This window comes from Pseudomonas sp. SW-3, from assembly GCF_016615645.1.
Taxonomy (GTDB): Bacteria; Pseudomonadota; Gammaproteobacteria; order Pseudomonadales; family Pseudomonadaceae; genus Aquipseudomonas; species Aquipseudomonas mandelii.
Window position 1 is genome coordinate 4,378,370 of sequence record NZ_CP067098.1, and the last position, 57,671, is coordinate 4,436,040.

Annotated in this window: 46 protein-coding genes (1 of these 46 cut by a window edge); 20 read left to right on the plus strand and 26 right to left on the minus strand. The window is 59.5% G+C overall.

The features are described from left to right. Window positions 1-99: 99 nt before the first annotated feature. Both queF and copI read right to left on the minus strand, forming a co-directional pair. Window positions 100-930, minus strand: a complete 831-nt coding sequence (queF, locus tag JIO00_RS19665) for an NADPH-dependent 7-cyano-7-deazaguanine reductase QueF (protein ID WP_200666685.1) — start codon at window positions 928-930, stop codon at window positions 100-102. 61 nt (window positions 931-991) lie between these two features. Next, window positions 992-1,516, minus strand: a complete 525-nt coding sequence (gene copI, locus JIO00_RS19670) for a copper-resistant cuproprotein CopI (RefSeq protein WP_010456308.1) — start codon at window positions 1,514-1,516, stop codon at window positions 992-994. Window positions 1,517-1,671: 155 nt separating this feature from the next. Between copI and JIO00_RS19675 the strand changes: the two genes are divergently transcribed. Together JIO00_RS19675 and JIO00_RS19680 are read left to right on the plus strand one after the other, a co-directional pair. After that, a complete protein-coding gene (locus JIO00_RS19675) occupies window positions 1,672-2,352 on the plus strand; it encodes a heavy metal response regulator transcription factor (protein WP_010456310.1) in 681 nt (226 codons plus the stop codon). Continuing rightward, a complete protein-coding gene (locus JIO00_RS19680) occupies window positions 2,352-3,701 on the plus strand; it encodes a heavy metal sensor histidine kinase (protein WP_083376194.1) in 1,350 nt (449 codons plus the stop codon). Before JIO00_RS19675 ends, JIO00_RS19680 begins: the two co-directional genes overlap by 1 nt. Window positions 3,702-3,804: 103 nt before the next feature. On the opposite strand, the gene JIO00_RS19685 is transcribed toward JIO00_RS19680, so the two are convergent. From JIO00_RS19685 to JIO00_RS19695, 3 genes are all read right to left on the minus strand, one after another. After that, window positions 3,805-5,049 carry a lipoprotein-releasing ABC transporter permease subunit gene (locus JIO00_RS19685; protein ID WP_010456313.1) on the minus strand — a complete coding sequence of 415 codons (1,245 nt, stop codon included), beginning with the start codon at window positions 5,047-5,049 and terminating at the stop codon, window positions 3,805-3,807. Between the two features lie 65 nt (window positions 5,050-5,114). Further along, on the minus strand, window positions 5,115-5,798 hold the full coding sequence (gene lolD, locus JIO00_RS19690; protein WP_167360488.1) for a lipoprotein-releasing ABC transporter ATP-binding protein LolD: 684 nt from the start codon (window positions 5,796-5,798) through the stop codon (window positions 5,115-5,117). 7 nt (window positions 5,799-5,805) lie between these two features. Further along, window positions 5,806-7,056 (minus strand): lipoprotein-releasing ABC transporter permease subunit, encoded by a 1,251-nt coding sequence (locus JIO00_RS19695; RefSeq protein ID WP_200666687.1) that lies wholly within the window; start codon window positions 7,054-7,056, stop codon window positions 5,806-5,808. Between the two features lie 94 nt (window positions 7,057-7,150). On the opposite strand from JIO00_RS19695, the gene JIO00_RS19700 reads away from it, so the two are divergent. Both JIO00_RS19700 and JIO00_RS19705 read left to right on the plus strand, forming a co-directional pair. After that, window positions 7,151-7,729 (plus strand): PilZ domain-containing protein, encoded by a 579-nt coding sequence (locus JIO00_RS19700; protein ID WP_010456319.1) that lies wholly within the window; start codon window positions 7,151-7,153, stop codon window positions 7,727-7,729. Window positions 7,730-7,743: 14 nt separating this feature from the next. After that, complete coding sequence (locus JIO00_RS19705) at window positions 7,744-8,466, plus strand: glycerophosphodiester phosphodiesterase (RefSeq protein WP_010456321.1); 723 nt, start codon at window positions 7,744-7,746, stop codon at window positions 8,464-8,466. Between the two features lie 42 nt (window positions 8,467-8,508). Here the strand turns inward: JIO00_RS19705 and sthA are convergent, their stop codons facing one another. Both sthA and JIO00_RS19715 read right to left on the minus strand, forming a co-directional pair. Beyond that, complete coding sequence (gene sthA, locus JIO00_RS19710; RefSeq protein WP_010456323.1) at window positions 8,509-9,903, minus strand: Si-specific NAD(P)(+) transhydrogenase; 1,395 nt, start codon at window positions 9,901-9,903, stop codon at window positions 8,509-8,511. A gap of 207 nt (window positions 9,904-10,110) precedes the next feature. Further along, entirely contained in the window at window positions 10,111-11,097 is a 987-nt protein-coding gene (locus tag JIO00_RS19715; protein ID WP_010456325.1) for an FAD:protein FMN transferase, read from the minus strand. 203 nt (window positions 11,098-11,300) lie between these two features. Between JIO00_RS19715 and JIO00_RS19720 the strand changes: the two genes are divergently transcribed. Continuing rightward, window positions 11,301-12,599, plus strand: coding sequence for an MFS transporter (locus JIO00_RS19720; RefSeq protein ID WP_010456327.1), 1,299 nt, complete (start codon window positions 11,301-11,303; stop codon window positions 12,597-12,599). A 165-nt stretch (window positions 12,600-12,764) separates the two neighbouring features. Here the strand turns inward: JIO00_RS19720 and JIO00_RS19725 are convergent, their stop codons facing one another. Then, window positions 12,765-14,228, minus strand: coding sequence for a glyceraldehyde-3-phosphate dehydrogenase (locus JIO00_RS19725; protein WP_042932690.1), 1,464 nt, complete (start codon window positions 14,226-14,228; stop codon window positions 12,765-12,767). Window positions 14,229-14,591: 363 nt separating this feature from the next. Here JIO00_RS19725 and mfd point away from each other — a divergent pair, with 363 nt between their 5' ends. From mfd to JIO00_RS19740, 3 genes are read left to right on the plus strand one after another with little or no spacing between them, the layout of a single operon-like run. Next, window positions 14,592-18,041 carry a transcription-repair coupling factor gene (gene mfd / locus JIO00_RS19730; protein WP_154912812.1) on the plus strand — a complete coding sequence of 1,150 codons (3,450 nt, stop codon included), beginning with the start codon at window positions 14,592-14,594 and terminating at the stop codon, window positions 18,039-18,041. Between the two features lie 10 nt (window positions 18,042-18,051). Continuing rightward, window positions 18,052-18,618, plus strand: a complete 567-nt coding sequence (locus tag JIO00_RS19735; RefSeq protein ID WP_200666689.1) for a CsiV family protein — start codon at window positions 18,052-18,054, stop codon at window positions 18,616-18,618. A 10-nt stretch (window positions 18,619-18,628) separates the two neighbouring features. Beyond that, the gene (locus JIO00_RS19740; protein WP_200666691.1) at window positions 18,629-21,322 is read left to right on the plus strand and encodes a DEAD/DEAH box helicase; all 2,694 of its coding nucleotides are present in this window, start codon (window positions 18,629-18,631) and stop codon (window positions 21,320-21,322) included. Window positions 21,323-21,447: 125 nt separating this feature from the next. Here JIO00_RS19740 and JIO00_RS19745 read toward each other — a convergent pair whose 3' ends face one another. Further along, window positions 21,448-24,504, minus strand: a complete 3,057-nt coding sequence (locus JIO00_RS19745) for a DEAD/DEAH box helicase (RefSeq protein ID WP_234452909.1) — start codon at window positions 24,502-24,504, stop codon at window positions 21,448-21,450. 21 nt (window positions 24,505-24,525) lie between these two features. Here JIO00_RS19745 and JIO00_RS29890 point away from each other — a divergent pair, with 21 nt between their 5' ends. Beyond that, a complete protein-coding gene (locus JIO00_RS29890; protein WP_010456339.1) occupies window positions 24,526-24,714 on the plus strand; it encodes a hypothetical protein in 189 nt (62 codons plus the stop codon). 97 nt (window positions 24,715-24,811) lie between these two features. Here the strand turns inward: JIO00_RS29890 and JIO00_RS19750 are convergent, their stop codons facing one another. The 3 genes from JIO00_RS19750 to JIO00_RS19760 all read right to left on the minus strand — a co-directional run bounded on the left by JIO00_RS19750 (window position 24,812) and on the right by JIO00_RS19760 (window position 27,438). Next, window positions 24,812-25,549: an S-methyl-5'-thioinosine phosphorylase gene (locus JIO00_RS19750; protein WP_010456341.1), complete on the minus strand. Its 738-nt coding sequence runs from the start codon at window positions 25,547-25,549 to the stop codon at window positions 24,812-24,814. Between the two features lie 12 nt (window positions 25,550-25,561). Further along, window positions 25,562-26,560, minus strand: a complete 999-nt coding sequence (gene nagZ / locus JIO00_RS19755; protein WP_169857079.1) for a beta-N-acetylhexosaminidase — start codon at window positions 26,558-26,560, stop codon at window positions 25,562-25,564. 170 nt (window positions 26,561-26,730) lie between these two features. Continuing rightward, window positions 26,731-27,438, minus strand: a complete 708-nt coding sequence (locus tag JIO00_RS19760; RefSeq protein WP_010456345.1) for a TetR/AcrR family transcriptional regulator — start codon at window positions 27,436-27,438, stop codon at window positions 26,731-26,733. Window positions 27,439-27,667: 229 nt separating this feature from the next. Between JIO00_RS19760 and lexA the strand changes: the two genes are divergently transcribed. Both lexA and sulA read left to right on the plus strand, forming a co-directional pair. Continuing rightward, a complete protein-coding gene (gene lexA, locus JIO00_RS19765) occupies window positions 27,668-28,276 on the plus strand; it encodes a transcriptional repressor LexA (RefSeq protein WP_007944149.1) in 609 nt (202 codons plus the stop codon). A gap of 10 nt (window positions 28,277-28,286) precedes the next feature. After that, window positions 28,287-28,760, plus strand: a complete 474-nt coding sequence (gene sulA, locus JIO00_RS19770) for an SOS-induced cell division inhibitor SulA (RefSeq protein ID WP_010456350.1) — start codon at window positions 28,287-28,289, stop codon at window positions 28,758-28,760. Window positions 28,761-28,853: 93 nt separating this feature from the next. On the opposite strand, the gene JIO00_RS19775 is transcribed toward sulA, so the two are convergent. The 7 genes from JIO00_RS19775 to JIO00_RS19805 form a co-directional block, all read right to left on the minus strand. Then, a complete protein-coding gene (locus tag JIO00_RS19775) occupies window positions 28,854-29,087 on the minus strand; it encodes a hypothetical protein (RefSeq protein ID WP_010456352.1) in 234 nt (77 codons plus the stop codon). 106 nt (window positions 29,088-29,193) lie between these two features. Next, on the minus strand, window positions 29,194-29,718 hold the full coding sequence (locus JIO00_RS19780) for a DUF6586 family protein (RefSeq protein WP_083376185.1): 525 nt from the start codon (window positions 29,716-29,718) through the stop codon (window positions 29,194-29,196). Window positions 29,719-29,859: 141 nt separating this feature from the next. Continuing rightward, the gene (gene topA / locus JIO00_RS19785) at window positions 29,860-32,493 is read right to left on the minus strand and encodes a type I DNA topoisomerase (protein WP_010456356.1); all 2,634 of its coding nucleotides are present in this window, start codon (window positions 32,491-32,493) and stop codon (window positions 29,860-29,862) included. A 114-nt stretch (window positions 32,494-32,607) separates the two neighbouring features. Further along, window positions 32,608-32,844 carry a DUF1653 domain-containing protein gene (locus JIO00_RS19790; RefSeq protein ID WP_010456358.1) on the minus strand — a complete coding sequence of 79 codons (237 nt, stop codon included), beginning with the start codon at window positions 32,842-32,844 and terminating at the stop codon, window positions 32,608-32,610. Between the two features lie 100 nt (window positions 32,845-32,944). Further along, window positions 32,945-34,120, minus strand: a complete 1,176-nt coding sequence (gene fadA / locus JIO00_RS19795) for an acetyl-CoA C-acyltransferase FadA (protein ID WP_010456360.1) — start codon at window positions 34,118-34,120, stop codon at window positions 32,945-32,947. Between the two features lie 32 nt (window positions 34,121-34,152). Next, the gene (fadB, locus tag JIO00_RS19800; protein ID WP_200666695.1) at window positions 34,153-36,300 is read right to left on the minus strand and encodes a fatty acid oxidation complex subunit alpha FadB; all 2,148 of its coding nucleotides are present in this window, start codon (window positions 36,298-36,300) and stop codon (window positions 34,153-34,155) included. Between the two features lie 539 nt (window positions 36,301-36,839). Next, complete coding sequence (locus tag JIO00_RS19805; protein ID WP_010456364.1) at window positions 36,840-37,277, minus strand: hypothetical protein; 438 nt, start codon at window positions 37,275-37,277, stop codon at window positions 36,840-36,842. Between the two features lie 104 nt (window positions 37,278-37,381). Between JIO00_RS19805 and JIO00_RS19810 the strand changes: the two genes are divergently transcribed. Next, on the plus strand, window positions 37,382-37,819 hold the full coding sequence (locus JIO00_RS19810) for a universal stress protein (RefSeq protein ID WP_077748224.1): 438 nt from the start codon (window positions 37,382-37,384) through the stop codon (window positions 37,817-37,819). Between the two features lie 128 nt (window positions 37,820-37,947). Here the strand turns inward: JIO00_RS19810 and JIO00_RS19815 are convergent, their stop codons facing one another. Next, entirely contained in the window at window positions 37,948-39,867 is a 1,920-nt protein-coding gene (locus JIO00_RS19815; protein ID WP_077748223.1) for an ATP-binding cassette domain-containing protein, read from the minus strand. Window positions 39,868-40,080: 213 nt separating this feature from the next. Here JIO00_RS19815 and JIO00_RS19820 point away from each other — a divergent pair, with 213 nt between their 5' ends. Continuing rightward, a complete protein-coding gene (locus tag JIO00_RS19820) occupies window positions 40,081-42,009 on the plus strand; it encodes a transglycosylase SLT domain-containing protein (protein ID WP_200666697.1) in 1,929 nt (642 codons plus the stop codon). 74 nt (window positions 42,010-42,083) lie between these two features. On the opposite strand, the gene JIO00_RS19825 is transcribed toward JIO00_RS19820, so the two are convergent. Continuing rightward, complete coding sequence (locus JIO00_RS19825) at window positions 42,084-43,118, minus strand: Fic family protein (RefSeq protein WP_169856802.1); 1,035 nt, start codon at window positions 43,116-43,118, stop codon at window positions 42,084-42,086. 68 nt (window positions 43,119-43,186) lie between these two features. Further along, window positions 43,187-44,953, minus strand: coding sequence for an ABC transporter transmembrane domain-containing protein (locus tag JIO00_RS19830; protein WP_083376179.1), 1,767 nt, complete (start codon window positions 44,951-44,953; stop codon window positions 43,187-43,189). A gap of 256 nt (window positions 44,954-45,209) precedes the next feature. Here JIO00_RS19830 and JIO00_RS19835 point away from each other — a divergent pair, with 256 nt between their 5' ends. Next, on the plus strand, window positions 45,210-45,389 hold the full coding sequence (locus tag JIO00_RS19835; RefSeq protein WP_010456379.1) for a PA1571 family protein: 180 nt from the start codon (window positions 45,210-45,212) through the stop codon (window positions 45,387-45,389). 184 nt (window positions 45,390-45,573) lie between these two features. On the opposite strand, the gene pdxB is transcribed toward JIO00_RS19835, so the two are convergent. Further along, a complete protein-coding gene (pdxB, locus tag JIO00_RS19840) occupies window positions 45,574-46,716 on the minus strand; it encodes a 4-phosphoerythronate dehydrogenase PdxB (RefSeq protein WP_102594823.1) in 1,143 nt (380 codons plus the stop codon). 332 nt (window positions 46,717-47,048) lie between these two features. Here pdxB and JIO00_RS19845 point away from each other — a divergent pair, with 332 nt between their 5' ends. Then, window positions 47,049-48,458 carry an MATE family efflux transporter gene (locus JIO00_RS19845; RefSeq protein ID WP_200666699.1) on the plus strand — a complete coding sequence of 470 codons (1,410 nt, stop codon included), beginning with the start codon at window positions 47,049-47,051 and terminating at the stop codon, window positions 48,456-48,458. Here the strand turns inward: JIO00_RS19845 and tusA are convergent. Next, complete coding sequence (gene tusA / locus JIO00_RS19850) at window positions 48,455-48,706, minus strand: sulfurtransferase TusA (RefSeq protein ID WP_007907805.1); 252 nt, start codon at window positions 48,704-48,706, stop codon at window positions 48,455-48,457. The genes JIO00_RS19845 and tusA overlap by 4 nt on opposite strands. 169 nt (window positions 48,707-48,875) lie before the next feature. Continuing rightward, a complete protein-coding gene (gene rlmM / locus JIO00_RS19855) occupies window positions 48,876-49,949 on the minus strand; it encodes a 23S rRNA (cytidine(2498)-2'-O)-methyltransferase RlmM (RefSeq protein WP_010456393.1) in 1,074 nt (357 codons plus the stop codon). 222 nt (window positions 49,950-50,171) lie between these two features. Between rlmM and acnA the strand changes: the two genes are divergently transcribed. From acnA to JIO00_RS19875, 4 genes are all read left to right on the plus strand, one after another. Continuing rightward, complete coding sequence (gene acnA, locus JIO00_RS19860; RefSeq protein WP_077748217.1) at window positions 50,172-52,913, plus strand: aconitate hydratase AcnA; 2,742 nt, start codon at window positions 50,172-50,174, stop codon at window positions 52,911-52,913. Window positions 52,914-53,157: 244 nt separating this feature from the next. Further along, a complete protein-coding gene (locus JIO00_RS19865) occupies window positions 53,158-53,949 on the plus strand; it encodes a CPBP family intramembrane glutamic endopeptidase (protein WP_102594702.1) in 792 nt (263 codons plus the stop codon). A 103-nt stretch (window positions 53,950-54,052) separates the two neighbouring features. Beyond that, on the plus strand, window positions 54,053-55,618 hold the full coding sequence (locus tag JIO00_RS19870) for a methyl-accepting chemotaxis protein (RefSeq protein ID WP_010456398.1): 1,566 nt from the start codon (window positions 54,053-54,055) through the stop codon (window positions 55,616-55,618). Between the two features lie 196 nt (window positions 55,619-55,814). Beyond that, on the plus strand, window positions 55,815-56,318 hold the full coding sequence (locus JIO00_RS19875; RefSeq protein WP_083376176.1) for a hypothetical protein: 504 nt from the start codon (window positions 55,815-55,817) through the stop codon (window positions 56,316-56,318). 134 nt (window positions 56,319-56,452) lie between these two features. On the opposite strand, the gene JIO00_RS19880 is transcribed toward JIO00_RS19875, so the two are convergent. After that, window positions 56,453-57,139, minus strand: coding sequence for an alpha/beta family hydrolase (locus tag JIO00_RS19880; protein WP_077748215.1), 687 nt, complete (start codon window positions 57,137-57,139; stop codon window positions 56,453-56,455). Window positions 57,140-57,234: 95 nt separating this feature from the next. On the opposite strand from JIO00_RS19880, the gene ccoN reads away from it, so the two are divergent. Further along, window positions 57,235-57,671, plus strand: the start of a protein-coding gene (gene ccoN / locus JIO00_RS19885) for a cytochrome-c oxidase, cbb3-type subunit I (RefSeq protein ID WP_010456403.1). Its footprint extends 988 nt past the window's final position; 437 of the gene's 1,425 nt are visible here — the first part of the coding sequence; its start codon is at window positions 57,235-57,237; its stop codon lies off the right edge, out of view.

Below are 57,671 nucleotides of genomic sequence, written 5' to 3' on the forward strand. Positions count from 1 at the left end.
TTGTAGGAGCGAGCCTGCTCGCGATGACGGCAGCACATTCAACATCGATGGTGCCAGACACTCCGCCATCGCGAGCAGGCTCGCTCCTACAGGAGTATTTTACTGACGGACCAGACGATGGTTCGGCAGCTGCACTTCTTCAGTGCTGCGATACGGGTTGATGTCCAGCCCACCACGCCGCACATACCGCGCATACACCGTCAACCTCTCCGGTTTCAACAACCGCTGCAAGTCGAGAAAAATCCGCTCCACGCACTGCTCATGAAAGTCCGAGTGCTGACGGAAGCTCACGATGTACTCCAGCAAACTCGCGTGATCCAGGGCCGCGCCACGGTATTCCACCGCCACGCTGCCCCAGTCCGGCTGGCTGGTGACCGGGCAGTTGGATTTGAGCAGATGACTGTGCACGCTCTCTTCGACAATGCGCGAATCATCGCAACGCAGCAGCTCCGGGCGCGGATGTTCGTAGTTGCTGACGCTGATCTCCAGATCATCGATACACACACCCGGCAACGCCACGACGCCTTCGGCTTCGACATCCTTGAGGCTGCGAATCCGCACGCCAACCGGCTTGCCGGCAGCGGCCGACAGGTCTTTGACCAGCGTCGCTTCAAGGGTCGCGCTATCGGCAAACGGTGTCTGGTTCAACGAGTTCAGGTACAGCTTGAACGACTTCGACTCGATGATGTTCGGCGAATCCGCCGGGATGCTGAATTCGCCAATCGCCACCACCGGCTTACCGGACGGCAACAGCCACGACAGCTCGAAGCAGTTCCAGAAGTCCACACCCTTGTAAGGCAGGGTTTGCGCCGTCAGACCCAACTCGGCCCATTTCGCGGTGCGCGGGATCGGGAACAGCAAGGACGGCGTATAAGTGGCGATGTATTCGCTGGATTTGCCCAGCGGCGAGTGTTCGGCTGCGGGATGCATGGCGGAAACCTGACTGAAGAATCAGCGGATTCTACCAGCCTTTGCGCCGGCCTTTGAGTGCTTACTGACTGACAGTCAGTTTGCCGACCATGCCCGCCTGGTAATGGCCTGGAATGTTGCAGGCAAATTCCAGGTTGGTGGCCTTCGTGAAGGTCCAGGTCAGCTCGGCCGTTTTTCCCGGCTCGACGAGGACACTGTTCGGGTCATCGTGCTTCATCATCCCGTGATCCATGCCTGCCATCGAACCGTGGTCCATTTCCTTCATGCCTGTAGGCGTGAGCATGCCGCTCTGCTGCATCTTCATCATTTCCTGCTGATGACGGGCATGCATCGCCGCATCGCCGAGGTTGAATTCGTGCAACAACTGGCCTTTATTCACCAGCACAAAACGAATCGTCTCACCCGTTTTGATATCGATCGCCTTGGCCGTGAATGACATGTCATCCATCACCACCTCGACACTTCGGGTAGCCTTGGTTGCCGGGGCCGGCTGACCGAAATCCCGGGGCTGCGCCGACGAGGCCCACACTGGCGAGCTTAACGCCAACAAACACGCGGCCAGCCCCTGATATTTACGCAAAAACATAGTCGTACTCCAACAAGATAAGGTTCAGCCTGTGGAAAACTCTAAACTGTCGCCACTGCCCGCGACCTGACAGCCAAATTACAACTTTGTCAGGTTGGTCTGTATCAACGCTGCCCACGGTATAAAGCCTTCGTTCCACTTGCCTCGAGTTGCCCATGAAGCTGCTGATCGTCGAAGACCAACCGAAAACCGGCCACTACCTGCGCCAGGGCCTGACTGAGGCCGGTTTCAACACCGAACTGGCGGCCGACGGCATCACCGGCCAACAACTGGCCTTGAGTGGTGATTACGCGTTGTTGATCCTTGATGTGATGCTACCCGGTCGCGATGGCTGGCAAATCCTGCAGGCGGTGCGTGGCGCCGGTCTCGATACACCAGTCCTTTTTCTGACGGCGCGAGATGCGGTTGAGGACAGGGTCCACGGCCTCGAACTCGGCGCAGACGATTACCTGGTCAAGCCGTTCGCCTTTTCCGAATTGCTGGCTCGGGTCCGCAGCCTGTTGCGACGCGGCAGCGCTTCGCCTCAGGAAACCAGCCTGCAACTGGCGGACTTGCGGCTGGATTTGATCCGCCGCCGGGTGGAGCGCGGCGGTCAACGCATCGACCTGACCGCCAAGGAGTTCGCCCTGCTGGAAATGCTCCTGCGGCGCCAGGGTGAGGTGCTGCCCAAATCACTGATTGCCTCCCAGGTCTGGGACATGAATTTCGACAGCGACACCAATGTCATCGAGGTCGCGATCCGCCGTTTGCGCCTGAAGATCGACGATGAATTCCCCAACAAGCTGATTCATACCGTGCGCGGCATGGGTTATGTCCTTGAAGAGCGACCTGCCTGATGCGTCGACTCTCGCTGAGCAGTCGCCTGGCGTTGCTGTTTGCGGCCTGTACCGCCGTGGTTTCATTGTTTGCCGGAGTGTTGTTCAGTCGCGCCAGCGAGGCGCACTTCGTCGAACTCGATCAGCAGTTGCTGGACGGCAAACTGATGGGTTTACGCCGCGCGCTGCATGACGTTCAGCCGAGTGAAAGCGAAGTCAGACTGACGGATGAACTGAGTCGGCAGGCCGACCTGTCGCTGCGAATCACTGGCAGCGATGGCCAGCGCTGGTATGACAGTTCGGCGCACCTGCCCCGGGAATTACCTACCCAGGCGGGTTTGTCCACGGTGAGTAGCGAAGGTACCGACTACCGCGTCCTCAATGCTCCGTTGTATCTCGACAAACCTGACTCACCGCAACTGACCTTGCTGCTGGACATCACCCATCACCAGCACTTTCTGCAACGCATGCAGCGCCTGATCTGGATGACCGTCGGCTTGTCGGCACTGGCCACCGCGTTGCTCGGTGCGTGGGCGGCACGCAGTGGTTTGCGCCCGTTGCGACGCATGAGCGCGATCGCCAGCGGCGTTTCAGCGCAATCGCTCAATGCCCGGCTACCCGACGAGAATATGCCGTCGGAGCTCGAGGAATTGGCCCACAGCTTCAACGCCATGCTCGGACGCCTGGACGACTCTTTTCAACGGCTCTCGGCGTTTTCCGCTGACATCGCCCATGAGCTGCGCACGCCGTTGTCGAACCTGCTGACCCACACCCAAGTCACCCTCACCCGCCCTCGGCCTATCGAGGACTACCGCGAAGCGCTGCACAGCAACCTCGAAGAACTGCAATGGATGGCGCAACTGGTCAACGACATGTTGTATCTGGCCAAGGCTGACCATGGGTTGTTGATGCCCAAGCGCGAACCGCTGGAGCTGGCGGGAGAAGTGGATCTGTTGCTGGAGTTTTTTGCGCCGTTGGCGGAGGACGCGCAGGTCAGGTTGAGTCGTGAAGGCAGTGCGCGCATGGAGGGAGATCGCAGCATGTTGCGTCGGGCACTTTCCAATCTGCTGGACAACGCGTTGCGGTTTACACCAGCCGAAGGCGAGGTTCGGGTGCGGATTGTCGATCAGGTCAAAGCCTTGAGTTTGACGGTCGAGAACAGTGGGGACGGGATTGACGGGGCGTTGCTGCCGCGATTGTTTGACCGGTTTTATCGGACCGATCCGGCGCGCCAGGAAGGCAGTAGTGAACATGCGGGATTGGGATTAGCGATCACTCAGTCAATCATCCGCGCCCATGGCGGACAGATTCATTGCGAATCGAATGATGGGTGGACGCGGTTTGTGATTGAGTTGCCAAAGGGAGATTAAGGCCAGCAGAGCCGGCCCCATCGCGAGCAGGCTCGCTCCCACCGTGACCGAGTTGAATCAGATCCAATGGGAGCGAGCCTGCTCGTGACAGCGGTGTAACGACTTACGAATACCGCAACGCGTGTGCTGGCTCGATCTTCGCCGCACGCCAGGCCGGGTAGACCGTCGCCAGGAAGCTCAGGACGAACCCCGCCGAGCAGATCAACAACACATCCCCACCCTGCAATTCCGAGGGCAAGTTACTGACGAAATACACGTCAGAACTGAAGATGTGCTGGCCACTGACCCGCTCCATCCACCCCACCAGTTCGCTGACGTTCAGCGCAGCTATCACGCCCAGAACGCCACCGATCAAGGTGCCGACAACCCCGATCACCGTGCCCTGCACCATGAAGATCGCCATGATCTGCCGCGGTGTGGCGCCAATGGTGCGCAGGATCGCGATGTCCGCGCCCTTGTCGTTCACCACCATGATCAACGTAGCGATGATGTTGAACGCCGCCACGGCGACGATCATCAGCAACAGCAGGCCGATCATGGTTTTTTCCATCTTCATCGCACTGAACAGACTGCCCTGGGTGTGGGTCCAGTCATCAGCCTTGTAAGCGGTGCCCAGCCCGCCCGCGATATCGCTGGAGACCTTCGGCGCCGCGTACAAATCCTTCACCGCCAAACGCACGCTCTGCACCTGGTTCGGTTCCCAGTGCTGCATCTGCGCGGCATCGGCGACGTGGATCAGCGCCATCGAGCCATCCAGCTCGGCACCGACCTTGAACACGCCCACTACGTTCAGCCGCTGCATGCGCGGGGTAATACCGCCCGGTGCGTTGCTGACTTCCGGCACGATCAGGGTGATCTTGTCGCCGACATTCAAGCGGAAACGCCGCGCGGTGATTTCGCCGATCACCACGCCGAACTCGCCCGGTTTCAACGCATCGAGACGGCCCTGAACGATGTGCTGGGCAACGATCGACACCTTGCCTTCCAGCGCGGGATCTACACCGCTGACCTGAATTGGCTGCATCGTGCCTTTATAGGAGAGCATGCCTTCCATCTCGGTGAACGGCACGGCGGCAGTGACTTCCGGGTTTTTCATCGCGGCGGCGGCCACGGGCTGCCAATCGTCGATCGGCTTCACGCCGACGATGGTCGCGTGCGGCACCATACCGAGGATGCGCGAGCTCATTTCGCGCTGGAAGCCGTTCATCACCGACAGCACCACGATCATCGCCAGCACGCCGAGGGCGAGACCGATCATCGAGGTCATCGAGATGAAGGAAACAAAGCGATTGCGGCGCTTGGCGCGGGTATAGCGCGTGCCGATAAAGATCGATAACGGTCTGAACATTCGCTGGGGCACCGTATAAAAATAAAAGACCCGACGTACTGTTCAGCACGCCGGGTTTCGGCCAATCAGATGGGCGTCAGGCAACCTTCCTGCAAATGCAGGACGCGATCCATCTGGCGAGCCAGGTTCATGTCGTGAGTCACCACCAGGAACGCCGTGCGCATCGAGGTGCTGAGTTCCAGCATCAAATCCTGAATGCCCTGGGCGGTGTGGGAGTCGAGGTTGCCGGTCGGCTCGTCGAGCATCACCAGGCCTGGCTTGTTCACCAAGGCGCGGGCGATGGCAACGCGCTGACGTTCGCCGCCGGACAGTTCAGACGGTTTGTGCTCCAGGCGATGGCCAAGCCCTACCCGCTCCAGCAACGCAGTCGCACGCTGGCGCGCTTCCGGAATCGCAGTCTTGCCGATCAGCAGCGGCATGCAGACGTTTTCCAGCGCGGTGAACTCAGGCAGCAAATGGTGGAACTGGTAGACGAAACCCAGCGACCGGTTGCGCAGCAGGCCGCGATTCTTCTCGCTCAGGGCCGACAGCTCTTCGCCATCGAGCCAGACGCTGCCCTTGGTCGGCGTGTCGAGACCGCCCAACAGGTTGAGCAAGGTACTTTTGCCCGAACCCGAGGTGCCGACAATCGCCACGCGCTCACCCGGATGCAACTCCAGTTGCAGACCGGCCAGCACTTCTACCGACTCCGGGCCTTCCTCGTAGGACTTGCCCAGGTTGCGGCAGCTCAAGATTGCTTTATCACTCATACCCAACTCACTCATAACGTAGCGCCTCCGCAGGCTGGGTGCGCGCGGCACGCCAGGCTGGATACAGGGTGGCGAGGAAACTCAGGACCAACGCGGCGGCGCAGACCATCAACACGTCCTGGCTCTGCACTTGCGACGGCAGGTAATCGATGAAATACACGTCGGCGTTCAGGAATTTGTGGCCGATCAACCCTTCGAGGGCCGAGATCGCAGCGCTGACGTTCAACGCGGCGAAGATCCCGACCACGGCGCCGATCAGCGTGCCGATCACGCCAATGACCGTGCCCTGGACCATGAAGATCGCCATGATCTGCCCCGGGGTGGAGCCCAGGGTTCGCAGAATCGCGATGTCACTCTTCTTGTCGTTCACCACCATCACCAGCGTGGAAATGATGTTGAAGGCCGCAACGGCGACGATCAGCAGCAACAGCAGGCCGATCATGGCTTTTTCCATGCGGATCGCCTGATACAGATTGCCGTGGGTACGGGTCCAGTCGCGGGCGTAGAAATGGTCCTCACCGAGTTGCTGGGCGATATTCCACGCCGTGCGCGGGGCCTGGAACAGGTCATCGAACTTCAGGCGGATGCCCTGGACCTGATCCGGCTTCCAGCGATGCATTTTCGCCAGATCCTGCAGGTTGGTGACACCCAGGTACCCGTCGATCTCACCGGCGCCGACATGGAAAATACCGACCACGGTAAAGCGTTTCATGCGCGGGAACATCCCGGCCGGGGTCACCGTGACTTCCGGTGCCACGAATGTCAGCTTGTCGCCAACCGCGGCGCCAAGCTTGGCGGCCGCCTTGTCACCGATGACAATGCCGAAGCTGCCCGGCGTGAGGTCGTCGAGTTTGCCCTGCTGCATGAAGTTATCAATGATCGAGACCTGGCGTTCCAGCGCAGGGTCGATGGCATTGAGCAGGACTTTGGAGACCTTGCCGTTGTTGGTCAGCAAACCCTGCATCTGGGTGAACGGCGCAACGGCCGTCACCTGCGGGTTCTGCTTGACCTTGGCGGCCAGGCTTTGCCAGTCGCTGATCGGTTCACCGGACTCGATGGTCGCGTGGGGCACCATGCCCAGCACGCGGGTGCGCATCTCATGATCGAAGCCGTTCATGACCGAAAGCACGACGATCATCACGACCACGCCGAGGGCGAGTCCGATCATCGAGGTCAGGGAAATGAATGACACAAAATGATTGCGGCGCTTTGCACGGGTATAACGCGTGCCAATAAATACGAAGAGAGGTCTGAACATGTCGGGGCTTGTTCGGAGGGAAAAGGAACGTCCTTGTGGCGGGGGTCGATAACCAGCTTTACACTCAGACCACCGCCGCTACCATGGGTTCGCCATGTCGACATTAGATGAAGAAGATCGCCGCGAATACTACCGTATCGAGGACACGATCGCACTGGAAATTCGGCCCCTGTCCGCTCCCGAAGCCGCAGGCCAGGAAGTGTTGCAGGATGCTTCCCCACTGTTCAACTTGCTCAGCGAACTGCACCTGAGCGAATTCGAGTCGCAACACCTGCTGCGCCAGATCAGTGAGCGCGACCGCAACCTCGCTGCGTTCCTGAAATCCCAGAACAAACGCATCGATCTGCTGAGCCAGGTGATCGCCATCACCGTACTCGGGCAGATCGGCGAGCCGCAGCCGGTGATCATTTCCGAAGGCGGTATCGACTTCCAGCACCCGACGCCCATCGCCGTGGGCGCGCACCTGTCGGTCAAACTGGTGCTGATGCCGCAAGCCCTCGGCCTGTTGCTGCGGGCCAAGGTCACGCATTGCGATCGCAAGGCTGGCGCCTACGACGTTGGCACCGAGTTCGAATACCCGACCGACGCCCAGCGCCAATTGCTGGCCCGCTACATTTTGCAGAAGCAGGCCCAGGAACGACGTCTGGCCCGCGAAAACGAATCAGGCATTTAATTTAAGGAAGAACCGTGACCCTCATCTACGGCCATCGCGGCGCCAAGGGCGAAGCACCGGAAAACACGCTCACCAGTTTCCAGCAATGCCTCAAGCATGGCGTGCGCCGCTGTGAACTGGACCTGCACCTGTCCATGGACAACGAGTTGATGGTCATCCACGACCCGACACTCAAGCGCACCACCGACCGACGCGGCAAGGTCGTCGAGCACACGGCGGCCGAGCTGGTGACCTACGACGCACGCAAGGGCGGGCCGGGCTGGATCAAGCCTTGCCCGATCCCCACGCTGGAAGAGTTGTTCGAGAAATGCGATTTCGAGCATTGGCAGCTGGAAGTCAAAAGCGCATCTCGCACCCGTGCCGCAACGACCGTGCTGGCGATACGCGAAATGGCTCAGCGTTTCGGCCTGCTCGACAAGGTCACGATCACGTCGAGTTCACGCGAAGTGCTGAAAGCCGCGCTGGACCTGGTGCCGGACGTGTCTCGTGGATTGGTGGCTGAATATGCATGGCTCGACCCGTTGAAAGTCGCCCAGAGTTACGGCTGTGAGATTCTGGCGCTGAACTGGACCCTGTGTACGCCGGAACGCCTGCAGAAGGCGCAGCGTCAGGGGCTGCATGTGTCGGTATGGACAGTCAACGAGCCCGCGCTAATGCGCAGACTCGCCGACTTCGGCGTTGACAGCCTGATTACAGACTTTCCCGGTTTGGCCAGCGCCACCCTCGAGAATTGCTGAAATCGGTCTCCCCGGCCGGCTCAGGCCACCGGCCGGAGCCACTCAAAAAAGCCGGTTGAGGCCATCGTAAGCCGCTACCCGATAGGCTTCGGCCATGGTCGGGTAGTTGAACGTCGTGTTGACGAAGTACTTCAGGGTGTTCAGTTCGCCCGGCTGACTCATGATCGCCTGACCGATGTGAACGATCTCCGAGGCCTGATAACCGAAGCAGTGAACGCCCAGCACTTCCAGGGTCTCGCGGTGGAACAGGATTTTCAGCATGCCCTGGGGCTCGCCGGCAATCTGTGCACGCGCCATGCCCTTGAAGAACGCCTTGCCCACTTCGTAGGGCACCTTGGCCTGAGTCAGCTCCTGCTCGTTCTTGCCGATCGAGCTGATCTCCGGAATGGTGTAGATACCGGTCGGCACGTCGTTAACGAAGCGCCAGCTGTTGTTATCGACGATGCTGCCAGCGGCCGAACGACCCTGGTCGTGGGCGGCACTGGCCAGGCTCGGCCAGCCGATCACGTCACCGGCACCGTAAATGTTCGGTACGCAGGTGCGATAGGCTTCGTCGACTTCGATCTGGCCACGGCTGTTGACCTTCACGCCGATGTTTTCCAGACCCAGCTGGTCGGTGTTACCGGTACGACCGTTGCACCAGAGCAAGGCATCGGCCTTGATCTTCTTGCCGGACTTGAGGTGCAGGATCACGCCGCTGTCCACGCCTTCGACGCGGTCGTAGTCTTCGTTGTGGCGAACCGTGATGTTGTTGTTGCTGAAGTGGTAGCTCAGGGCCTGGGAAATTTCCGAGTCCAGGAAACTCAGCAACTGACCGCGGTTGTCCACCAGTTCAACCAGCACACCCAGGCCACTGAAGATCGACGCGTATTCGCAACCGATCACGCCAGCGCCGTAAACGATGAGTTTGCGCGGGGTGTGGCCGAGGCTGAGGATGGTGTCGCTATCGTAGATGCGCGGGTGATGGAAATCGATGTCCGCTGGGCGATAAGGACGCGAGCCGGTGGCGATGATGATGTGCTTGGCCACCAGTTTTTCGACCACACCGTTGGCGCAGACCACTTCGATGGTTTGCTCGTCGGCGAAGCTGCCGGTGCCGAAGAACACGTCGACGCGATTACGGGCGTAGTAGCCGGTGCGCGAGGCGACTTGTTTGGAAATGACTTTTTCGGCGCTTTTCAGCACGTCCGGAAACGAGAACCAGCGCGGCTCACCAATGGCCCGGAACATCGGGTTGGTGTTGAACTGCATGATCTGCCGGACCGAGTGACGCAGTGCCTTGGACGGGATGGTACCCAGGTGGGTGCAGTTGCCGCCGACCTGGCGACGGCTATCGACCATCGCCACCTTGCGCCCTGCTTTGGCGGCGTTCATTGCCGCGCCTTCTCCCGCCGGGCCGGAACCCAGTACCACCACGTCGTAGTTGTAGACAGCCATGCGTACTCCTCAGAACAGGCCGCAGTGCCCTCGGCACCTGCGGCTAAATCACGCCGATCTGTGGCGTGAAGGAACAATTTGGGGCCAATGCAGAACCCGGACACAGTCTATAGAAGCGTCAACGCCGGGCACATTAACCCTTGGTCGCGTCGTAGGCTAGTTTTGCCTGCACTACAACGCCAGTCTTCGATGCGCGAACCGCCGCAATCATTCAGTTTTGCCGCCACTGAGGCGCTCAAAAGCCTGATTGGTTCGTGTGACGAAACCTGTATCGGCACGGATCACAAAAAATGCGCCGATATCGTGTTTTTCTGCGTAGTCCCAACCGCGCTCCGGTCCGAGAATCAGCAACAGCGTCGATAAGCCATCGGCCATTAACGCTGAAGGATTAATCACTGTGACCGACGCCAGGGTGTGTGAGACCGGCGCACCGGTGCGGGCATCGAAGGTGTGGGAATAGCGCCGACCGTCCTGCTCGAAATAGTTACGGTAGTCGCCGGAAGTGGACACTCCGTAGCCGTCGACAACAATCACACGTTCGGCCACTTGCCGATCATCCCGAGGCTCTTCCAGAGCGATGCGCCATGGCGAGCCGTCGTGTTTCTTGCCGGCCGCCTTGAGTTCGCCGGTGACCTCGACCAGGTAGCTGCGGATGCCCATCGCTTCGAGTTTTTCGGCAATGGTATCGACGGCGTAACCGGCGGCGATGCTGTTGAAGTCGACTTCGACGGCGGCGTCCTTGCACAGCTGATCGCGATCGATGCGCAGGTGTTGGTAGCCAACCCTCTGCCTTACTTCGGCGAGCGACTGGGCGGTGGGGACTTTTTCCTCACGGGCTTGCGGGCCGAACCCCCAGAGATTGAGCAGCGGTTCCACAGTCAGGTCGTAGGAACCTTCGCTTTGTTCCGACAGCAGCTGAGCAACGCGGATCAGTTTGAGGATCGGCGTGGGCATTTTCTGACAGCGATTGGCGGGGAGATCGTTGAAGCGCTCGATGTCCGAATCGCTGCGGTAGGTCGAGAATTGTCGATCCACTTCAGCGAGGATATTTTCTACTTCAGCCTGCACCGCTTTCGGCCCGAGCGTGTAGGAGTGCCTCACGTATTGAATGGAATAACGACTGCCCATGGCTGGGCCGTCGAAGCGTTCCAGACTGTCGCCGTTGCCACAACCGGACAAAACACCGACCAGCATCACAATCCCAGTCCACCGTCCAGTTAACAAATCTTCATCTCCCCCCAAAACCGCGGCCGCCATTATGGGCTTCAGAGCGCATGGGAGCCAGACCTGCCTCATCTGCCTGTCAGACGCAAAACCTGTGGGAGCCTCACTTCGCCACACAGGCTCGTGCAGGTGCAGTGCGTTCAAACAAGACTTACCAGAGTGAGTATCTACAAATGTCCTCCAACACGAGCAAAGGCAAGGCGATTTTTCGCGTTGTCAGCGGTAACTTTCTCGAAATGTTCGACTTTATGGTCTACGGCTTTTACGCCACGGCCATCGCGAAAACGTTCTTTCCTGCCGACAGCGCTTTCGCCTCCCTGATGTTGTCGCTGGCCACTTTCGGTGCTGGTTTCCTGATGCGCCCGCTGGGCGCGATTTTCCTCGGCGCCTACATCGACCGTCATGGCCGCCGCAAAGGCTTGATCATCACCCTGGCGATGATGGCTGCCGGCACGGTGCTGATTGCCTGCGTGCCGGGTTACGCCACCCTCGGCGTGGCCGCGCCGCTGCTCGTGCTGTTCGGCCGCCTGCTGCAAGGCTTCTCGGCCGGCGTGGAACTGGGCGGCGTGTCGGTGTACCTGGCAGAGATTTCCACGCCGGGTCGCAAGGGCTTCTTTGTCAGTTGGCAATCCGCCAGTCAGCAAGCCGCGGTGGTGTTCGCCGGTCTGCTGGGAGTCGGTTTGAACCATTGGCTCAGCCCCGAAGAAATGGGTGACTGGGGCTGGCGTGTTCCATTCCTGATCGGCTGCATGATTGTGCCGGTGATTTTCGTGATTCGTCGTTCGCTTGAAGAAACCCCGGAATTCCAGGCGCGCAAACACCGCCCTACCCTGCGGGACGTCGTCCGCTCGATCAGTCAGAACTTTGGCATCGTCATCGCCGGCATGGCATTGGTGGTGATGACCACCGTGTCGTTCTACCTGATCACCGCCTACACCCCGACCTTCGGCAAAGCCGAATTGCATCTGTCGGATCTGGATGCGTTGCTGGTGACGGTCTGTATCGGTCTGTCGAATTTTTTCTGGCTGCCTGTCATGGGTGCCGTGTCCGACAAGATCGGGCGCAAACCCCTACTCCTGGCGGCGACCATTCTGGCGATCCTTACGGCCTACCCTGCCTTGTCATGGCTGGTGGCGAACCCGAGCTTCAGCCATTTGCTGATCGTCGAGTTGTGGCTGTCGTTCCTGTACGGCTCGTACAACGGCGCCATGGTGGTGGCGCTGACCGAGATCATGCCGGTGGAAGTTCGTACCACCGGCTTCTCCCTGGCCTACAGCCTGGCGACTGCAACGTTCGGCGGGTTTACACCTGCGGCGTGTACGTACTTGATCCATGTGCTGGATAACAAGGCAGCGCCGGGGATCTGGCTCACTGGCGCGGCGGTGCTGGGGTTGATTGCGACGCTGGTGTTGTTCAAAGGCAATCGGCATGAACTGCGGACTGCGCAAGCCGCGGTGGTCGGCGGCGCCTGACAAATCGCTTTCGCGGGCAAGCCTCGCTCCTTCAGGTCATTTGCCAGTTTTGAGCGGGCGCATGCCCGCGTAAAGGCCGGCACAAACCACACCTCTGGAAACTGACAAATTGCACAAACAAAAACGCCCCGACCAAAGTCGGGGCGTTTCATGTGCAGCTAAGGCTTAGCGCGGGAATGCTGGCGGGTTTACACCGGCCATGTCTTCCATCACGCGAACCACCTGGCAGCTGTAACCGAACTCGTTGTCGTACCAGACGTACAGAACAACGCGGTTGTCTTGGGTGATGGTTGCTTCAGCATCCACAACGCCTGCGTGGCGCGAGCCAACGAAGTCGGTGGAAACCACTTCCTGCGAATTGACGTAGTCGATTTGCTTATGCAGATCGGAGTGCATGGCCATCTGGCGCAGGTACTCGTTGATCTCTTCACGAGTGGTGGCTTTCTCAAGGTTCAGGTTGAGAATGGCCATCGACACGTTTGGCGTCGGAACGCGGATCGCGTTACCGGTCAGCTTGCCGGCCAGCTCAGGCAGTGCCTTGGCAGCAGCAGTGGCAGCACCGGTCTCGGTGATCACCATGTTCAGCGCGGCACTACGGCCACGGCGATCGCCTTTGTGGAAGTTGTCGATCAGGTTCTGGTCGTTGGTGTACGAGTGAACGGTTTCAACGTGACCATTTACGATGCCGAACTTGTCGTTCACAGCTTTGAGCACCGGCACGATGGCGTTGGTGGTGCAGGAAGCGGCGGAAACGATCTTGTCGTCAGCAGTGATATCACCGTGGTTGATGCCGTGAACGATGTTCTTCAGCTTGCCTTTACCCGGCGCGGTCAGAACAACGCGGTCGATACCTGGGCAAGCCAGGTGTTGACCCAGGCCCTCGGCGTCACGCCAAACACCGGTGTTGTCCACCAGCAGGGCGTCTTTGATGCCGTACTGGGTGTAATCCACTTCAGTCGGGTTTTTCGCGTAGATCACCTGGATCAGGTTGCCGTTGGCGGTGATGGTGTTGTTGGCTTCATCAATAGTGATGGTGCCGTCGAACGGACCATGAACCGAGTCACGACGCAGCAGGCTTGCACGCTTGACCAGATCGTTCTCGGCGCCCTTGCGGACAACGATGGCGCGCAGACGCAGGCCGTCGCCACCACCGGTTTTCTCGATCAGGATGCGCGCCAGCAGACGACCGATACGACCGAAGCCGTACAGGACAACGTCGGTGCCTTTGCGAGCGGAAACGTTCTGCTGACCAACGACGTCAGCCAGTTCTTCGCGGACGAACTGCTCGGCAGTGCGGCCATTGCCTTCGGCTTTGAACTTGACCGCAAGCTTGCCCAGGTCAACCGAAGCGGCGCCGAGCTTGAGCTCGCTCATCGCCTTGAGCAGCGGGAATGTTTCGTGGACGGACAATTCGCTGTCATCGGACTGACGATGACGAGCAAAGCGGTGAGCTTTGAGAATCGCAATGACTGAACGATTGATCAGGCTGCGGCCATAGATCGAGCTCACCACGTTGTTATTGCGGTAGAGCTGACCGATAAGCGGAATCATCGCTTCTGCGAGTGCTTCACGGTCGATCCATTCACCAAGACACTGGTCGGGCTTCTGAGTCACGGGAACCTTCCACATGTAGGGGCAGAAAAAAGGGGCTACATTATGCCGCCGAGTGCCTCCCGTAGCAATGCGCGCCTGTCGTGCGATCCGTAACAAAATCGGGTTCAAAAAAATCACGCAGCGACGCAGCCCAGTAAAACCGGGGCTTTCAGCGCAGTCAATTTTTTGGAGATACCGCTGTCTTATCCGTAACCCTCCGTAACACTCGGTCGTTTTGCCACTACATAATCATCAATTTCCGGTAAAAAACCGGCGAATTTTGTCTTTACCACTACATTTCGCCAAACCTGCGTAATAGACACAGTCTGCAACTGACAGGCGGCACCCGGGGCCGCTACAATTACCGACTTTGTCGCAACGCTTGGAGCTCAACCTTCCGTGCCCGTTCTGCGTCTACCGCTTCTCCCTGCCGCGGCAGGTAAACAGCACTGGGGCAACCTGCCCGGTGCCGCCCTTAGCCTGGCCATCGCCGAGGCTGCCAGCGCTGCCAAGCGCTTTACCCTGCTGCTGACCGCCGACAGCCAAAGTGCCGAACGGCTGGAACAGGAGCTGAGTTTCTTCGCCCCGGATTTGCCTGTGCTGCATTTCCCGGACTGGGAAACCCTGCCTTACGATCTGTTTTCCCCCCACCAGGACATCATTTCCCAGCGCATCGCGGCCTTATATAGGTTGCCGGAGCTGAGCCATGGCGTATTGGTCGTACCGATCACCACCGCGCTGCACCGCCTCGCGCCGACCAAATTCCTGCTCGGCAGCAGCCTGGTGCTGGACGTTGGCCAGAAGCTCGACGTCGAGCAAATGCGCACCCGACTTGAAGCCAGTGGCTATCGCTACGTCGACACAGTGTACGAGCACGGCGAGTTCACGGTGCGCGGCTCGCTGATCGACCTGTTCCCGATGGGCAGCAAACTGCCCTTCCGTATCGACTTGTTCGACGACGAAATCGAAACGCTGCGTACCTTCGACCCGGAAAACCAGCGCTCCATCGATAAAGTCGACACCGTTCGCCTGCTGCCCGCGCGGGAATTCCCGCTGCAGAAAGATGCGGTCACCCGCTTCAAGGCACGCTTTCGCGAGCGTTTCGATGTCGACTTCCGTCGCTGCCCGATCTTTCAAGACCTGAGCAGCGGGATTACACCGGCCGGTATCGAGTACTACCTGCCGCTGTTCTTCGACGAAACCTCGACGCTGTTCGATTACCTGCCCCAGGACACACAAGTGTTTTCTCTGCCGGGCATCGAGCAGGCAGCGGAAAACTTCTGGAACGACGTGCGCAATCGCTACGAAGAACGCCGCGTCGATCCGTCCCGTCCTTTATTACCTCCGGCCGAACTGTTCCTGCCGGTGGAAGACTGCTTTGCGCGCCTGAAGAGCTGGCCGCGGGTAGTGGCCAGTCAACAGGACGTGGAAACCGGCGTCGGTCGCGAGCGCTTCCCTGCGCGCGAACTGCCGAACCTGGCCATCGAAGCCAAGGCCACCCAGCCGTTGGCGGCGCTGGCCGGCTTCCTCGACGAGTTTCCCGGGCGCGTGCTGTTTACCGCTGAGTCCGCGGGTCGTCGTGAAGTGCTGCTGGAATTGCTCGAACGCCTGAAGCTGCGACCGAAAACCGTCGACAGCTGGCCGGACTTTGTCGCAAGCAAGGAGCGATTGGCGATCACCATCGCGCCGCTCGACGAAGGCCTGGTACTCGACGACCCGGCCCTGGCGCTGGTGGCCGAAAGCCCGTTGTTCGGTCAGCGGGTGATGCAACGTCGTCGCCGCGAAAAACGCGCCGATGCCAACAACGATGCAGTCATCAAGAACCTTACCGAGCTGCGCGAAGGCGCGCCGGTGGTGCATATCGATCACGGCGTCGGTCGCTACCTGGGTCTGGCGACCCTGGAAATCGACGATCAGGCTGCCGAGTTCTTGACCCTGCAATACGCAGAGGGCGCCAAGCTCTATGTGCCAGTGGCCAACCTGCACCTGATTGCTCGCTACACCGGTAGCGACGATGCCCTGGCCCCGCTGCACCGCCTCGGCTCGGAAACCTGGCAGAAAGCCAAACGCAAAGCCGCCGAGCAAGTGCGCGACGTCGCGGCCGAGCTGCTCGACATCTATGCCCGTCGCGCCGCTCGCGAAGGTTATGCCTTCGAAGACCCGAAAGCCGACTACGCAACCTTCAGTGCCGGTTTCCCGTTCGAAGAAACCCCGGATCAGCAAACCACCATCGACGCCGTCCGCGCCGACATGCTGGCACCGAAGCCGATGGACCGCCTGGTCTGCGGCGACGTGGGCTTCGGCAAGACTGAAGTGGCGATGCGCGCGGCGTTCATTGCGGTGCATGGCGGTCGCCAGGTGGCGATCCTGGTGCCGACGACCCTGCTCGCCCAGCAGCATTACAACAGCTTCCGCGACCGCTTCGCCGACTGGCCGGTGAGCGTGGAAGTGATGAGCCGCTTCAAGTCGACCAAGGAAGTCAACGCCGCAGTGGCGGACCTCGCCGAAGGCAAGATCGACATCGTCATCGGCACGCACAAGTTGCTGCAGGACGACGTGAAAATCAAAAACCTCGGGTTGGTCATCATCGACGAAGAGCATCGTTTTGGTGTCCGTCAAAAAGAACAGCTCAAGGCCCTGCGCAGTGAGGTCGACATTCTTACCCTGACCGCCACGCCGATTCCGCGCACGCTGAACATGGCGGTGTCGGGCATGCGCGACCTGTCGATCATTGCCACGCCGCCAGCCCGTCGCCTGTCGGTGCGGACTTTCGTCATGGAGCAGAACAAGAGCACGGTCAAAGAGGCCCTGCTACGTGAGTTGCTGCGCGGCGGTCAGGTCTATTACCTGCACAACGACGTCAAGACCATCGAGAAGTGTGCCGCCGACCTCGCCGAACTGGTGCCGGAAGCGCGGATCGGCATCGGCCACGGGCAGATGCGCGAACGCGATCTCGAACAGGTGATGAGCGACTTTTATCACAAGCGCTTCAACGTGCTGATTGCCTCGACCATCATCGAGACCGGCATCGACGTGCCGAGCGCCAACACCATCATCATCGAGCGTGCCGACAAATTTGGCCTGGCGCAGCTGCACCAATTGCGCGGCCGCGTCGGTCGCAGTCACCACCAGGCTTACGCTTATTTGCTGACCCCGCCACGCCAGCAGATCACTCCCGACGCCGAAAAACGTCTGGAAGCGATCGCCAACACCCAGGACCTCGGCGCAGGCTTCGTGCTCGCCACCAACGACCTGGAGATCCGTGGCGCCGGCGAACTGCTGGGCGACGGTCAGAGCGGTCAGATCCAGGCGGTCGGTTTCACCCTGTACATGGAAATGCTCGAACGCGCGGTGAAGTCGATCCGCAAGGGCGAACAACCGAACCTTGATCAACCGCTGGGCGGTGGTCCGGAAGTCAATCTGCGCGTCCCGGCGTTGATTCCCGAAGCCTACTTGCCGGACGTGCATGCCCGACTGATTCTCTACAAACGCATTGCCTCGGCCACCGATGAGGAAGGCCTCAAAGACCTGCAAGTGGAGATGATCGACCGTTTCGGCCTGCTGCCGGAACCGACGAAGAACCTGATGCGCATCACGGCATTGAAGCTGCAAGCCGAACTGCTGGGCATCAAGAAAGTCGACGGTGGCCCGCAAGGCGGCCGGATCGAGTTCGCCGCGCAGACGCCGGTCGACCCGCTGACCCTGATCAAACTGATCCAGGGCCAGCCCAAACGCTACAAATTCGAAGGTGCCACGATGTTTAAATTCATGGTCCCGATGGAGCGCCCGGAAGAGCGCTTTAATACTGTAGAGGCGCTGCTTGAGTGCCTCATTCCGAAAACTGCTTGAAGGACGCCGCATGCGCCTGTTTTGTTTACTGACTTTGCTGACCACCCTGGTCGCTCCTACGGCGTTTGCCGATGACCTGTACCAGGTTGAAATGATCCTGGTGCGGCAAAACGCCGTGCCAGCCATTGTCAGCAAAGCCGCACCGGAAGACTGGGCTGCCGGTGCAAAAAGTATCAGCAAGGACAACCTGCGCACGCCAAGCCTGAATAATGAAGTGCAAAAACTCAGCGCCAGCAGCGATTACACGGTGTTAATGCACAAGGCCTGGCAACAGAACCTGGGCGAAGATGCCCGCAAGATCGCCATCAGTGAGGGCAAGGAACAGTTCGGCCAGTTCCCGATCGAGGGCACGTTGAGCTTGAAACTGGGACGTTTTACCGACGTCGACGCGGATTTCTGGGTCAACCAGATCGACGCCAATGGTTTGGTCACCGCCAGCGAACGCCTGAAGCAGGAAAGCCACACCAAGAACGGCCAGCTGAACTTCCTCGACAACGGCCACCTCGGCCTGCTGATCAAGATCACCTCGCTCACCGCCCCTGCGCCTCGGCCAGTCCCCGATGAAATTCCGGACTGATTGAGTCCCTATGTCAGCGACCCTGAGCAAACCCCTGGCACCTTCCTGGGTCAGCCGATTCAAGGAACAGAGCCTGGAGCGTGGCCGTCGCTACGCGCTGGAGAACCGCGTCAGGATCGTCGAGGCTGGCGATGCCACGATCGTCGCCGCTTGCGAAGGCTCTGGCGGTAACGTGTACCGCCAGACCATTCGCCTGCGCGAGTCGGCCAAAGCGACCTTGCTGATGGTCGACGCCACGTGCACGTGCCCGGTTCACGTCAACTGCAAACATTGCGCGGCGGTGCTGCTGAAGGTGCAGGAAACCCTCGCCTACCCCGCCGCCGCACAAGACGCCGAACTGCTGGAGAAACTTCAGGCGGTATTGGAAAACCGCAGCCCAAAGGCGCCACCCCAAGTCCTTGTGGACAACGTGCAACCGATACCGCGCCTGTGGCTGGCGAGCATCGAGTTCAGCGCCTTCGAACCACGCAACGGCAAGATGCAGCGCTACATCCAGCATCGGGCGGCGCTGTCGTTCAGCTATCTGGATGAGTACGTTTCCGGGCAGAAGAACGCCGATGTACTGATTCGCCAGGAAACCCAGACGCTACGGATAAAACGCCACCCGGAAGTCGAACAGGCCTACCGGGAGCAGCTGCGAATTCTCGGTTTCAAGATCGCCACCCGACAAAGCAAGGCCTTGCCGGAAAGCGCTGGCGAACTCTATGAAATGGTCAACGACAGCGCCTGGCTGACCTTCACCCTCAATGAATTGCCGAAACTGCGCACTCAAGGTTGGGAGCTGCAGATCGACGAAGATTTCGGCTTCGACCTGACCGCCGTGGACGATTGGTACGCCACCGTCGAGCAGGCACCGGAGCGCGACTGGTTTGATCTGGAGCTGGGGATCATCGTCAACGGCGAGCGCTTGAGCTTGCTGCCGATCCTGCTGAACCTGATGCGCTCCCACACCGAAATCCTCAATCCGGAACGCCTCGCCCGCCGACGCGACGACGAACTGATTCTGGTGAACATTCCCAACCGCCCGAATTCCCAGCACGGCCCCTTGCAGGTCGCCCTGCCCTTCGGCCGCTTGAAACCGGTGCTGGCGACGCTTGGCGAGTTCTACCTGCAAGAGCCCGGCGAAACCACGCTGCGCCTGAGCAAGGCCGACGCCACGCGCCTGAATCCGCTGGAAGGCATGCCGCTGCTTTGGGAAGGTGGCGAGCAGATCCGCACGTTTGCCCAGCGCCTGCGGGACATCAAGGATTACACCGCAACAGCCCCCGAAGGCTTGAACGCGACCTTGCGCCCATATCAGCTGGAAGGCTTGAGCTGGATGCAGTCGCTGCGGCAACTGGAAGTCGGCGGAATTCTCGCGGACGACATGGGGCTGGGTAAAACCCTACAGACGCTGGCGCATATTCTTAGTGAGAAGAACGCCGGACGCCTCGACCGGCCGTGCATGGTGGTGATGCCCACCAGCCTGATCCCGAACTGGCTCGATGAAGCCGCGCACTTCACGCCACAGCTCAAAGTGCTGGCGCTGTACGGCGCCAGTCGCAAAAAACACTTTGATCACCTAGTCGATTACGACCTGATCCTCACCACCTATGCACTGCTGCCAAAGGACGTCGACCGCCTGGCCGCGCAGCCGCTGCACGTGCTGGTACTGGACGAAGCGCAATACATCAAGAACCCCAACAGCAAGGCCGCCCACGCCGCCCGCGAGCTGAATGCGCGCCAGCGCCTGTGCCTGAGTGGCACGCCGCTGGAAAACCACCTCGGCGAGCTGTGGTCGCTGTTCCACTTCCTCTTGCCTGGCTGGCTTGGCGACGTGAAAAGCTTCAACCGCGATTACCGCGTACCGATTGAAAAACGCGCCAGTGAAGTCAGACTTCAGCACCTCAACGGTCGGATCAAACCGTTCCTGCTGCGCAGGACCAAGGAGCAGGTCGCGACGGAATTGCCGCCGAAGACCGAGATCATCCATTGGGTCGAGCTCAACGAAGCCCAGCGCGATGTGTATGAAACCATGCGCCTGGCGATGGACAAGAAAGTCCGCGACGAGATCACTCGCAAAGGCGTGGCGCGCAGCCAAATCATCATTCTCGAAGCGCTGCTGAAACTGCGCCAGGTGTGCTGCGACTTGCGCCTGGTCAACGATGCCGTGCAGCCGACTCGCGGCAGTACCTCGGGCAAGCTCGACAGCCTGATGGAAATGCTGGATGAGCTGTTTGAGGAAGGTCGGCGGATTTTGCTGTTTTCGCAATTCACCTCGATGCTGGCGTTGATCGAGGTCGAACTGAAGAAACGCGGTGTTGAATACGCGTTGCTGACGGGACAGACCCGTGACCGCCGCGCCCCCGTGAAGGACTTTCAGAGCGGCAAGCGTCAGATCTTTCTGATCAGCTTGAAGGCAGGCGGTGTCGGTTTGAACCTGACGGAAGCGGATACGGTGATCCACTACGATCCTTGGTGGAACCCGGCGACGGAAAATCAGGCGACAGATCGGGCGTATCGCATTGGCCAGGAGAAGCCGGTGTTCGTCTACAAGATGATTGCCCGCGGCACGGTGGAAGAGAAGATTCAGCACCTGCAAAAGGAAAAATCCGACCTGGCGGCCGGTGTGCTGGATGGGCGCAAGACTGGCGACTGGAAGTTGCAGAGCGATGATATTGAAGCGTTGTTTGCGCCGTTGCCGGATAAGCTCGAGAAACGCTGAGGTCTGCGGCGCCCGGCAGATCGATTTCGCGGGCAAGCCACGCGCCCACAGGTTCAGCGATCATCCTGTGGAAGCGTGTCTTGCCCGCGATAGGGTCAACTCGTTTTCAGTCAAGAGATCGGAAATCAGGACTTGAGATTTGGCAACGGTGCAAACAGCGCTTCAATGTCACTCTGCTCAAGCTTCCAGCCACCCGTCGCTCCACCTTCAAGCACCGCCCCGGCCAGCGCGGCCTTCTCCAACTGCAATGCCTGAATTTTTTCTTCTACGGTGCCACGGGCTATCAGCTTGTAGACGAACACAGGTTTGTTTTGCCCGATCCTGTAGGCCCGATCAGTCGCCTGGTTTTCGACCGCAGGGTTCCACCAGGGATCAAAATGGATGACTGTATCCGCAGCTGTCAGGTTCAGACCTGTGCCGCCAGCCTTCAAACTGATCAGAAACAGCGGCACTTTACCGCTCTGAAAGTCCTTGACCGGTGTGCGCCGATCCGTTGTCTCACCCGTCAACAACGAGTAACCCTGACCACGTTGCTGCAACTCGTCCTCAATCAAGGCGAGCATCGAAGTGAACTGTGAAAACAGCAGCACCTTGCGGCCTTCGCTGAGCAACTCCTCCAGCATCTCCATCAGGCTGACCAGTTTCCCGCTGCCAGAACGAAGGGCTTTGGCGGTGAGCGGCGTTTTGATCAACCGCAGATCGCAGCACACCTGACGCAGCTTGAGCAATGCATCGAGGATGATGATTTGACTGCGCCCGACACCACTGCGGGCAATTTCGTCACGCACCTTCTTATCCATTGCTACGCGCACGGTTTCATACACATCCCGCTGCCCATCGCTGAGATCAACCCAATGCACAATCTCGGTTTTCGGTGGTAATTCGGTTGCCACCTGATCTTTCTTGCGACGTAGCAAAAAGGGCTTTATCCGGGCCGTCAGATGTTGCATCCGTTCGTTATTGCCGTGCTTCTCGATCGGCGTGCGGTAGTCGCGATTGAAGGTTTTGCTGTCGCCAAGCCAGCCAGGCAGCAAAAAGTGAAATTGCGACCACAACTCGCCGAGATGATTTTCCAGCGGGGTGCCGGACAGACACAATCGCTGGCGGGCCTGCAGGTCTCGGGCTGCTTGAGCCGCTTTGCTGACCGGATTCTTGATGTTCTGCGCCTCATCGAGAATCAGCACACTCCAGACCTGAGGCTGTAAAACCTCCAGATCGCGCGGCAACAGCGCGTAGGTGGTCAATACCAAGTCGTATTCGGCAAGACTGGCAAAGTCTTTTTGCCGCGCCGCACCATGCAGTGCCAAGACCTTCAACTGCGGGGTAAAGCGCTGCGATTCGTCGAGCCAGTTGGGGATCAGACTGGTGGGCATCACAGCCAGTGCCGGACGATCAAGCCGCCCGGCCTGTTTTTCTGTCAGCAGATGAGCCAGGGTTTGCAGGGTTTTCCCCAGGCCCATGTCGTCGCCGAGAATACCGCCGACCTCCAGTTCTCGAAGGGTTTGCATCCAGTTCAGCCCTTCCAGCTGATAAGGTCTTAGCGTCGCGTTCAGGCCCTCGGGCGCCGGGACATGAGCATGGATCGACTCCCGTAAACGCTTTGCAAAACTGCGCAGCCGTTCACCGCCCTGCCAGACCAGCGGAATGCCTTCCAGCGCACTCAGCCGCGCCGCATCCGGAGCACTCAAACGCAACGAGTCGCCCAGATGTTTACCCAGGTACAACTCGCCAAGGGTCGCCATCAGCGGTTTTATCCGGCCAAAAGGGAGTGCGACTTTGCCATGGGATTTACCACCGAAACGCCCATCGCCAAGTTCAATCAGTAGCTGTTCGTCATCATTGCGGCGGGCCAAGCTCGCAGGTTCCATCAACTGTGGCTGGCTACGTAGCAAATGCAGCAGGATGGGCAACAGGCTATGACGCTCGCCGTTGACGACGATGCCCAGCTGCAAATCGAACCACTGGCGCCCCGACTCCTCCTCGACTTCTGCATACCACTGTTCGACGGGGTGCACGTTGAAGTCAAAGTTATCGCTGATATCGATCAGCCAGTTTTTCTCCCGCAGCGCCGGGATGCCATGGTGCACAAAAGCAAGCCAGGCCGCGTCATCCGGCAGGGCGAACATTTCGCCTGGACGATCCAGGTTGCTTTTGCGTGTGGCCTTTTTAAAGCCATGTTTTTGCAGGGCTTGGCGCAAGGTTTTTTCGGCGACAGGGTTGCGCTGGATGCGCTGGGTTTCGGTACCCGAAAGGATCAGCACCTCCGGGTTTCGGTCCGACGTCGGATGGCCGTTGTAGGTAAACGCCAATGCAGCCCGGTGCTCTGGCTCGTACTGCCAGCGGACGTAACGCTTGCCGCTGGCGAGCGCCAGGTGAGCCTGAGGAAAAATGCCTTCGACGACCCGTTCCGTCAGGGCGTACGGAGGTGGTGCTGCCCGGGTCGCAGCGGTCATCCGCTGGCTGAATTGCATCGCCTGACCTGCAGGAATATCGGGAGCCAATGACAAGTGACGGGCCAGCTTTTCGTCCAGCTCGCTGAACAGCGGTCCGACTTGCAGCCGCTCGCGATCCAGATAATACAAGGGTTCCAGGGCCAGGATCGTTTCCACTGGCGCTTGGTCGCTGCTCCATTGAGGGCGAAAACTGCCATTGGATTGTTCGGCCCAGGAAAATTGACCTGTTCTTCTCATTCCCGGCGTCAGGGGTTGTGGCTGTTCGAGGTCAAGGAAAAAGCGCGAGGTTCGCAACAGCATTTCGATAAGTTCCACCCCACTGCTGCCTTCCAAGGGGTAGCCGGCGTAATGGGCGTGGTGGGAGTGAACGGCGACCAACAATCTGGCGATCCGCAGATCCAGTTCGGTCAGGTAACCGGGTTGCCGAATCAGCGTATCCGACAGCGAGTACACCGGCTTGATGTCTTGCAGGCGGCCGTCCTTGAGCTGATGGGCCTTGAAAATTTCCAGCGTCCATTTCCCGGCAGAGGATGTTGCCCTGAGTTTGTAAAACAGGCGCGTGCCTGCTCCCTGCGCCGACTCGTCAGGGGGATTGCTTGCAGAAGGAATACCGTCAATCCAGCGCTCCAGTTCACGATTCAAGTGAACCTGGACGGCACTTTGAGGCGCGTTAACGGGATGTTCTTGCAGGTGATAGATGACTGCGGCGCAGTGCTTGCAATTGAACATGACAGGACAGGAGCAAACGCATTGGAGCTGCGCTTGCCCACGCCGATCTTCAGTGAGCTCAATGACCTGCTCGTATGCCTGCGCCTGGGAGCCGATGCACGTAGCGATAACCATAAGGTCATCAATTTGACGGATCGTTATCCGATCCTCATCCGCGTACCTGCGAGCTTTTTCCAGAGCACGATGGCTGAACACCTCTGCCCAGGGTAGCGCATGAAGTTGCTCAGTTATTGTGGTCACGACATCAACACCGCTTGAAACTCATTGAATCGTAAAGCAGCCAGGCACCTAATCCGACCGCTGATACTCAACCCGCCAACACCCGCGCCAACGTGGACTTGACCTTGCCCATCCCGTCCTGCAACGCCTGCTCGATCTCGGCCATGGTGATCACCGCCGTGGACTTGCCCGCTGCCGGGTTCACCACCAGCGCCAGACACGCATAATCCAGTTCCAGCTCACGGGCTAACGCCGCTTCCGGCATGCCGGTCATGCCGACGATGTCGCAGCCGTCGCGTTCCAGTTTTGCGATTTCAGCGACGGTTTCCAGACGTGGGCCCTGGGTGCAGGCGTAGATGCCCTGACTGCTGTAATCGACGCCTTCAGCCGCCAATGCCGCGATCAATTGCTGGCGCAGTGGCTCGCTGTAGGGATAGCTGAAATCGATGTGGGTGACGTGATCCAGGTCGCCAGCGAAATAGGTGTGCTCGCGACCGCTGGTGTAGTCGATCAACTGATGAGGCACACAAAAGTGTCCAGTACCCATTGCAGCATGAATTCCGCCCACGGCGTTGACCGCGAGGATCGCCTCGGCACCCGCCTGTTTCAGCGCCCAAAGGTTGGCGCGGTAATTCACCTGATGCGGCGGAAAACGGTGCGGGTGACCGTGGCGGGCGAGGAACAGCACTTCCTTGCCGGCGTATTCACCAAACTGCACGTCGGCCGAAGGCGCGCCATAGGGCGTGTCCACCGCCAGCGACTGACGAATGTTCAGGCCTTCGAGTTGGGTCAGGCCGGTGCCACCGATAATCGCGTAAACCGTCATAACGAAAAGTCCTTATTCAATCAGTTGAGCTTCTTTAAGCGCGCCTATGGCAGTCAGCCAGCGCGGGTTCTGACGGTATTCAGTGTTGGCATACGACTGGCCACGCATCCGCGCAATGCGCTCGGATGGCTTGACCTTCAAGCGCTGGGCAGCGCTCAAGGCCAGCTCCGCTGCAGCGCGGTCGTTACACACCAGGCCCATGTCGCAGCCAGCGGTCAGCGCGGCCTCGATACGGCTGGCGGCATCGCCTACCACGTGGGCACCGGCCATGGACAGGTCGTCACTGAAGATCACACCATCGAATTGCAGCTCACCGCGCAAAATGTCCTGCAACCAGCGGCGGGAAAACCCGGCCGGCTGGGAATCGACTTGCGGGTAAATAACGTGGGCTGGCATGACGGCGGCCAGTTGTTTGCTCAATCTGGCGAACGGCACCAGGTCGTTGGCGCGGATTTCATCGAGGCTGCGTTCGTCGTTCGGGATCGCGACGTGGGAATCCGCCTCGGCCCAGCCGTGACCGGGAAAATGCTTGCCGGTGGCAGCCATGCCGGCGCTGTTCATGCCGCGAATGAATGCACCCGCCAGCAGCGCTGCGCGCTCCGGGTCACCTTCAAACGAACGGGTGCCGACGACGGCGCTGCGCTGGTAATCCAGGTCCAGCACCGGGGCGAAACTCAGATCGAGGCCAACGGCCAGCACTTCGGTGGCCATGATCCAGCCGCACTGCTCGGCCAGGTATTCGGCGTTCGGATTGTCGGCGATGGCGCGCATGGCCGGCAGCCGCACGAAGCCTTGGCGCAGACGCTGAACGCGACCGCCTTCCTGATCCACCGCCAGCAGCAGGTCGGGACGAATGGCGCGGATCGCAGCGCTCAACTCGCGCACCTGACGCGGATTTTCGATGTTACGGGCGAAAATGATCAGGCCACCCACTTCGGGCTGACGCAACAATTGGCGATCTTCGGCCGTCAGCCAGGTACCGGCGACGTCCACCATCAACGAGCCTTGCAGGCCAGCAGTCATAGAGATTCCTTGATAACGAAAAACCCGGCGCGCACGCGCTCGCCGCCTTGGGCTGTGCCCGGCAGGTCGGCGACATCAATGGGAAGCGGGTTCAGAACGAGAGTCGGCATGGGCGGCTAGCTTAGCGGATGTCAGTCGCCGCGCCCACCCGTGCGCGGCTAAACCTTGGCGGCAGCCGGGGCCGACTTGCTGCGCGGACGCAGTTGTGCGGTGGCCATGGCCACATCGGTGACGCCTGTTTCGGCACGCATGCCTGCGGCCAGGAACGGCACCATCAGACGCATCACTTGCTCAATGGAGGTGTTAACGCCGAAATCGGTCTCGGCAATGGCGCGCAACGCCTTGATACCGGACATGCTGAACGCCGCAGCGCCGAGCATGAAGTGCACGCGCCAGAACAGTTCGATCGGCGGAATACGCGGCGCGGCTTCGTTGACCAGCATCATGTAGCGGCGGAACACCTTGCCGTACATGTCTTCCAGATAACGACGCAGGTGGCCCTGGCTTTGACTGAACGCCAACCCCAGCAAGCGCATGAAGATAGACAGATCGTTGCCGCTGCGCGGCTGCACGACGAGGGCTTGCTCAACGAGAATCTCGAGCAACTCTTCGAGTGTCGGCTTGTTTTCAGGCTTGGACTGACGCCGCTCCAGCTCTTTATCAAGGCTCAGGCAAAATGGCCCGAGAAAGCGCGAGAAGACAGCCTGGATCAGCGCCTTCTTCGAACCGAAGTGATAATTCACCGCCGCCAGATTGACACCGGCTTTGCTGGTGATCAGACGCAACGAGGTTTCGGCGAAACCTTTTTCCGCGAACAACTGCTCGGCAGCATCAAGAATGCGTTCAACGGTTTCCGACTGGGCCATGGCTACTCCGCCTGACAAACACTTGTTTGAAACATACGTTTCAGCCTGTGCATTGTCAAGCCTGCCGGTTCGTTTTGGGAATGGTCGGTCAGCTATTTAACCATACAACGGCGAGGCTTTAATCAGCTGGCTGATCGACCGTCCAGCGGCCGGCGAAAAAAGGGGCATTGCCAAGACCGTTCCACTGTATATAATCCCAGTCACTGTATAAAAAGACAGAGCGATCAATATGCTAAAGCTGACGCCACGCCAAGCAGAGATTCTGGCCTTCATCAAACGCTGCCTCGAAGACAACGGCTACCCGCCGACCCGTGCGGAAATCGCTCAGGAACTGGGTTTCAAGTCGCCTAACGCGGCGGAAGAACACCTCAAGGCGCTGGCCCGCAAGGGTGCAATCGAGATGACCCCGGGCGCTTCCCGTGGCATCCGCATTCCGGGCTTCGAAGCCAAGGCCGACGAGTCTACTCTGCCGATCATTGGCCGGGTGGCTGCCGGTGCGCCGATTCTGGCCCAGCAGCACATCGAGGAGTCCTGCAACATCAACCCTGCCTTCTTCCATCCGCGTGCTGACTATCTGCTGCGCGTTCATGGCATGAGCATGAAGGACGTCGGCATTTTCGACGGCGACCTGTTGGCCGTCCACACCACCCGGGAAGCCCGCAATGGCCAGATCGTCGTGGCGCGGATCGGTGACGAAGTGACCGTCAAGCGCTTCAAGCGAGATGGCAGCAAGGTCTGGTTAATTGCCGAAAACCCTGAATTCGCCCCTATCGAAGTCAACCTGAAAGATCAGGAACTGGTGATTGAAGGCTTGAGTGTCGGCGTCATTCGCCGCTAAAGGAGGCTTTATGCAGTTCCCACACACATCGCAGCAAGCACAACTGCCGTTGTTCGAGGCATTCATGGTGCAGCCGTTGGCCCCGATCCTGAAAGACGTGGTCGAGTCGCCCTGGAACGCAGAACCCGAAGTCTTCAGCGAGCTTTCACTACGTGGTGCAGCCGGGAATTGCTTGAACCTTTTGGCGCCGATTCTTCGTGAATTGAGTCAGGATCAAGACGCGCGGTGGCTGACACTGATCGCCCCGCCCGCCAGCCTGACTCAGACGTGGTTGCGGGACGCCGGTCTTAACCGCGAACGCATCCTGCTGCTGCAACCTCGCGGCACTCAGAGCGCTCAGCAGTTGACCTGCGAAGCCTTGCGCCTGGGCCGCAGCCATACGGTTGTCAGTTGGCTCAACCCATTGAACGCAAACTCACGGCAACAGTTGATCAGCGCAGCCCGTACCGGAGATGCGCAGAGCCTGAATATTCGCTTGGGTTAATGTATCAATAATGCGCGCAACGCAAAGCGCGGGGCTTCTCAAAGGATAGAGAAGCCGGTTCGTAACCGTATTAGCAGAAAGCGACGAATGGGATCAGTGGAGGACCCGCGAACTCTCATCCGTATTAAATTCGCCTTCAACCAGGCGTCCTGCCATCTGAACACCGACGCTCAACATCGCCTTGGCGACTTCCACGTGCTGGCCCTGCAGGAAAGCCTTGGCATCCTCGGAGAAATCCAAAGTAACCAGAGAACCCTCGTCCTCGGCCCTGCGCAGCTCAATCCGGCCGTCTGGTAACTCGACAATTTCTAGAAAGGACGTTGGCATAAAGGTCTGTTCTCCACGAAAGGCGGGGATTATATAGGCATCGGCCAGGCTTCGCTCGGTAACTTGACCAGCAGCGCTTTTAATCGCGCCGCCGGCTCTCAGTCGATCAGCACTCGTTCAAACCTTCGCGAAACCGGATCGCCAACCCTTTGAGGTTCTGACGCCAGCTCTCCAGCTCTTCGCGACTCAATTCCTCAGGCACGTCTTCCTCATCCAGGTTAACGGCCAGGATGAGCGGCTGAGTCACGTCGCCCTTGGGCTTATGCGGAGCGCGAGGCGGTTGAAACATCGCCGCGTGAGCCGCCAGCAGCTTCGCCAGCCAGGTTTCCGGATTCTGGGCCAGCTCGAACATCTCAGCCATCTCCGGAATGGCGATGGCTTCCAGCACTTCGCGGGTCAGCAACATTTCTGCCCGAGGTGCATTGGCCTGAGGCAAGCGGTAGAAGCCAGCGATTTCATGGCACAGCCCCAGCAACGCACCGTACAGGTGAAACAACGTCGACTCGCGCCCAGCCTGAATCAGCGCCAGGGAGTTCATCGCCCGCCCCTCTTCAGCCTTGGCTAGCGCTTCCAGCGACAGGCCGGCGAAATAAATCTTCTGGTTGGTACGGGTATAGAGTTCGTGGGCCATGACGGCAGCCTCCACAACGAAATAATTGCTTCACGCAGGTCAGACAGTGTCGTGGATCCGCCGATCCTACCGCAAGCACAAAACAAAAAGGCCGCATGAAAACCAGTAGGTTGTCATGCGGCCTTTTCAGTACAGCACCTGTTAAGCTTTAGCGACCTTCGCTGGACGCTTGTCTTCGACCGTCCATTTGCCGCCGTCGTAGTACGCCTTCCAGCCAGTCGGCTTACCGTCGACTTCAGTCTGCACGTACTGCTCTTTGGTCTTGCGGCTGTAGCGGATCACCGCAGGCAGGCCGTCCGGATCTTTCTTCGGTGCTTCGCAGAGGAAGTGGTACTTCGGATCGATCTCATCCTTGTGCGGCACAATTTCCATGACCAGCGGAGCACGCGTCTCGCGGTTTTTCGGGAATTGACTGGCCGCCAGGAACAGGCCGGAAGCACCGTCGCGCAGGATGTAGGTGTCGTTGACCTTTTCGCATTTCAGCTCAGGCATCTTCACCGGATCCATCTTCGGCGGCGCCGCATCACCGCTTTTCAGCAGTTTGCGGGTGTTCTTGCACGTCGCGTTGGTGCAACCGAAGAACTTGCCGAAACGGCCGGTCTTGAGCTGCATCTCGCTGCCGCACTTGTCGCATTCCAGGCTCGGACCTTCGTAGCCCTTGATGCGATAGGTGCCCTCTTCGATTTCATAACCAGCGCAATCCGGGTTGTTACCGCAGATGTGCAGCTTGCGCTTCTCATCCAGCAGGTAGGCGTCCATCGCCGTGCTGCAGATCGGGCAACGGTGCTTGCCGCGCAGTACCAGGGATTCCGATTCACCCTCGTCGTCCGCCGCGATTTCATCGCCCGGTACCAGGTTGACGGTGGCCTTGCAGCGTTCTTTCGGCGGCAGGCTGTAACCCGAGCAACCCAGGAACACGCCGGTCGATGCGGTACGAATCTGCATCGGACGCCCGCACAACACGCACGGGATATCAGTCATCACCGGCTGGTTGGCGCGCATGCCGCCTTCGGCGCTTTCGGCTACTTCGAGTTTCTTCTTGAAGTCGCCGTAGAACTCGTCGAGCACGTTTTTCCAGTCGCGTTCGCCCTGGGCCACGTCATCGAGGTTCTCTTCCATGCCGGCGGTGAAGCCGTAGTCCATGAGATTGGAGAAGCTCTCGGCCAGACGCTCGGTCACGATGTCGCCCATCTTTTCCGAGTAGAAACGACGGTTGTGCAGCGCAACGTAGCCACGGTCCTGGATGGTGGAAATGATCGCGGCGTAGGTCGAAGGACGACCGATGCCGCGTTTTTCCATCTCCTTGACCAGGCTCGCTTCCGAGTAACGCGCCGGCGGCTTGGTGAAGTGCTGGGTCGGATCAAGCTTGATCAGCTTCATCGCGTCGCCCTGGGCCATGTCCGGCAGCACGTCGTCATCGCCAGGCTTGGCAATCTGCGGCATGACCCGGGTGTAACCGTCGAACTTCAGGATGCGGCCCTTGGCGCGCAGCTCGAAATCGCCGGCACCGACGGTGACCGTGGTCGACAGGTATTGGGCTGGCAGCATCTGGCACGCGAGGAACTGGCGCCAGATCAGCTCGTAGAGCCGCTCTGCATCACGCTCCATGCCCGACAGCTTGCTTGGCTCGGTATTGGCGTCAGACGGACGAATCGCTTCGTGAGCCTCTTGTGCGCCTTCCTTGCTGCTGTAGACATTCGGGTTTTCCGGCAGGTACTTCTTGCCGAACTCGCCTTCAATATAGGTGCGCGCCATCGTCACGGCATCGGCCGAGAGGTTGGTGGAGTCGGTACGCATATACGTGATGTAGCCGGCTTCATACAGACGCTGGGCCATCATCATGGTTTTCTTCACGCCGAAGCCCAGGCGGTTACTCGCAGCCTGTTGCAGGGTGGACGTGATAAACGGCGCCGACGGCTTGCTGCTGGTCGGCTTGTCTTCGCGCTTGACGATGCTGTAGCTGGAAGCCTTGAGCTTCTCCAGCGCGGCCATGGCCTGGGCTTCGTTGAGCGGCTTGAAGGCTTCGCCTTTCTCGCGAGCCACGTCGAAGCGCACGGTGGCGCCCTTGGCGGTGCCGAGGTCGGCGTGGACTTCCCAGTATTCTTCGGGGTTGAACGCGCGGATTTCACGCTCACGCTCGACCACCAGCTTCACGGCTACCGATTGCACGCGACCGGCGGACAGGCCACGGGCGACTTTGGCCCACAGCAGTGGCGAAACCATGTAACCCACCACGCGGTCGAGGAAACGACGCGCCTGTTGTGCGTTGACACGGTCAATGTCCAGCTCGCCCGGTTTGGAGAAGGCTTCCTGAATCGCTTTCTTGGTGATTTCGTTGAACACCACGCGCTTATAGCGGCTGTCATCACCACCGATGGCTTCGCGCAGGTGCCAGGCAATGGCTTCCCCCTCGCGATCCAAGTCGGTTGCGAGATAGATGGTGTCAGCATCTTTGGCGAGCCGGCGCAGCTCTTCGATGACCTTTTCCTTGCCCGGGAGGATCTCGTACTTGGCTTTCCAGCCATGATCGGGATCGACACCCATGCGCGAGACCAGCTGCTTGCGCGCCTTCTCTTTCGGCGTGAGCACCGGACCTTCACCCGCGGCGGCCTTGCCGCGCTTGGCGGCAGGCTCTTTGCTGGCGCTAGCCGAACCGCTGGTGGGCAGGTCTCGGATATGGCCGATACTCGACTTCACCACGTATTGGTTACCCAGATACTTGTTGATGGTCTTGGCCTTAGCCGGGGATTCCACAATGACCAGCGATTTGCCCATGGATCAGAAAATTCCTGAATTCTAGAAGTGAAAGGCGGTTGGCGCCTGACGCGGCACCGCTATATATAGTGGCTACAAGGTGAGGTCAAGCGCAGGGTCCTGCGCGCACTCAGCTTATGCCTTCGAAAAAAGGCTCGGTTCGGCTTCCACCAAAGCAAAGCGTGGCACCTGTTCGCCGTCAACCTCGACCGACTCCAGGAACATGCTCAAGGGACGCACCCAAAAGCCGTAATCGCCATACAGGGCTTGGTAGAAGACCACTTCTTCCTCGGTTTCCGAATGCCGCGCGATACTGAATACGCGGTACTGCGGACCTTTGTAATGCTGGTAGAGCCCAGGTTGTATCGGCATGGTTTGGCCCTCACTCAAATCTTTTAAAAATAAAAACAAAAAATAAATTCAGAAAAACAAAAACCGGGGCACTTGGCCCCGGCTTCCGTCAACGAAACGCTTAAACGCGTTCGAAGACGGTGGAGATGCCTTGGCCGAGACCAATGCACATGGTGGCAACCCCGAAGGTGCCGCCATTCTGCTTCATCACGTTCAGCAGGGTGCCGGAAATACGGGCACCGGAGCAACCGAACGGGTGACCCAGGGCGATCGCGCCGCCGTGCAGGTTAACCTTCTCATTCATCTTGTCGAGCACTTTCAGATCTTTCAGCACTGGCAGGGCCTGTGCAGCGAAAGCTTCGTTGAGCTCGAAGAAGTCGATATCGTTAATGCCAAGGCCCGCACGTTTCAGTGCTTTCTGAGTGGCCGGTACTGGACCATAGCCCATGATTGCCGGATCCACACCTGCCACCGCCATCGAGCGGATAACCGCCAGCGGCTGGATGCCCAGGTCCTGTGCACGTTGTGCCGACATCACGATCATGCACGAAGCACCATCGGTGATCTGCGACGAAGTACCGGCTGTCACGGTGCCGCCCTTGGGGTTAAACGCTGGCTTCAGAGCCGCCAGGCTTTCCAGGGTAGTTTCCGGACGAATGGTTTCGTCGTAGTCGAACAGTTTCAGGAAACCGTTCTCGTCGTAGCCTTGCATCGGGATGATTTCGTCTTTGAACTTGCCTTCCAGGGTCGCCTTGTGAGCGAGCTGGTGGGAGCGCACGCCGAAAGCGTCCTGTTGTTCGCGAGTGATGCCGTGCATTTTACCCAGCATTTCAGCGGTCAGGCCCATCATGCCCGAGGCTTTTGCCGCGTACAGCGACATGTGCGGGTTCGGATCGACACCGTGCATCATGCTCACGTGGCCCATGTGCTCGACGCCGCCGACGACGAACACGTCACCGTTGCCAGTCATGATCGCTTGTGCGGCAGTGTGCAGCGCGCTCATCGAAGAACCACACAGACGGCTGACGGTCTGGCCGGCAGCAGTGTGCGGGATCTGCGTCATCAGGGACGCCATGCGAGCGATGTTCCAGCCCTGCTCCAGGGTCTGGTTTACGCAGCCCCAGATCACGTCTTCGACTTCGTTCGGATCAACCTTGACGTTGCGTTCCAGCAATTTGCTGATCAGGTGCGCCGACATGTCTTCGGCGCGGGTGTTGCGGTGCATGCCGCCCTTGGAGCGGCCCATCGGAGTACGACCGAAGTCGACAATCACGACGTCTCTTGGATTCAAGCTCATAAAATTTCACTCTCGCTCAAGTGTTGGGACGCTTAACCGAAGAACCGTTGGCCGGTTTTGGCCATTTCACGCAGTTTTGCGGTCGGGTGGTACAGCGCGCCCAAATCAGCGTACTGGTCAGCCAGGGCAACGAACTCGGCAACACCGATCGAATCGATGTAGCGCAGCGCACCGCCACGGAATGGAGGGAAACCAATACCGTAGACCAGGCCCATGTCGGCTTCGGCGGCGGTTTCGACAATGCCGTCTTCCAGGCAACGCACGGTTTCCAGGCACAGCGGGATCATCATCCAGTTGATGATGTCTTCGTCAGTGACTTCGCGCTGCTCGTAAACGATCGGCTTGAGCACTTCCAGCACCGACGGATCGGCCACTTTCTTTTGCTTGCCTTTCTTGTCGGTCTCGTAAGCGTAGAAACCCTTGCCATTCTTCTGGCCCAGGCGCTTGGCTTCGTAGAGCACATCGACAGCCGAGCGACGGTCGTCTTTCATGCGGTCCGGGAAACCTTCAGCCATCACGTCACGACCGTGGTGGCCGGTGTCGATGCCGACCACGTCCATCAGGTACGCCGGGCCCATTGGCCAGCCGAATTTTTCCATGATCTTGTCGATACGGACGAAGTCCACACCGGCGCTGACCAGCTTGGCGAAACCGCCGAAATACGGGAACAGGACGCGGTTGACCAGGAAGCCCGGGCAGTCATTGACGACGATCGGGTTCTTGCCCATTTTCTTGGCGTAGGCAACGGTGGTGGCCACGGCCAGCTCGCTGGACTTCTCGCCACGAATCACTTCAACCAGCGGCATCATGTGCACCGGGTTGAAGAAGTGCATGCCGACGAAGTTTTCCGGACGCTTGAGGGCTTTGGCCAGCAAGGTGATGGAAATGGTCGAGGTGTTGGACGCGAGGATGGTGTCCTCTTTGACCTTGTCTTCGACTTCGGCCAGAACGGCTTGCTTGACCTTCGGGTTTTCGACGACTGCCTCGACGACCAGGTCAACGTGACCGAAATCACCGTAGGACAGGGTCGGACGGATGCCGTTGAGCACTTCAGCCATTTTCGCCGGGGTCATGCGACCTTTATCAACGCGGCCGACCAGCAGCTTGGCGGCTTCAGCCAGGCCTTGCTCGATACCGTGCTCGTTGATGTCCTTCATCAGGATCGGCGTACCTTTGGAGGCCGACTGATAAGCGATACCGCCACCCATGATGCCGGCGCCCAATACGGCGGCCTGCTTCACATCCTTGGCGATTTCATCGTAGGCCTTGGCCTTTTTCTTCAGCTCCTGATCATTCAGGAACAGACCGATCAAGCTCTGCGCGGCAGAGGTCTTGGCCAGTTTGACGAAACCGGCGGCTTCGATTTCCAGCGCCTTGTCACGACCGAAGTTCGCGGCTTTCTGGATGGTCTTGATCGCTTCGACCGGTGCCGGGTAGTTCGGACCGGCTTGACCGGCCACGAAACCCTTGGCGGTTTCGAAGGCCATCATTTGTTCGATGGCGTTCAACTTCAGCTTTTCCAGCTTCGGCTGACGCTTGGCCTTGTAGTCAAACTCGCCAGAGATGGCGCGCTTGATCAGCTCCAGGGCCGCTTCCTGCAATTTCTCAGGGGCAACTACGGCATCGACGGCGCCTACTTTCAGCGCGTCTTCAGGACGGTTTTCCTTGCCGGCGGCAATCCACTCGATAGCGTTGTCGGCACCGATCAGGCGCGGCAGACGCACGGTACCGCCGAAGCCCGGGTAGATGCCCAGCTTGACTTCCGGCAGACCGATCTTGGCCCTGGTGGACATGACGCGGTAGTCCGCCGCCAGGCACATTTCCAGACCGCCACCCAGAGCGATGCCGTTGATCGCGGCGACAGTCGGGACGTTGAGGTCTTCGAAATCGCTGAAAATCTTGTTGGCTTCCAGGTTGCCAGCAACAAGCTCTGCATCAGGCAGCTTGAAGTTCTCGACAAATTCGGTGATGTCGGCGCCGACGATGAAGACGTCCTTGCCACTGCTGACGATCACACCCTTGATCGAAGCATCTGCCTTGATGGTGTCTACGGCCTGACGCAGTTCGTTCAGGGTTAGACGGTTGAACTTGTTGACGGACTCACCCTTGAGGTCGAATTTCAATTCGACGATGCCACTTTCAAGAGCCTTAACCGTGATGGCTTTACCTTCGTAAATCATCAACTGATCTCCACGATATGGAAGCTGAACAGTACACGTCGGACGCAGGCAAATGGCTTGGCAGGGACGCTTAACGTCAATGCTACGCCCATCTACCCGGCACACCCGCCAACGCGATAGTCGGGATTCTGTAGGAGCGATGTTAAATACAAACGCTCAATTCATACGCCCGTTTGATTTGGGTACGCCACCTTCACGGAATTTCCGGTAATTGTCAATCGCCCAAAATGCGGGTTCAAACGCGACTTTGCGGTCACTTCCGTACTACGAAGATCTTCAACACGCCCCTGCATGTGAAGCCATTCATAGAATCAATAGTTAGAAAAGTCGCCCTAATTCGCTGCAGCCTTTGTTTAACAGACTACGCTGGCGGGACCTTGAGAAAAAAATTGAACACTTTTGGCGAACGCCAAGCGTAAGATCGGCGGCACAAAGAATTACCGGCCTGCCTGGCCAACCCCAGCCCGATGATGATGTCGGGCTTTTTATTGCCTGTCTGTCGGAGGTTTCGCGCCATTGCAGCGCGAAATGTCCGTGAGTCACGCCAGTGCTTTCAGCACCGCATCGATGTCTTGCAAAACCGTCGCTTCGCCCTTCTCGCCCCAATACAGAGTGATCATCTGTTTGTCCGCTTCAACCTTGTAGACGTTGGCTGGCAATTTTTCGAAATGATTGAGCAGCGCTCGATCTTCGCAAATCTCCTGCCACTGGTTCACCCACACACCCGGCGACTTTTGCCAGTAACTCCAGCACGCCGGTTGATTGCCACGACGTGGCCGATGGTACTGGGCGCAAGGGCTCGGCGGCTCCTGGCTCAGCCAGTGCGGCCACTCCTGGGGCGCAAGCTGCATGGCGAGGCCGATACGCCGCGCTTCCATGCGCAGAGCCATGCGCCCGCTCTGTCCACGGGACGGTCGCAACCATGCCAGCGGACTCAGCACCACCAGCAGGATTGACACCACTATCCAGACCGTCATATCTGTACTCCCGATTCTTGATGAGCGCTTTGAGTCACTTTGGAACCATTGCGCTTGAAACCAGCCATACTTACCAATATTGCAATCCTCAGGAGGAGCACCTCATGCCCTACCACCATATTCTGGTCGCTGTAGATCTAACCGAAGAGTGCGACCCTGTAATCCACCGTGCTCGCGAGCTTTCAGTGAGCAATGGCGCGAAACTGTCCCTGGTCCATATCGTCGAACCGATGGCCATGGCCTTTGGCGGTGACGTCCCCATGGACCTGTCACAACTGCAACAGCAGCAGTTCGATCAGGCCAAGGAACGCCTGGACCGACTGATCCTGAAATATCCGGAACTCTCCAAAGAATACAGCCACCTGACCTACGGCCAGCCACGCCAGGAGATTCACCACCTGGCCAAGGAACAGACCTGCGACCTGATCGTGGTGGGCAGCCATGGCCGACACGGCCTGGCATTGCTGCTGGGCTCGACGGCCAACGACGTGCTGCACGGCGCTCCGTGTGATGTGCTCGCGGTGCGCCTGATCAAAAGCTGAAAACCCGTACCCTGTGGGAGCGACCCTGCTCGCTCCTACAGGGGATCTATAGCAACGTGTAGATCGCATTCCATACGAAAAGCCCGGCGTTCATCACTGAACGCCGGGCTTTTTTGTTACAGCATCAATCAGGCATCCAGCTCAGCCCAACGCTCGACCATCACGTCGAGTTCAGCCTGCAACTGCTCAAGCTGAGCGATCACGGCAGCGGTCTCGACCGCAGGACGCTGATAGAAACCGGCATCGGCCATCTGGGCCTCGACGGCAGCGATCTGCTGTTCCATGGCTTCGATCTGGGCCGGCAACATTTCCAGCTCACGCTGCAATTTGTAGCTGAGCTTCTTCTTCGCCACCGGCGCTTCGACTGCCGCAGCAATCGGTGCCGCTTCCGCCGTCACGACCGCAGAGGTCAGGTCGGCCTTGCCGGATTTGCTCTCGGTCACGCCCAGCAGGCGCGGCGAGCCGCCCTGACGCAGCCAGTCCTGATAACCACCGACGTACTCGCGCACCTTGCCTTCACCTTCGAAGACCAGGGTGCTGGTGACCACGTTGTCGAGGAATGCCCGGTCGTGGCTGACCATCAGCACGGTGCCGTTGAAGGTCAGCAAGACCTCTTCGAGCAGCTCGAGGGTTTCGACGTCGAGGTCGTTGGTCGGTTCGTCGAGAACCAGCAGGTTCGCCGGTTTGCTGAACAGTTTCGCCAGCAACAGACGCGCACGTTCACCACCCGACAGCGCCTTGACTGGCGTGCGGGCACGCTGAGGGCTGAACAGGAAGTCGCCGAGGTAACTCAGCACGTGACGGCTCTGACCATCGATATCGATGAAGTCGCGACCTTCGGCCACGTTGTCGATCACGGTCTTTTCCAGGTCCAGCTGATGGCGCAACTGGTCGAAGTAGGCCACGTCGATGCGCGTCCCCTCTTCCACTGTGCCGCTGGTTGGTTGCAGACCGCTGAGCATCAGCTTCAGCAGCGTGGTTTTGCCGGTACCGTTGGCGCCGAGCAGACCGATACGGTCGCCCCGCGTCAGGACCATCGAGAAATCCTTGATCAGGAACGGACCGCCCGGGTGAGCAAAGCTCACGTTCTCGAGGACCATCACCTGTTTGCCGGACTTGTCAGCGGTGTCCAACTGAATGTTGGCCTTGCCGGTGCGCTCACGACGCTCACTACGCTCGACACGCAGGGCTTTCAATGCGCGGACGCGGCCTTCGTTACGGGTACGACGGGCCTTGATGCCCTGGCGGATCCAGACTTCTTCCTGGGCCAGCTTCTTGTCGAACAGCGCGTTGGCGGTTTCTTCAGCGGCCAGGGAGGCTTCTTTGTGCACCAGGAAACTGGCGTAGTCGCCGTTCCAGTCGATCAGGCCGCCGCGATCCAGTTCCAGAATGCGGGTCGCGAGGTTTTGCAGGAATGAACGGTCGTGCGTGATGAACAGCACGGCGCCCTGGAAATCCTTCAGCGCTTCTTCGAGCCAGGCGATTGCACCGATGTCCAGGTGGTTGGTCGGTTCGTCGAGCAGCAGCAGGTCCGGTTCGGAAACCAGGGCCTGGGCCAGCAGGACGCGACGACGCCAGCCGCCGGACAATTCGGCGAGAGTCTTGTCGGCCGGCAACTGCAGACGGCTCAAGGTGCTGTCGACCAGTTGCTGCAAACGCCAGCCATCGCGGGCTTCGAGGTCGTGCTGGACGTGCATCAGCTTGTCCAGGTCGGCGTCGGTGACGATGTTCTGGCTCAGGTGGTGATACTGCGCGAGCAGCTCGCCGACACCGTCCAGGCCTTCAGCCACTACGTCGAACACGGTCCGCTCGTCGGCTACCGGCAGTTCTTGCGGCAATTCGCCAATCTTGAGGCCGGGCGCGCGCCAAACGGAGCCTTCGTCGGGCTTCTGGTCGCCCTTGACGAGCTTCATCATGCTGGACTTGCCAGTGCCGTTGCGGCCGATGATGCACACCCGCTCACCACGGGCGATCTGCCAGGACACCTTGTCCAACAACGGCATAGCGCCGAAAGCAAGGGACACATCGCTGAATTTGAGCAGGGTCATGAGCTTCTCCAAAAACCGGGCGCGCATTCTACCTGACTTGAGGCTTCAGAAGGCCGGCAATTTCAATGTCGAAGCACTCTGCATGACAATTGTTGCGAACTTGTGCCGAGAGGCCCGCAAAGCTTTCGCCCGTTGCTGGCAAAAGGCTAAGCTACAGATAATTCGGTGCAGGTTAAGTCTGCACTTGTCGTGATTTCTATGCCCGGACGTCTCATGCGCAGCCGCCTCTTCAGTTTTTTATCTTGCTTGCTTCTTTCTGCCGCTGCCGCTCAAACCGCCCAGGCGGTGGACCTGTCCACCCAGCGCCAATATTACGATGAGGCCAAGCGAGCCTTGGCCAAGGGCGATACCGGCCCATATTTTCGCTACAGCCAGGCCCTTAGTGATTATCCACTGGAGCCGTACCTGGCCTACGACGAACTGACCGCTCGGCTGAAAACGGCCAGCAATGCCGAAATCGAAAAATTCCTCGCCGAACACGGTGACCTGCCCCAGGCCAACTGGATGAAATTGCGCTGGTTGCGCTGGCTGGCCGAACGCGGCGACTGGGCGACTTTCGTCAAATACTACGACCCCAAGCTCAATTTCACCGAACTGGACTGCCTGAACGCGCAGTACCAGATTGGTCACAACCAGAAAGCCGAAGGCTACGCCAACGCCAATAAACTCTGGCTGACCGGCAAATCCCAACCCGCCGCCTGCGACGCGCTGTTCGGGCAATGGGCCGCCGAAGGTCAACTGACCGAACAGAAACGCTGGGAGCGCACGAAGCTCGCCGCCCAGGCGCGCAACTATCCGCTGGCCAACAGCCTGGTCAATGGCCTGACCACCCTCGCCCCTCGCGGTCGTTTGCTGGTGGATGTGGCGCAAAAACCTGAACTGCTGAATCAGCCGTCGCGCTTCACCCCGGCCGACGAACCGATGTCCGACGTGGTCAGTCTCGGTCTGCGCCGCCTGGCCCGCCAGGACCCGGACAAAGCCATGAACCTGCTCGACGGCTATGCCAGCAGCATGCACTTCTCCCGCGACGAAAAAGTGGCGATCGCCCGTGAAATCGGGTTGACCCTCGCCAAACGTTTCGACCCTCGCGCACTGGAAATGATGACCAGGTACGACCCGGAACTGCGCGACAACACCGTGTCCGAATGGCGCATGCGCCTGCTGTTGCGTCTGGCCCGCTGGGACGATGCCTATCAGCTGACTCGGCGCTTGCCGCAGGACCTGGCGACCACCAACCGCTGGCGCTACTGGCAGGCCCGCAGCCTGGAACTGGCGCAGCCGCAGAACCCGGAAGTACAAAACCTGTACAAGAACCTGGCCCGTGAGCGCGACTTCTACGGTTTCCTTGCCGCTGACCGTTCACAATCGCCCTACTCGCTAAACAACAAACCGCTGGTACTGAGCCAGGCGCTGATCAACAAGGTGCGCAACACGCCAGGCATTCGTCGCGCCCTCGAGTTCCACGCCCGCGGGCAGATCGTCGACGGTCGTCGCGAGTGGTACCACGTCAGCCGTCACTTAAACCGTGACGAAATGGTCGCCCAGGCAAAACTGGCCTACGACCTGAAATGGTATTTCCCGGCGATTCGCACCATCAGTCAGGCGCAATACTGGGACGATCTGGACATCCGCTTCCCGATGGCCCACCGCGAAACCCTGGTGCGTGAAGCCAAGGTCCGTGGCTTGCACTCGAGCTGGGTGTTCGCCATTACCCGCCAGGAAAGCGCCTTCATGGCCGACGCCCGTTCCGGCGTCGGCGCCAGCGGCCTGATGCAGCTGATGCCCGGCACCGCCAAGGAAACCGCACGCAAGTTCAGCATTCCGCTGGCCTCGCCGCAGCAAGTGCTCGACCCGGACAAGAACATCCAGCTCGGCGCCGCGTACCTGAGCCAGGTCCACAGCCAGTTCAACGGCAACCGCGTCCTCGCCTCCGCCGCCTACAACGCCGGCCCCGGCCGTGTACGCCAGTGGCTGCGCGGTGCGGATCACCTGAGCTTCGACGTGTGGGTGGAAAGCATCCCGTTCGACGAAACCCGCCAGTATGTGCAAAACGTATTGTCGTACTCGGTGATCTACGGCCAGAAACTCAACTCGCCACAGCCGCTGGTGGATTGGCATGAGCGGTACTTTGACGATCAGTGATACTGATGCTGAAGTCCGAATAAAAATGCCCGCATCGATTGATGCGGGCATTTTTTTTGGCGTATCCAGAAGGTCTATGCAGACTTGAATCGTGCGGCAGTCTGTTTGCCATGCCGGGTCAGACGATATTTTTGAGCCGGACTGCTTGGTGTCTCGGGGCTGGTCATTTCAATCAAATCGGCAGCCAATGCGGGCCTGAGGTAGTTAGCCCGAAAGGTCGCCTTGTGAGCCAAACCGACCTCAGCCATCAAGTCGCTGATTTTAAGCGGACCATTAACCTGGAGTGCTGAAAGCAATCTCCCTACTGGGTCGGTTACTGGGTCGGTTACTGGGTCGATTATTGATTCGGTATTGCCTGCCTCTTCAAGCGCAATACTCAACGCTTGCAGCATGAACTCGACAAAAGGCGTCGACTCAGCCAACTGGTCCGCAGCCGACAACGCCGCGTAATGAGCGTCTTGCTGCTCTCGAATCACCGCTTCGACTGGCAGATAAGCCAACACCGGCCGCCACTGACTGAGTATCAAGGTTTGCCAGAGTCGCCCCATCCGCCCATTTCCGTCGGCGAAAGGATGAATAAACTCGAACTCGTAGTGGAAGACGCAACTGACGATCAATGGGTGCCAATCCGATTGACTGAGCCACGCCAGCAAATCGTCCATCAAATGCCCAACACGACTCGGCGGCGGTGCCATGTGGACTAATTTTTCACCACGATAAATACCGACACCGGCTTGGCGAAACCGCCCACAGTCGTCAATCAATCCGCCCATCAGCAACTCATGCGCCCGCAGCAGGTCGGCCCGGTTGCTCGACCGCCACTCAGGCATGGCTTCATACGCCGCAAAAGCGTTACGCACTTCCTGGATTTCTCGCGGCAGGCCAAGTACTCGTCGCCCAGCCAGGACTGCGGTCACCTGCTCGATGCTGAGCGTGTTGTTCTCGATCGCCAAGGAAGCCTGAATCGTGCGAATTCGATTACTACGACGCAGTTGAGGCGTCTGCAGGCGTTCGTCCACAGCCGTCAGCTGACCGATTTGTTCGCTGATCCCGGCGATCAACGCCAGCATTCTGGTGGTCAGGGTCAACGGTGGTTGATAACGGCTCATATCCTCATCCAGGCTCGCAACTGAGGCCGACATAATGCCCGAACCTCGCAGTGTTCAGCAGCTCTCATTCATGCCGCGTCGTGCCCGTCACTGAATTGCAACGCCGCCAACCGCGCATACAGCGCATTGCTCGCAATCAATTCCTGATGCGTCCCTATTGCCACCAGTTTCCCATGATCCATCACCGCGATCCGGTCGGCATTTTTTACCGTGGCCAAGCGGTGAGCGATGACCAGGGTGGTGCGGTTTTTCATCAGGCTCGGCAGGGCTTGCTGGATCAGGTGTTCGCTTTGGGCGTCGAGGGCGCTGGTGGCTTCGTCCAGCAACAGGATCGGCGCGTCCACCAGCAGCGCCCGTGCGATGGCCAGGCGTTGGCGCTGGCCGCCGGACAACCCGAGGCCACCGTCGCCCAGATGGGTCTGATAGCCGTTAGGCATCTGCTCGATAAAGTCGTGGGCGTAGGCGATTTTCGCCGCTTCCTGAACCTGGGCCAGGGTCGCCGACGGGTTGCCGTAGCGGATGTTCTCTTCGATGCTGCCGAAGAACAGGGCCGGGTTTTGCGAGACCAGGGCGAAGCAGCGACGCAGGTCGAGCGGATCGAGTTGGGTCAGTGGCACGCCATCCAGCAGGATCTGCCCCGAGGCAGGATCGTAAAAACGCAGCAGCAGGTCATACACGGTGGATTTCCCGGCACCGGACGGGCCGACCAGGGCGAGGGTTTCGCCTGCATTGATGGTCAGATTCAAGCCATCGACGGCGTAACTTTCTGGACGTGAAGGGTAGGAAAAGCGCACGTCTTGCAGCGCCAGATTGCCCTTCACCCGATCAGGCAAGGTCACCAGCCCTGTGGTGGGCGGCTGGATGATGTTCTCGGAGCGCAGCAATTCGGCAATCCGCTCGGCCGCACCCGCCGCTCGCTGCAATTCGCCGATCACCTCACTCAACGTGCCAAAGGCGCTGCCGACGATCAGGCTGTAGAAGACGAAGGCTGCCAGTTCGCCCGCCGAGATCCGTCCGGCGATCACGTCCATACCGCCGACCCACAGCATCACGCCCACCGCGCCCAGCACGAGCACGATCACCAACGTAATTAGCCAGGCGCGCTGGAAAATGCGTTTGCGCGCCGTGTCGAACGCCTCCTCCACGGTCACGGCGAAGCGTTGCTCGTCCTGGACCTGATGATTGTAGGCCTGCACGGTTTTGATCTGGCCGAGGGTTTCGGAGACGTAGCTGCCGATGTCGGCAATCCGGTCCTGACTCAGGCGCGACAGACTGCGTACCCGACGGCCGAAAACAAGGATCGGCGCGATCACCAGCGGCAACGCCACGACCACGATGCTGGTGAGTTTGGGGTTGGTGATAAACAGCAAGACGATCCCGCCGATGACCATCAGCAAATTGCGCAAGAACAGCGACAACGAAGAGCCGATCACTGATTGCAGCAACGTGGTGTCGGCGGTCAGCCGTGACTGGATCTCGGAGCTGCGATTGTCTTCATAGAAACCCGGATGCAGATAAACCAGGTGGTTGAATACTTGCTTGCGGATGTCCGCGACCACACGTTCGCCGATCCACGACACCAGATAGAAGCGCGCAAAGGTGCCGATCGCCAGCCCGACCACCAGCACCATGAACAAGCCGATGGTCTGGTTGAGCAAATGCGCCGATTGGGTCATGAACCCTTGATCCACCAGCAAGCGAATGCCCTGCCCCATCGACAAGGTGATGCCGGCGGTGATGATCAGCGCGAGCAATGCGCCAAGGGCCGGCCAGCGATAAGGTGCAAGAAAACGGCTGGTCAGGCGAATCGCACGGCGGTGACGGGCAGAGAGCATCGGGTTATCCAGTACGCAAATGATGGGACCAGCTATATCGCTTAAATGGGGTGGAACTCTGTAAATCACAATGAGTCAGGTTAATTATGACCACAAAGACTAGCCGCTAGACGCTATTGGTCTAATGTCCGGGTGGCAACACTGCGGTATTTCTGGTGGACTGATGTTGCCGCCTTGGAGAGATCGCAGGGAGTTGTCACAGCCTGGTCACCTGGCGGTTTTAAAGTAGGCACACAACCTGATGAGGAGACAGGCCATGTCCTTGCAAAACAGCAGCGAAGACAAGATTCAAGTGATCCGCACACAACCAGACCAGTCTCTGGGTTGCTCAATTATTGATAAGGATGGGCGCGAAGTACCGATCACTGAAGACATGATCCAGCAAGCCTGCAGCGAACTGGAAAAGCGATTGGTCAAGCCTGCCGAACAAGAGTGATATAGCCACCGTCTTCTTGACCCGGCCCTGATGGCCGGGTTTTTTGTGGGTGCTTATCCGGGAAATGCGGTGCAGCCATTCGCGGGCAAGCCTCGCTCCTACAGATTTTGCGTCGTCAACCTACTTAGCGAACACCCAAATCCTGTAGTAGCGAGGCTTGCCCGCGAAAGGGTCAACCCGGTCTCTAGACCGCCGTTGCGCCCAGTGCCGCCACTATCTTCAGCAACTCAGGCGAATCCCCCTCAATCCGCACCTGCAACCCGTCAATCTCCCTGCGCGCAGGATAGTTCTTGCGCAACGCATCAAACGCCGCACGCTGCTCGCTCACATTGCCTACAAGGCTGCGACGGAAATCCGCATCGTCACGACGCGGGTCGTACACGCCGCGGCACAGCATCGCCAGCGCCCAGGCCGGATCGCTCTTCGCGTGAAGGGTCACGTGCGACAACCACGGCGCCGGCAGCAGATCGCTCAAGCTGACCTGGGCCGGTTGCCCGATGAATTCGCAATACGCCTGATAGATCTGCGCCGTCCCCCGTTGTTTGCCATCCAGGCTATAACCGGCAATGTGCGGCGTCGCCAGCACGCAGAGTTCGGCCAGCGCCACATCGACTTCAGGTTCGCCTTCCCACACGTCGAGCACTGCTTGCAGGTCTTCGCGCTGCAACAACACCTGGCGCAGGGCGGCGTTGTCCACCACCGGGCCACGGCTGGCGTTGATCAGCCAGGTGCCAGGCTTGAGTTGGTTCAGGCGTTGTTTATCGAACAGATGCCAGGTCGACTGTGAGCCGTGTTTCTTCAAAGGGGTGTGCAGACTGATGACATCGCACTGCTCGATGATCTGCTCGAGGCTGACGTAATCGCCACCTTCGGCCGCTTGCCGTGGCGGATCACACACCCGCACGTTCCAGCCCAGCCCCTTCAAGACCTTGACCAGGCGACCGCCCACTTCGCCGGCACCCACGATGCCGTAAGTGCGCTGAGTCAGGTCGACGCCTTCGATTTCGGCCAGGGTCAGCAAACTGCCGAGCACGTAGTCGACCACGCCCCGGGCATTGCAGCCGGGCGCGCTCGACCAGGTGATGCCGGCCTGCTGAAAATAATCCAGATCCAGGTGATCCGTGCCGATGGTGCAAGTGCCGACAAAGCGCACCTTGCTGCCTTCGAGCAACGCGCGATTGACGTTGGTCACCGAACGCACCAGCAGCACATCGGCCTGCTCGACGGTGGCGCGGTCGATGGAACGTCCCGGCACCCGGCGAATTTCGCCGAAACTTTCGAAGAAGGCATCGAGCAGCGGGATATTTTCGTCGGCAACAATCAACATGGCAGGCTCCTTTGGCGGGTTGGCAGTGTAGGCGGAGATGACTGTAGTGGGCCAGCGGGCATTAAGGTCACTCCATACCCTGTGGCGAGGGAGCTTGCTCCCGCTGGGTCGCGCAGCGACCCCAACCCTAGCGATCCGGTTTTGACAGGCTTATCACTTGCAAGGCTATGGGACTGCTGCCAGTCCAGCGGGAGCAAGCTCCCTCGCCACACAGTGTTCAGCATTAACCCGGATCGGTGATTACAAATAGCTAACACAGGATTTTTCCTGACCACTGCGTCAGGGCGTAGAATGCGCCGCCTTGCGCATCAACATCTCTGGACGTTTCGCCCTTGAATTCCGTGACTGACCGCCCCGCCGCTACTTCCCTCACCCGCCCGGCCCGGGTTCGCCTGGAGCTGAAAAACCTGCTTGGCCTGGCGCTGCCGATCATGATCGCGCAACTGGCGACCACCGCCATGGGCTTCGTCGATGCGGTGATGGCGGGACGGGTCGGCCCGCGCGACTTGGCGGCCGTGGCGCTCGGCAACTCAATCTGGGTTCCAGTGTTTCTGTTGATGACTGGCACCTTGCTGGCCACTACTCCGAAAGTCGCCCAGCGCTTCGGTGCCGGCACCCACAGCGAAATCGGCCCGATTGTGCGTCAGGCACTGTGGCTGGCCTTGGTGGTTGGTTTGATGGCGACCGGCATGCTGCTCAGCGCCGAACCGATCCTGCACATGATGAAGGTCGATCCCGAGCTGATCGGCCCGTGCATGCAGTATCTGCACGGCATCGCCAGCGGTCTGCCCGCCGTCGCCTTCTATCATGTGTTGCGTTGCTTCAGTGACGGCCTGGGACGCACACGTCCAGCGATGGTGCTGGGCCTCTGCGGATTGGCGTTGAATATTCCGCTGAACTACATCTTCATCTATGGCCACTTCGGCGTGCCGGCCATGGGCGGGGTCGGGTGCGGCTGGGCCACGGCGATCGTGATGTGGGTGATGGCGCTGGGCATGGCCGGTTGGGAGCGTTGGGCACCGGCGTACCAGTCGAGTCAGTTGTTCAGCCGTTTCGACTGGCCGCAATGGTCGGTGATCAAACGTCTGCTCGGTATCGGCCTGCCGATCGGCATCGCAGTGTTCGCCGAGTCGAGCATCTTCGCCGTAATCGCCCTGCTGATCGGCAGCCTCGGCGCCACCGTGGTGGCCGGACATCAGATCGCCCTGAACTTCAGCTCGCTGGTGTTCATGATCCCTTACTCCCTCGGCATGGCCGTCACGGTGCGGGTCGGCCAGGCGCTCGGCCGCCAGGAGCCGCGCGAAGCACGCTTCGCTGCCGGGGTCGGCATGGGCACGGCGCTGGCGTATGCCTGTGTTTCGGCGAGCATGATGCTGTTGCTGCGCGAACACATCGCAACGATTTATACCGCCGACCCGACGGTCATACGCGTGGCAGCGATGCTGATTGTGTATTCGGCGCTGTTCCAGTTCTCCGACGCGATCCAGGTCACGGCGGCCGGCGCACTGCGCGGTTACCAGGACACTCGGGTGACGATGATCCTGACCTTGTTCGCCTATTGGGGCATCGGTTTGCCGGTGGGCTACGCCTTGGGCCTGACCGACTGGTTCGGCACGCCGAGCGGCCCGAGCGGGCTGTGGCAGGGTTTGATCGTGGGCTTGAGTTGCGCGGCGCTGATGCTGTCGATCCGCCTGACGCGCAGTGCACGCAAGCGAATCCGCATCAGTCATTCGGCGGGTTAAGCGAGTTTCTTGCGGATCCAGTAGAGGTAGGTGCCGGCCTCTTCGTGCTGCGCGACCAGTTCGTGGTCGAGGAATACGCAGAACTTGGGAATATCGCGACGGGTCGAGGGATCGGTCGCGATTACCTTGAGCAGGCCACCGGGCACCAGGTCACGGATGTGCTGGTGCAGCATCATCACCGGTTCCGGGCAGTTGAGGCCGGTGGCGTCGAGGGTGCCGTCTACCGGCGTATCAATCATTTCACTCATGATTCACTCCTGAAGCTGGCCGGCATTGTCGCGCATTGCCGGGGTTCGGTCATCTGTGTCGTACACCGCCCCCCCCCCCTGTAGGAGCGAGGCTTGCCCGCGAAGAGGCCCTTGAGGACGCCAAAAGCTTCGCGGGCAAGCCTCGCTCCTACAAGGGGGGCGGTGTGTATCAGCGGGATTTCGGTTTCTTCACGTCGATCCGGCGCAAGTGGCACGTCACTTCTTCACGGTCGTGATACAGCTGCTTGCAGCCGATCTCGACGCGGATGCCGCGCTCCTTGAAGCCCTCGGCAATGCGTTCCAGCAAGCGTTTCACTTCGGCGTAACGCTGTTTCATCGGCAACTTCAGGTTGACCACCGCTTCGCGGCAATGTCCCTCGCCAATCCATTCTTCCAGCATCGCGGCGTTGCGCGCCGGTTTCTCGACGATGTCGCAGACCATCCAGTCCACCGGTTGCTTGGGCTTGAAGGTGAAACCGTCGGCCATCAGGTGCTGCACTAAACCAGTGTCCATCAAGCTTTCGGCCATCGGACCGTTGTCAATCGCCGTCACCAGCATACCGCGGTTGACCAGTTGCCAGGTCCAGCCGCCGGGGGCGGCACCGAGGTCGACGCCGGTCATGTCGCTGTGCAGGCGCTCATCCCACTGATCGCGGGGGATAAAGTGGTGCCACGCCTCTTCCAGCTTCAACGTCGAACGGCTCGGCGCCTCACGAGGAAACTTCAGGCGCGGAATGCCCATCGGCCACATCGCCGAGTTGTTGGACTCGGCCAGCCCCATAAACACTTCGCGGCCGCTTTTGAAGGTCAGCAGCAGGCGCGGCTTGTGCGCATCCTCGACCAACTTGCCGGCCGCCATCAGCGCCTTGCGCAGGTGCCCTTCGAATTTCTTGCAGAAGTTCGACAGTTCCTTGCCATCGTTGGTGTCGACCATTTCCAGCCACAGGCTGCCGCACAGCGGGAAGTCCGCCATGTGCGCAAGGATCACGCTGATGCGGTCGGTTTCCGGCAGGTCGATGAAAATTCCGCGCGCCCATTGGCGCGGGAAGATCAGCTCGGCGAAACGCTGGCCACGCATCAGCCGCTCGGCGCCGTCTTCTTCGGTGCAGATGAATTCGGCGCAGGCGCTGGCGGTCTTGGCTTTGGCATAACCGGCCACGTTCAGCCGCGCGGCGTGTTCGGAAATCTCGGAACAGACTTCGCCTTCGAAGCCCGGCCGGCAATGCATAAAGAGGGTGTTCATTCTTACTCCTGGGCAGTTGGCGAAGAATTCAGCCACTGCGCGATGCCCAGGCTTGCGTTGAAGCAAAGCCTGTCACGAAAACCGGCGCATGATAGCCGAGTTCGGAACCTTGGACTTGGCCATAGAGTCCAGTTATTAGCTTTAACATTCAAACAGGGCTAGGTTGAAAGCTCTGTCCGTCCCCTCAGTCCGTAGCCGTGCGGACTCAAAGGAGTGATCGCAATGCCGTCCCTCGATAGCCTGAACACCCTTAAAACCCTGCAAGTCGACGACAAGACCTATCACTATTTCAGCTTGCCCGATGCCGCCAAAAGTCTGGGCGACCTGGACAAGCTGCCGATGTCTTTGAAAGTGCTGCTGGAAAACCTGCTGCGTTGGGAAGATGAAAAAACCGTCACCGGCGCCGACCTCCGGGCGATTGCCGCCTGGCTCAAGGAGCGTCGCTCCGACCGAGAAATTCAATACCGCCCCGCACGAGTATTGATGCAGGACTTTACCGGCGTGCCTGCCGTGGTCGACCTGGCCGCCATGCGCGCCGCCATGGCCAAGGCCGGTGGCGACCCGCAGCGGATCAATCCGCTCTCCCCTGTGGATCTGGTGATCGACCACTCGGTGATGGTCGACAAATTCGGCAGTTCCAGCGCCTTCGAACAGAACGTCGACATCGAAATGCAGCGCAACGGTGAACGTTACGCGTTCCTGCGCTGGGGCCAGAGCGCCTTCGACAACTTCAGCGTGGTGCCACCGGGCACGGGCATTTGCCACCAGGTCAACCTGGAATACCTCGGTCGCACGGTCTGGACCAAAGACGAGGATGGCCGCACCTACGCCTTCCCCGACACCCTGGTCGGCACCGACTCCCACACCACCATGATCAACGGTCTCGGCGTACTCGGCTGGGGCGTCGGCGGGATCGAAGCGGAAGCGGCGATGCTCGGCCAGCCGGTATCGATGCTGATTCCGGAAGTGATCGGCTTCAAACTCACCGGCAAGCTCAAGGAAGGCATCACCGCCACCGACCTGGTGCTGACCGTCACGCAGATGCTGCGCAAGAAAGGCGTCGTCGGCAAGTTCGTCGAATTCTATGGCGACGGCCTTGCCGACCTGCCGCTGGCCGACCGCGCGACCATCGCCAACATGGCCCCGGAATACGGCGCCACCTGCGGCTTCTTCCCGGTCGACGACATCACGCTGGAGTATCTGCGGCTCTCGGGTCGCCCACTGGCCACCGTGAAACTGGTCGAGGCCTACAGCAAAGCTCAGGGCCTGTGGCGACTGCCGGGCCAGGAACCGGTGTTCACCGACACCCTGGCACTGGACATGGCCAGCGTCGAAGCCAGCCTGGCCGGGCCGAAACGCCCACAGGACAGGGTTTCGCTGCCAAATGTCGCGCAAGCGTTCAGTGACTTCATCGACCTGCAATTCAAACCCACCAGCAAGGAAGTCGGTCGCCTCGAAAGTGAAGGCGGCGGTGGCGTCGCGGTGGGCAATGCCGATCTGGCGGGCGAAGCCGACTACGAATACGACGGCCAGACCTATCGGTTGAAAAACGGCGCGGTGGTGATCGCCGCGATCACCTCTTGCACCAACACCTCCAACCCGAGCGTGATGATGGCCGCTGGTCTGGTGGCGAAAAAAGCCGTGGAAAAAGGCCTCAAGCGCAAACCGTGGGTCAAGAGTTCGTTGGCCCCTGGCTCGAAAGTGGTCACCGACTACTACAAGGCTGCCGGCCTGACCCCGTATCTGGATGAGCTGGGTTTTGACTTGGTCGGCTATGGCTGCACCACTTGCATCGGCAACTCCGGCCCCTTGCCGGAGCCGATTGAAAAAGCCATCCAGGCCGCAGACCTGACCGTCGCCTCGGTGCTGTCGGGCAACCGCAACTTCGAAGGCCGCGTGCATCCGCTGGTGAAAACCAACTGGCTGGCCTCTCCGCCGCTGGTCGTCGCCTATGCGTTGGCCGGCACGGTGCGGACCGACATCAGCAGCGAACCGCTGGGTAACGACAAGGATGGCAATCCGGTGTACCTGCGGGACATCTGGCCGAGCACCCAAGAGATTGCCGACGCCGTGAGTCAGGTCAACACCGCCATGTTCCACAAGGAATACGCCGAGGTGTTTGCCGGCGACGAGCAATGGCAAGCGATTGAAGTGCCGCAGGCAGCGACGTATGTCTGGCAGGACGATTCGACTTACATCCAGCATCCACCGTTCTTCGATGACATCGGCGGTCCACCGCCGGTGGTCAAGGACGTTTCCGGCGCCAGGGTCCTTGCGCTGCTGGGCGACTCGGTGACCACCGACCACATCTCCCCCGCCGGCAACATCAAGGCGGACAGCCCGGCCGGTCAATACCTGCGCGATAAAGGCGTGGAGCCGCGGGACTTCAACTCCTATGGTTCCCGTCGCGGCAATCACGAAGTGATGATGCGCGGCACTTTCGCCAACATCCGCATTCGTAACGAAATGCTCAGCGGTGAAGAAGGCGGCAACACGATCTACATCCCGACCGGGGAAAGGATGCCGATCTACGACGCGGCCATGCGCTATCAAGCGTCGGGCACGCCGCTGGTGGTGATCGCAGGGCAAGAATACGGCACCGGTTCGAGCCGCGACTGGGCGGCCAAGGGCACTAATCTGCTGGGCGTGAAAGCGGTCATCGCCGAAAGCTTCGAGCGGATTCACCGTTCCAACCTGGTGGGCATGGGCGTGCTGCCGTTGCAGTTCAAGCTGGATCAGAACCGCAAGAGCCTGAACCTGACCGGCAAGGAGACGCTGGATATCCTTGGGTTGACCGGCGTCGAGTTGACGCCGCGAATGAACCTGACACTCATCATCACCCGCGAGAACGGCAGCCGCGAGAAAGTCGAGGTGCTGTGCCGGATCGATACGCTCAATGAAGTGGAATACTTCAAGTCAGGGGGGATTTTGCATTACGTGTTGCGGCAGTTGATTGCGTCGTAACCGCCTGCCGACACAGACACCGCCTTCGGGCGGTGTTTTTGTTTGGGCCTGTTTATAATCGCGCCCCGCAAACAGTGCACACTTTGTGGCGAGGGCGCTTGCTCCCGCTCGACTGCGAAGCAGTCGTAAAACAGCCGATGCGATCTGATTGAAGTATCGAGTCACCGGGTTTGGGGCTGCTTCGCACCCCAGCGGGAGCAAGCTCCCTCGCCACAAAAGCGCTTCAGCCTCAAAGGACTAATTTATGCTCGCCCTGCCATGGACATACCTGGCCCTTCTCTCCCTCGGCTACACCCTCGCCCTGACCTACGGCCACCTCGGCTGGCTGGCCGGCATCTCCGTCGCATTGCTGCTCGTCGCTGGTTTCGCGGTCCGTCAGCAAAAAATCCCCATCGCTCGCTTCCTCGGTCACGGCGTGTTCATCATCCTCGCCATGGCCCTGGCGATGCATTGGCTGCCCGGTTTCTACAACGGTCGTGGCATCGACCCGCATCGCATCACCGACGATGCCGCGCCGTTTACCATGTACCTGAATCAGGACAAGCCCCTGATCGGCTTTTGGCTGTTACTGGTGTGTCCGTGGATTGTCGGCCGGCGCTCTTTGCGCCTTTCGGTTTATGCCACCGCACTCGCCCTGCCCCTGAGCGCCGTCCTGGCCTTGGGTGGCGCACTCTTGCTGGGGATGATCAGTTGGGCGCCGAAGTGGCCGGACCAAGCCGGGCTGTGGGTGCTGAACAATCTGCTGCTGGTGACGCTGGTGGAGGAAGCGCTGTTTCGCGGTTACGTCCAGGGTGGGCTGAGCCGGCACTTCAAACACCTGCCCTACGGTGAAAACCTGGCATTGCTGCTCGCCTCGCTGTTGTTCGGCGTGGCGCATGCGGGCGCGGGTTGGCAATGGGTGCTGCTGGCGGGTCTGGCAGGTGTCGGCTATGGTCTGGCCTACCGTTTCGGCGGATTGGGGGCGGCCATCGCCACCCATTTCGGCTTGAACCTGCTGCATTTCGCACTGTTCACGTACCCGATGCTCGCCGGCTGATGCAATGGCCGTTTTGCGACGCGCCACTGATTATTGAAAAATATTTTCAATAAATTCCTGACGCCGCCGACAACCTCTCAAAGCCTTGCGGATTGAAAAAGCCATGCGTAACAACCAGCCCACCACACAACGCGAACGGACCTTTCCGGCTCAGCAACGGTTGATTTCCACCACCGATGCCAAGGGCGTGATCACCTACTGCAACGACGCCTTCGTCGAAATCAGCGGATTTTCTCGTGAAGAACTGATCCGTGCGCCGCATAACTTGGTCCGTCACCCCGACGTTCCGGCGGCGGTGTTCGCGCACATGTGGGGCACACTGAAACAAGGCTTGCCATGGATGGGCATTGTCAAGAATCGCTGCAAGACCGGTGACCACTACTGGGTTAACGCCTATGTCACACCGGTGTTCGAAGGCAATCAGGTGATCGGCTACGAATCGGTGCGGATCAAACCCACCGCCGAGCAGATCCGCCGTGCCGAAGCGCTCTACCAACGCATCAACCAGGGCAAGTCGGCCATTCCTTCGACAGACAAATGGCTGCCGGTCCTTCAGGACTGGGTGCCGTTCATTCTGGTCAGTCAACTGAGCTTCATGATCGGTGCGTCGCTCAACTCCCACTGGGGTTTCGCCCTGGCCGCCGGCCTGTCGGTGCCGCTGGGCTTGCTGGGCTTGAGCTGGCAACAGCGCGGCCTCAAGCGCTTGCTGGTGCTGGCAGGGCAAACCACCTCCGACCCGTTGATCGCGCAGATGTACACCGACAGCCGTGGCGCCCAGGCACGTCTGGAGATGTCGATTCTCAGCCAGGAAGCACGTCTGAAAACCTGCCTGACCCGCCTGCAGGACACCGCCGAGCACCTGACCGAACAAGCCAGGCAGTCCGACACCCTGGCCCACAACAGTTCCACGGGCCTGGAACGTCAACGCGTCGAAACCGAGCAAGTGGCCACCGCCGTCAATCAGATGGCCGCCACCACGCAGGAAGTCGCCAGCCACGTGCAGCGCACCGCTGATGCGACCCAGGAAGCCAATCGCCTGACCGGTCGCGGTCGCGACATCGCCGGGGAAACCCGCGAAGCCATCCAGCGCTTGTCGGTGGTGGTCGGTGAAACCGGGATGACCGTAACCCAGCTGGCCAAGGACAGCGACGAAATCGGTGGCGTGGTCGATGTCATCAAGGGCATCGCCGACCAGACCAACCTGCTGGCCCTGAACGCCGCCATCGAAGCGGCCCGTGCCGGCGAGATGGGCCGGGGTTTTGCCGTGGTGGCTGACGAAGTGCGTCAACTGGCGCAACGTACCAGCGAATCCACCGGACAGATCCACGCCCTGATCGCCAAGCTGCAACAAACCGCCAGCACCGCAGTGCAAACCATGGAAGCCGGGCATCGTCAGGCTGAAGAAGGCGTGGCGCGGGTACTGGAAGCGGATCAGGCGCTGGTAGGGATCAGCGAAGCGGTGGCCAACATCACCGACATGACCACCCAGATTGCGGCGGCGACCGAAGAGCAAAGTGCGGTGGCTGAAGAGATCAGCCGCAACATCAGCAACATCTCGCAGCTGGCTGACCAGACGTCGGAACAGGCACAGCACTCGGCGCTGTTGAGTGAAGAGCTGACCAAGACGGCGAATACCCAGTATTCGTTGGTGGAGCGGTTTAACCGCTGACAGTCACTGGAAAGACAAAAACCCGGACGGTGAAAACCTCCGGGTTTTTTTATTTTTGCAAATCGTGAAATGTTTTCAAGGAGGCACCTGTCAGTTCTGACAGTAGTCGAAAAAACCCAGGAGGCTTATCAAGGAGACGGTCGCTTTGTCCATCGGACAATGGCTACCGAACTCTTACCAGTAAAAGGATTTCATCATGACAACCCACGCGACCTTTATCCCTAAAAAATGCGCAACGATCGCAAACGAAAACATCTTTCAGTGGAAATACGGAACCATCAAGAAAACTGCAGAATTCAGTGATTTTTACCAAGGTGAATTTTTCGGTGAGTTTTATTGGTCTATTGGTGGAGGAATGGGTACGGCTGCGGAGGAAAACACGTTTGTCTTCAGTATGACGCTACCCTACAACGGTGACGATGCACTGCCAGGTGTCTATACGCTAGATAACGGGCTGAGCTTTCTCCATGGCCACTGGATTCCCGCGCCTCCCGGCTTCAATGGCTTTCGAACGGTGGATGCAGACTCTGCCACGCTGAACATTATCAACTACAATCCCGTGACAGACATCGTCGAAGGCACATTCGAAGCCCTGTTCAAAAGCCATGGTTATCGTCTGAATCCAAAAGGCACATTCACCATGAAAAGACTGCGGCCTTCAACGCAAATGCCAGACGCACAAAGGGAAAGCACTCCGTGACTTTTAAACACTCAAAATAATCAGACACAACCCCGCCCCCCATAAGTTTTCGGTGTTGAAGATCTCACTCACAACACAATAAAAAGTGGGGAGCGGGCTTGCCAGCGAAGCGGCCCAAACGGGCACCACCTCTTTCACTGAAGAAATGCAGCCACCCGACTCGCCGCCGAAGCCAAATGCTGCTCATGGGTCAACCCGGAAGCCTTCAACGGCTTCAAGTCATGATCCCCTGCCACCAGCCAGAACACCTCGATGCCCGGCGCCAACGCATAACCTTCGACCGCCTCGCGATTGCCCAGGGCATCGCGCTCGCCCTGTACGATCAACGTCCGGGTCTTGAGCCCGGCCAAATGCTCGACCCGAGGTTTCTCCGGTTTACCCACCGCATAAAACGGATAACCCAGGCACACCAACGCATCCGCCCCCAACTCATCCGCCAAAAGACTGGCCATCCGCCCGCCCATGGACTTGCCGCCAATCGCCAGACGCCCAGTGACATGGCGTCGCACCTCGGCGTACACCTCACGCCAGCACTCCAGCAGTTTCGGCGCCGGATTCGGTGGGCGCTTACCCCCGTCGACACGCCGCTGCGCCATGTACGGAAACTCGAAGCGCAACACGTTGACGCCTTGATCGGCGAGGCGTGCAGCCATGTCGTTCATCCAGACGCTGTCCATTGGCGCACCGGCGCCATGGGCGAGAATCAGCGTCACAGGGTCCGCCGAAGCCTTTGAAGCCGCTTCATTCCACAACCATCCATGTTCCCGCACACACCGCGCCCATTGATCCCCGTCAATACTGGCCTTGTGCTCTTTGTCCATGCTTGCCTCGCTTTTAGTCTGCCTATAACTCCAGGCGAAGGGAGCGTTGCCTTGCGCAAACGCCTTCACTTCGGCTGAACCGTGGATGGGGAACCATGAACACTTCTATCAGTACCGCCTACAACTACAAGGTGGTCCGCCAATTCGCCATTATGACGGTGGTGTGGGGCATCGTCGGCATGGGGCTCGGGGTTTTTCTCGCAGCCCAATTGGTCTGGCCTGAACTCAACTTCGATTTGCCGTGGACCAGTTTCGGCCGGTTGCGCCCTCTGCACACCAACGCGGTGATCTTCGCCTTCGGCGGTTGCGCCCTGTTCGCCAGTTCGTTCTATTCGGTGCAACGCACCTGCCAGACCCAGTTGTTCGCGCCGAAAATCGCCGCGTTCTGCTTCTGGGGCTGGCAACTGGTGATCCTGCTGGCGGCCATCAGCCTGCCGCTGGGTTACACCAGCTCCAAGGAATACGCCGAGCTGGAATGGCCGATCGACATCCTGATCACCATCGTCTGGGTCGCCTACGCCATTGTGTTCTT

Coding starts and splice junctions, on each gene's coding strand:
- acnA (WP_077748217.1), top strand. CDS start 50,172: ATGCCGTCCCTCGATAGCCTGAACACCCTTAAAACCCTGCAAGTCGAC.
- JIO00_RS19750 (WP_010456341.1), bottom strand. CDS start 25,549: ATGACGGTTTACGCGATTATCGGTGGCACCGGCCTGACCCAACTCGAA.
- JIO00_RS19760 (WP_010456345.1), bottom strand. CDS start 27,438: ATGGCCCAGTCGGAAACCGTTGAACGCATTCTTGATGCTGCCGAGCAG.
- JIO00_RS19780 (WP_083376185.1), bottom strand. CDS start 29,718: ATGGCCCACGAACTCTATACCCGTACCAACCAGAAGATTTATTTCGCC.
- JIO00_RS19805 (WP_010456364.1), bottom strand. CDS start 37,277: ATGACGGTCTGGATAGTGGTGTCAATCCTGCTGGTGGTGCTGAGTCCG.
- JIO00_RS19870 (WP_010456398.1), top strand. CDS start 54,053: ATGCGTAACAACCAGCCCACCACACAACGCGAACGGACCTTTCCGGCT.
- JIO00_RS19695 (WP_200666687.1), bottom strand. CDS start 7,056: ATGTTCAGACCTCTCTTCGTATTTATTGGCACGCGTTATACCCGTGCA.
- tusA (WP_007907805.1), bottom strand. CDS start 48,706: ATGAGTGAAATGATTGATACGCCGGTAGACGGCACCCTCGACGCCACC.
- fadA (WP_010456360.1), bottom strand. CDS start 34,120: ATGAGCTTGAATCCAAGAGACGTCGTGATTGTCGACTTCGGTCGTACT.
- JIO00_RS19880 (WP_077748215.1), bottom strand. CDS start 57,139: ATGGACAAAGAGCACAAGGCCAGTATTGACGGGGATCAATGGGCGCGG.
- copI (WP_010456308.1), bottom strand. CDS start 1,516: ATGTTTTTGCGTAAATATCAGGGGCTGGCCGCGTGTTTGTTGGCGTTA.
- sthA (WP_010456323.1), bottom strand. CDS start 9,903: ATGGCTGTCTACAACTACGACGTGGTGGTACTGGGTTCCGGCCCGGCG.
- JIO00_RS19720 (WP_010456327.1), top strand. CDS start 11,301: ATGTCCTCCAACACGAGCAAAGGCAAGGCGATTTTTCGCGTTGTCAGC.
- topA (WP_010456356.1), bottom strand. CDS start 32,493: ATGGGCAAATCGCTGGTCATTGTGGAATCCCCGGCTAAGGCCAAGACC.
- JIO00_RS19680 (WP_083376194.1), top strand. CDS start 2,352: ATGCGTCGACTCTCGCTGAGCAGTCGCCTGGCGTTGCTGTTTGCGGCC.
- JIO00_RS19745 (WP_234452909.1), bottom strand. CDS start 24,504: ATGTTCAATTGCAAGCACTGCGCCGCAGTCATCTATCACCTGCAAGAA.
- JIO00_RS19685 (WP_010456313.1), bottom strand. CDS start 5,049: ATGTTCAGACCGTTATCGATCTTTATCGGCACGCGCTATACCCGCGCC.
- pdxB (WP_102594823.1), bottom strand. CDS start 46,716: ATGTTGATTGTTGCCGACGAAAATATCCCGCTGCTCGATGCCTTCTTC.
- JIO00_RS19700 (WP_010456319.1), top strand. CDS start 7,151: ATGTCGACATTAGATGAAGAAGATCGCCGCGAATACTACCGTATCGAG.
- lolD (WP_167360488.1), bottom strand. CDS start 5,798: ATGAGTGATAAAGCAATCTTGAGCTGCCGCAACCTGGGCAAGTCCTAC.
- JIO00_RS19835 (WP_010456379.1), top strand. CDS start 45,210: ATGTCCTTGCAAAACAGCAGCGAAGACAAGATTCAAGTGATCCGCACA.
- JIO00_RS19735 (WP_200666689.1), top strand. CDS start 18,052: ATGCGCCTGTTTTGTTTACTGACTTTGCTGACCACCCTGGTCGCTCCT.
- JIO00_RS19790 (WP_010456358.1), bottom strand. CDS start 32,844: ATGCCGATACAACCTGGGCTCTACCAGCATTACAAAGGTCCGCAGTAC.
- JIO00_RS19725 (WP_042932690.1), bottom strand. CDS start 14,228: ATGTGGAAGGTTCCCGTGACTCAGAAGCCCGACCAGTGTCTTGGTGAA.
- JIO00_RS19865 (WP_102594702.1), top strand. CDS start 53,158: ATGCTCGCCCTGCCATGGACATACCTGGCCCTTCTCTCCCTCGGCTAC.
- JIO00_RS19875 (WP_083376176.1), top strand. CDS start 55,815: ATGACAACCCACGCGACCTTTATCCCTAAAAAATGCGCAACGATCGCA.
- JIO00_RS19675 (WP_010456310.1), top strand. CDS start 1,672: ATGAAGCTGCTGATCGTCGAAGACCAACCGAAAACCGGCCACTACCTG.
- queF (WP_200666685.1), bottom strand. CDS start 930: ATGCATCCCGCAGCCGAACACTCGCCGCTGGGCAAATCCAGCGAATAC.
- JIO00_RS19810 (WP_077748224.1), top strand. CDS start 37,382: ATGCCCTACCACCATATTCTGGTCGCTGTAGATCTAACCGAAGAGTGC.
- JIO00_RS19775 (WP_010456352.1), bottom strand. CDS start 29,087: ATGCCAACGTCCTTTCTAGAAATTGTCGAGTTACCAGACGGCCGGATT.
- lexA (WP_007944149.1), top strand. CDS start 27,668: ATGCTAAAGCTGACGCCACGCCAAGCAGAGATTCTGGCCTTCATCAAA.
- JIO00_RS19815 (WP_077748223.1), bottom strand. CDS start 39,867: ATGACCCTGCTCAAATTCAGCGATGTGTCCCTTGCTTTCGGCGCTATG.
- JIO00_RS19825 (WP_169856802.1), bottom strand. CDS start 43,118: ATGAGCCGTTATCAACCACCGTTGACCCTGACCACCAGAATGCTGGCG.
- JIO00_RS19715 (WP_010456325.1), bottom strand. CDS start 11,097: ATGCTGGTCGGTGTTTTGTCCGGTTGTGGCAACGGCGACAGTCTGGAA.
- JIO00_RS19830 (WP_083376179.1), bottom strand. CDS start 44,953: ATGCTCTCTGCCCGTCACCGCCGTGCGATTCGCCTGACCAGCCGTTTT.
- JIO00_RS19820 (WP_200666697.1), top strand. CDS start 40,081: ATGCGCAGCCGCCTCTTCAGTTTTTTATCTTGCTTGCTTCTTTCTGCC.
- rlmM (WP_010456393.1), bottom strand. CDS start 49,949: ATGAACACCCTCTTTATGCATTGCCGGCCGGGCTTCGAAGGCGAAGTC.
- fadB (WP_200666695.1), bottom strand. CDS start 36,300: ATGATTTACGAAGGTAAAGCCATCACGGTTAAGGCTCTTGAAAGTGGC.
- sulA (WP_010456350.1), top strand. CDS start 28,287: ATGCAGTTCCCACACACATCGCAGCAAGCACAACTGCCGTTGTTCGAG.
- JIO00_RS19740 (WP_200666691.1), top strand. CDS start 18,629: ATGTCAGCGACCCTGAGCAAACCCCTGGCACCTTCCTGGGTCAGCCGA.